56 protein-coding genes (1 of these 56 running past the window's edge) are annotated in these 55,307 nt (G+C 61.1%); 21 read left to right on the top strand and 35 right to left on the bottom strand.

Features of this window, described 5'->3' with window-relative positions:
* From WH299_RS20960 to WH299_RS20940, 5 genes are all read right to left on the bottom strand, one after another.
* Positions 1-158, bottom strand: partial view of a type I secretion system permease/ATPase gene (locus WH299_RS20960; protein WP_028618027.1) — the beginning only. Its footprint begins 1,579 nt before the window's first position; the window shows 158 of its 1,737 coding nt (coding positions 1-158); it begins with the start codon at positions 156-158; its stop codon lies beyond the left edge, outside the window.
* 161 nt (positions 159-319) lie between these two features.
* Positions 320-940 (bottom strand): heme acquisition protein HasA, encoded by a 621-nt coding sequence (locus tag WH299_RS20955; RefSeq protein WP_122728009.1) that lies wholly within the window; start codon positions 938-940, stop codon positions 320-322.
* An 81-nt stretch (positions 941-1,021) separates the two neighbouring features.
* Entirely contained in the window at positions 1,022-3,679 is a 2,658-nt protein-coding gene (locus WH299_RS20950) for a TonB-dependent receptor (RefSeq protein ID WP_339551192.1), read from the bottom strand.
* 147 nt (positions 3,680-3,826) lie between these two features.
* Positions 3,827-4,825 carry a FecR family protein gene (locus WH299_RS20945; protein WP_122728005.1) on the bottom strand — a complete coding sequence of 333 codons (999 nt, stop codon included), beginning with the start codon at positions 4,823-4,825 and terminating at the stop codon, positions 3,827-3,829.
* A 63-nt stretch (positions 4,826-4,888) separates the two neighbouring features.
* The gene (locus WH299_RS20940) at positions 4,889-5,410 is read right to left on the bottom strand and encodes an RNA polymerase sigma factor (RefSeq protein ID WP_028618031.1); all 522 of its coding nucleotides are present in this window, start codon (positions 5,408-5,410) and stop codon (positions 4,889-4,891) included.
* Positions 5,411-5,617: 207 nt separating this feature from the next.
* Here WH299_RS20940 and aroQ point away from each other — a divergent pair, with 207 nt between their 5' ends.
* The gene (gene aroQ, locus WH299_RS20935; RefSeq protein WP_339551191.1) at positions 5,618-6,067 is read left to right on the top strand and encodes a type II 3-dehydroquinate dehydratase; all 450 of its coding nucleotides are present in this window, start codon (positions 5,618-5,620) and stop codon (positions 6,065-6,067) included.
* Positions 6,064-6,912, top strand: a complete 849-nt coding sequence (locus tag WH299_RS20930) for a shikimate dehydrogenase (RefSeq protein WP_122728001.1) — start codon at positions 6,064-6,066, stop codon at positions 6,910-6,912. Before aroQ ends, WH299_RS20930 begins: the two co-directional genes overlap by 4 nt.
* 138 nt (positions 6,913-7,050) lie before the next feature.
* Here the strand turns inward: WH299_RS20930 and WH299_RS20925 are convergent, their stop codons facing one another.
* Complete coding sequence (locus WH299_RS20925; RefSeq protein ID WP_028618034.1) at positions 7,051-7,692, bottom strand: TetR/AcrR family transcriptional regulator; 642 nt, start codon at positions 7,690-7,692, stop codon at positions 7,051-7,053.
* 78 nt (positions 7,693-7,770) lie between these two features.
* Entirely contained in the window at positions 7,771-9,672 is a 1,902-nt protein-coding gene (gene quiC, locus WH299_RS20920; protein ID WP_339551190.1) for a 3-dehydroshikimate dehydratase QuiC, read from the bottom strand.
* 210 nt (positions 9,673-9,882) lie between these two features.
* On the opposite strand from quiC, the gene WH299_RS20915 reads away from it, so the two are divergent.
* A complete protein-coding gene (locus tag WH299_RS20915) occupies positions 9,883-11,217 on the top strand; it encodes an MFS transporter (protein ID WP_126570768.1) in 1,335 nt (444 codons plus the stop codon).
* Between the two features lie 2 nt (positions 11,218-11,219).
* On the opposite strand, the gene WH299_RS20910 is transcribed toward WH299_RS20915, so the two are convergent.
* The gene (locus WH299_RS20910; protein ID WP_339551189.1) at positions 11,220-12,098 is read right to left on the bottom strand and encodes a DMT family transporter; all 879 of its coding nucleotides are present in this window, start codon (positions 12,096-12,098) and stop codon (positions 11,220-11,222) included.
* A 178-nt stretch (positions 12,099-12,276) separates the two neighbouring features.
* On the opposite strand from WH299_RS20910, the gene WH299_RS20905 reads away from it, so the two are divergent.
* Genes WH299_RS20905 through WH299_RS20895 form a run of 3 tightly spaced genes read left to right on the top strand, consistent with a single transcriptional unit; the run spans position 12,277 to position 14,621 of the window.
* Complete coding sequence (locus tag WH299_RS20905; protein ID WP_068931992.1) at positions 12,277-12,693, top strand: lipoprotein; 417 nt, start codon at positions 12,277-12,279, stop codon at positions 12,691-12,693.
* Between the two features lie 53 nt (positions 12,694-12,746).
* The gene (gene ypfJ / locus WH299_RS20900) at positions 12,747-13,631 is read left to right on the top strand and encodes a KPN_02809 family neutral zinc metallopeptidase (protein WP_122683605.1); all 885 of its coding nucleotides are present in this window, start codon (positions 12,747-12,749) and stop codon (positions 13,629-13,631) included.
* A complete protein-coding gene (locus tag WH299_RS20895; protein ID WP_339551188.1) occupies positions 13,632-14,621 on the top strand; it encodes an alpha/beta hydrolase in 990 nt (329 codons plus the stop codon).
* Positions 14,622-14,725: 104 nt separating this feature from the next.
* Here WH299_RS20895 and WH299_RS20890 read toward each other — a convergent pair whose 3' ends face one another.
* The 3 genes from WH299_RS20890 to WH299_RS20880 are packed head-to-tail and all read right to left on the bottom strand — an operon-like array spanning position 14,726 to position 16,793.
* Positions 14,726-15,319 carry an HAD family hydrolase gene (locus tag WH299_RS20890; RefSeq protein WP_339551187.1) on the bottom strand — a complete coding sequence of 198 codons (594 nt, stop codon included), beginning with the start codon at positions 15,317-15,319 and terminating at the stop codon, positions 14,726-14,728.
* Positions 15,316-16,185 (bottom strand): acyl-CoA thioesterase II, encoded by an 870-nt coding sequence (gene tesB, locus WH299_RS20885; RefSeq protein WP_016976734.1) that lies wholly within the window; start codon positions 16,183-16,185, stop codon positions 15,316-15,318. Before tesB ends, WH299_RS20890 begins: the two co-directional genes overlap by 4 nt.
* A gap of 38 nt (positions 16,186-16,223) precedes the next feature.
* Positions 16,224-16,793, bottom strand: coding sequence for a GNAT family N-acetyltransferase (locus WH299_RS20880; RefSeq protein WP_339551185.1), 570 nt, complete (start codon positions 16,791-16,793; stop codon positions 16,224-16,226).
* A gap of 75 nt (positions 16,794-16,868) precedes the next feature.
* On the opposite strand from WH299_RS20880, the gene WH299_RS20875 reads away from it, so the two are divergent.
* Both WH299_RS20875 and WH299_RS20870 read left to right on the top strand, forming a co-directional pair.
* Positions 16,869-17,789, top strand: coding sequence for a histone deacetylase family protein (locus tag WH299_RS20875; protein WP_339551184.1), 921 nt, complete (start codon positions 16,869-16,871; stop codon positions 17,787-17,789).
* 170 nt (positions 17,790-17,959) lie between these two features.
* Positions 17,960-19,186: a TIGR03862 family flavoprotein gene (locus WH299_RS20870; RefSeq protein WP_339551182.1), complete on the top strand. Its 1,227-nt coding sequence runs from the start codon at positions 17,960-17,962 to the stop codon at positions 19,184-19,186.
* A 132-nt stretch (positions 19,187-19,318) separates the two neighbouring features.
* On the opposite strand, the gene WH299_RS20865 is transcribed toward WH299_RS20870, so the two are convergent.
* Both WH299_RS20865 and yedA read right to left on the bottom strand, forming a co-directional pair.
* A complete protein-coding gene (locus tag WH299_RS20865; protein ID WP_123475717.1) occupies positions 19,319-20,653 on the bottom strand; it encodes a DEAD/DEAH box helicase in 1,335 nt (444 codons plus the stop codon).
* Positions 20,654-20,701: 48 nt separating this feature from the next.
* A complete protein-coding gene (gene yedA / locus WH299_RS20860) occupies positions 20,702-21,598 on the bottom strand; it encodes a drug/metabolite exporter YedA (RefSeq protein WP_016976726.1) in 897 nt (298 codons plus the stop codon).
* Between the two features lie 160 nt (positions 21,599-21,758).
* Here yedA and WH299_RS20855 point away from each other — a divergent pair, with 160 nt between their 5' ends.
* From WH299_RS20855 to WH299_RS20835, 5 genes are all read left to right on the top strand, one after another.
* Positions 21,759-22,220 (top strand): Lrp/AsnC family transcriptional regulator, encoded by a 462-nt coding sequence (locus WH299_RS20855; protein WP_010174823.1) that lies wholly within the window; start codon positions 21,759-21,761, stop codon positions 22,218-22,220.
* 79 nt (positions 22,221-22,299) lie between these two features.
* Complete coding sequence (locus WH299_RS20850) at positions 22,300-23,115, top strand: MetQ/NlpA family ABC transporter substrate-binding protein (RefSeq protein WP_339551181.1); 816 nt, start codon at positions 22,300-22,302, stop codon at positions 23,113-23,115.
* On the top strand, positions 23,112-24,227 hold the full coding sequence (locus tag WH299_RS20845; protein WP_126569768.1) for a methionine ABC transporter ATP-binding protein: 1,116 nt from the start codon (positions 23,112-23,114) through the stop codon (positions 24,225-24,227). The genes WH299_RS20850 and WH299_RS20845 overlap by 4 nt, the downstream gene beginning before the upstream one ends.
* Positions 24,217-24,861, top strand: coding sequence for a methionine ABC transporter permease (locus WH299_RS20840; RefSeq protein WP_016974994.1), 645 nt, complete (start codon positions 24,217-24,219; stop codon positions 24,859-24,861). The genes WH299_RS20845 and WH299_RS20840 overlap by 11 nt, the downstream gene beginning before the upstream one ends.
* A gap of 39 nt (positions 24,862-24,900) precedes the next feature.
* A complete protein-coding gene (locus tag WH299_RS20835) occupies positions 24,901-25,527 on the top strand; it encodes a class I SAM-dependent methyltransferase (protein ID WP_339551179.1) in 627 nt (208 codons plus the stop codon).
* A 40-nt stretch (positions 25,528-25,567) separates the two neighbouring features.
* On the opposite strand, the gene WH299_RS20830 is transcribed toward WH299_RS20835, so the two are convergent.
* Genes WH299_RS20830 through WH299_RS20815 form a run of 4 tightly spaced genes read right to left on the bottom strand, consistent with a single transcriptional unit; the run spans position 25,568 to position 32,953 of the window.
* Positions 25,568-27,751, bottom strand: a complete 2,184-nt coding sequence (locus WH299_RS20830; RefSeq protein WP_339551178.1) for a glycoside hydrolase — start codon at positions 27,749-27,751, stop codon at positions 25,568-25,570.
* Between the two features lie 2 nt (positions 27,752-27,753).
* Entirely contained in the window at positions 27,754-30,807 is a 3,054-nt protein-coding gene (locus WH299_RS20825; protein ID WP_016974998.1) for an efflux RND transporter permease subunit, read from the bottom strand.
* Positions 30,804-31,874, bottom strand: coding sequence for an efflux RND transporter periplasmic adaptor subunit (locus tag WH299_RS20820; protein WP_339551177.1), 1,071 nt, complete (start codon positions 31,872-31,874; stop codon positions 30,804-30,806). The genes WH299_RS20825 and WH299_RS20820 overlap by 4 nt, the downstream gene beginning before the upstream one ends.
* Positions 31,871-32,953 (bottom strand): efflux RND transporter periplasmic adaptor subunit, encoded by a 1,083-nt coding sequence (locus WH299_RS20815; protein ID WP_122730284.1) that lies wholly within the window; start codon positions 32,951-32,953, stop codon positions 31,871-31,873. Before WH299_RS20815 ends, WH299_RS20820 begins: the two co-directional genes overlap by 4 nt.
* A 121-nt stretch (positions 32,954-33,074) precedes the next feature.
* Here WH299_RS20815 and WH299_RS20810 point away from each other — a divergent pair, with 121 nt between their 5' ends.
* Positions 33,075-34,235 (top strand): AAA family ATPase, encoded by a 1,161-nt coding sequence (locus WH299_RS20810; protein ID WP_339551176.1) that lies wholly within the window; start codon positions 33,075-33,077, stop codon positions 34,233-34,235.
* 126 nt (positions 34,236-34,361) lie between these two features.
* Here the strand turns inward: WH299_RS20810 and WH299_RS20805 are convergent, their stop codons facing one another.
* The 10 genes from WH299_RS20805 to WH299_RS20760 all read right to left on the bottom strand — a co-directional run bounded on the left by WH299_RS20805 (position 34,362) and on the right by WH299_RS20760 (position 42,411).
* Entirely contained in the window at positions 34,362-35,210 is an 849-nt protein-coding gene (locus tag WH299_RS20805) for a transporter substrate-binding domain-containing protein (protein ID WP_071493188.1), read from the bottom strand.
* On the bottom strand, positions 35,207-35,983 hold the full coding sequence (locus WH299_RS20800) for an amino acid ABC transporter ATP-binding protein (protein ID WP_068937730.1): 777 nt from the start codon (positions 35,981-35,983) through the stop codon (positions 35,207-35,209). The genes WH299_RS20805 and WH299_RS20800 overlap by 4 nt, the downstream gene beginning before the upstream one ends.
* On the bottom strand, positions 35,980-36,639 hold the full coding sequence (locus tag WH299_RS20795; protein WP_016975004.1) for an amino acid ABC transporter permease: 660 nt from the start codon (positions 36,637-36,639) through the stop codon (positions 35,980-35,982). The genes WH299_RS20800 and WH299_RS20795 overlap by 4 nt, the downstream gene beginning before the upstream one ends.
* The gene (locus WH299_RS20790) at positions 36,620-37,285 is read right to left on the bottom strand and encodes an amino acid ABC transporter permease (protein WP_123475361.1); all 666 of its coding nucleotides are present in this window, start codon (positions 37,283-37,285) and stop codon (positions 36,620-36,622) included. The genes WH299_RS20795 and WH299_RS20790 overlap by 20 nt, the downstream gene beginning before the upstream one ends.
* Positions 37,286-37,778: 493 nt before the next feature.
* Positions 37,779-38,561, bottom strand: coding sequence for a MetQ/NlpA family ABC transporter substrate-binding protein (locus WH299_RS20785; protein ID WP_339551174.1), 783 nt, complete (start codon positions 38,559-38,561; stop codon positions 37,779-37,781).
* A 126-nt stretch (positions 38,562-38,687) separates the two neighbouring features.
* Complete coding sequence (locus WH299_RS20780) at positions 38,688-39,614, bottom strand: sigma 54-interacting transcriptional regulator (RefSeq protein ID WP_095014249.1); 927 nt, start codon at positions 39,612-39,614, stop codon at positions 38,688-38,690.
* A 51-nt stretch (positions 39,615-39,665) separates the two neighbouring features.
* Positions 39,666-40,247 (bottom strand): alpha/beta hydrolase, encoded by a 582-nt coding sequence (locus tag WH299_RS20775; RefSeq protein WP_058424837.1) that lies wholly within the window; start codon positions 40,245-40,247, stop codon positions 39,666-39,668.
* A gap of 174 nt (positions 40,248-40,421) precedes the next feature.
* Positions 40,422-40,823 carry an ExbD/TolR family protein gene (locus WH299_RS20770; RefSeq protein WP_010565408.1) on the bottom strand — a complete coding sequence of 134 codons (402 nt, stop codon included), beginning with the start codon at positions 40,821-40,823 and terminating at the stop codon, positions 40,422-40,424.
* A 1-nt stretch (position 40,824) separates the two neighbouring features.
* On the bottom strand, positions 40,825-41,547 hold the full coding sequence (locus WH299_RS20765) for a MotA/TolQ/ExbB proton channel family protein (RefSeq protein ID WP_339551200.1): 723 nt from the start codon (positions 41,545-41,547) through the stop codon (positions 40,825-40,827).
* A 51-nt stretch (positions 41,548-41,598) separates the two neighbouring features.
* On the bottom strand, positions 41,599-42,411 hold the full coding sequence (locus WH299_RS20760; RefSeq protein ID WP_339551172.1) for an energy transducer TonB: 813 nt from the start codon (positions 42,409-42,411) through the stop codon (positions 41,599-41,601).
* Between the two features lie 435 nt (positions 42,412-42,846).
* Here WH299_RS20760 and WH299_RS20755 point away from each other — a divergent pair, with 435 nt between their 5' ends.
* The 3 genes from WH299_RS20755 to WH299_RS20745 all read left to right on the top strand — a co-directional run bounded on the left by WH299_RS20755 (position 42,847) and on the right by WH299_RS20745 (position 46,002).
* On the top strand, positions 42,847-43,647 hold the full coding sequence (locus WH299_RS20755) for a hypothetical protein (protein ID WP_339551171.1): 801 nt from the start codon (positions 42,847-42,849) through the stop codon (positions 43,645-43,647).
* Between the two features lie 140 nt (positions 43,648-43,787).
* Entirely contained in the window at positions 43,788-44,969 is a 1,182-nt protein-coding gene (locus WH299_RS20750) for a CynX/NimT family MFS transporter (RefSeq protein ID WP_339551169.1), read from the top strand.
* Between the two features lie 97 nt (positions 44,970-45,066).
* The gene (locus WH299_RS20745) at positions 45,067-46,002 is read left to right on the top strand and encodes a LysR family transcriptional regulator (RefSeq protein WP_123475373.1); all 936 of its coding nucleotides are present in this window, start codon (positions 45,067-45,069) and stop codon (positions 46,000-46,002) included.
* On the opposite strand, the gene WH299_RS20740 is transcribed toward WH299_RS20745, so the two are convergent.
* On the bottom strand, positions 45,893-46,987 hold the full coding sequence (locus WH299_RS20740) for a fatty acid desaturase (RefSeq protein WP_339551168.1): 1,095 nt from the start codon (positions 46,985-46,987) through the stop codon (positions 45,893-45,895). The two genes, WH299_RS20745 and WH299_RS20740, sit on opposite strands and share 110 nt — an antisense overlap.
* A 101-nt stretch (positions 46,988-47,088) precedes the next feature.
* Between WH299_RS20740 and WH299_RS20735 the strand changes: the two genes are divergently transcribed.
* Entirely contained in the window at positions 47,089-48,093 is a 1,005-nt protein-coding gene (locus WH299_RS20735) for an AraC family transcriptional regulator (RefSeq protein WP_339551167.1), read from the top strand.
* A 128-nt stretch (positions 48,094-48,221) separates the two neighbouring features.
* Here WH299_RS20735 and WH299_RS20730 read toward each other — a convergent pair whose 3' ends face one another.
* A complete protein-coding gene (locus WH299_RS20730; protein WP_339551166.1) occupies positions 48,222-48,587 on the bottom strand; it encodes a response regulator in 366 nt (121 codons plus the stop codon).
* A gap of 98 nt (positions 48,588-48,685) precedes the next feature.
* On the opposite strand from WH299_RS20730, the gene WH299_RS20725 reads away from it, so the two are divergent.
* Positions 48,686-49,159: a GlcG/HbpS family heme-binding protein gene (locus WH299_RS20725; protein WP_126569784.1), complete on the top strand. Its 474-nt coding sequence runs from the start codon at positions 48,686-48,688 to the stop codon at positions 49,157-49,159.
* A gap of 10 nt (positions 49,160-49,169) precedes the next feature.
* Positions 49,170-49,580: a hydroxyisourate hydrolase gene (gene uraH, locus WH299_RS20720; RefSeq protein WP_028615259.1), complete on the top strand. Its 411-nt coding sequence runs from the start codon at positions 49,170-49,172 to the stop codon at positions 49,578-49,580.
* Here the strand turns inward: uraH and WH299_RS20715 are convergent.
* On the bottom strand, positions 49,577-50,266 hold the full coding sequence (locus tag WH299_RS20715) for a Crp/Fnr family transcriptional regulator (protein WP_071489768.1): 690 nt from the start codon (positions 50,264-50,266) through the stop codon (positions 49,577-49,579). The genes uraH and WH299_RS20715 overlap by 4 nt on opposite strands.
* A gap of 83 nt (positions 50,267-50,349) precedes the next feature.
* On the opposite strand from WH299_RS20715, the gene WH299_RS20710 reads away from it, so the two are divergent.
* Entirely contained in the window at positions 50,350-50,874 is a 525-nt protein-coding gene (locus WH299_RS20710) for an Mpo1 family 2-hydroxy fatty acid dioxygenase (RefSeq protein WP_122730259.1), read from the top strand.
* Between the two features lie 123 nt (positions 50,875-50,997).
* On the opposite strand, the gene WH299_RS20705 is transcribed toward WH299_RS20710, so the two are convergent.
* The 5 genes from WH299_RS20705 to oscA form a co-directional block, all read right to left on the bottom strand.
* Positions 50,998-51,978, bottom strand: a complete 981-nt coding sequence (locus WH299_RS20705) for a sulfate/molybdate ABC transporter ATP-binding protein (RefSeq protein WP_016975028.1) — start codon at positions 51,976-51,978, stop codon at positions 50,998-51,000.
* 3 nt (positions 51,979-51,981) lie between these two features.
* A complete protein-coding gene (gene cysW, locus WH299_RS20700) occupies positions 51,982-52,854 on the bottom strand; it encodes a sulfate ABC transporter permease subunit CysW (RefSeq protein WP_010214166.1) in 873 nt (290 codons plus the stop codon).
* Between the two features lie 13 nt (positions 52,855-52,867).
* Entirely contained in the window at positions 52,868-53,686 is an 819-nt protein-coding gene (cysT, locus tag WH299_RS20695) for a sulfate ABC transporter permease subunit CysT (RefSeq protein ID WP_010214167.1), read from the bottom strand.
* A 162-nt stretch (positions 53,687-53,848) separates the two neighbouring features.
* Positions 53,849-54,859: a sulfate ABC transporter substrate-binding protein gene (locus WH299_RS20690; protein ID WP_339551164.1), complete on the bottom strand. Its 1,011-nt coding sequence runs from the start codon at positions 54,857-54,859 to the stop codon at positions 53,849-53,851.
* Positions 54,860-54,925: 66 nt separating this feature from the next.
* A complete protein-coding gene (gene oscA / locus WH299_RS20685) occupies positions 54,926-55,108 on the bottom strand; it encodes a sulfur starvation response protein OscA (RefSeq protein WP_003170956.1) in 183 nt (60 codons plus the stop codon).
* Positions 55,109-55,307 lie beyond the last annotated feature (199 nt).

Raw genomic sequence — 55,307 nt, 5'->3', positions numbered from 1 at the left:
TCATTGCCCGAGGCCAGCACCCGGTCGTACACCTGCAACATGTACAGCGCCGGGGCGAGCATCAGCAGGTTGATCACCGCCGAGAACAGGCCGATGTTGAAGAAGCCACTTTTATAGGCCGTGAGGGCGGCCAGGGTTTCGTTGCCGGCGTGGCGCATCTGGGGATTCTCATGGGGTTGAGCGGGCAGCGCCGCCGCGTTGACAGGCAAAGCGACGCTGCGCAGAATTCGGCACCGCCGTCGCTGAAGAGTTAGAAGGCTTGGCGACAGCGGTGTGTAAAACGGCGAATGGGAGAGCGATCTGCCATTCGCTTTTTTGCTTAAGCGGCCAGGGCGAAGTCCTGAGGCACATCTTGCACGCCCACCAGCGCCACATCGGAAGCGGAGACCGCAGCCGAGTCCACGTGGGCCACACCGGCAGCCGCAAGCTGGTCGAACGTGGAGTTGATCGACAGGCTTGGGTCGATGTCCTTGAGCAGGGAGTCGATCGCCGACGCCAGTGCCGAGCTGTCGCCGCTCATCAGGCCGTACACGATTTTGTGCACCTGGCCGTCACGGCCTTCGGATTGCAGGCTCGACAGGCCCAGGTTGGTGAAGCTGACTTCCTGCTCGGCGAGGCTGTAGGTACCGCCGGCCGCACCGCCCGTCAGGATAGTGCCCAGGTCCAGGGAGTCGATCGACCCCCACAAGGTGTGCGACGGCGGATTGAACAAGGTGTAATGCAGGTCACCGTTAGCAACCACTGCCGCGTTGCTGACAGTGCTCGACACACCGTATTGGGTGCCGTCGAACGGGCCAGGATTGAAACCACCAGTGTTCGAACCTTCTTTGACCGAACCCTCACGGTGGTTCAGGTCACCAAAGTAAGCCGACCAGTCGCTCAGGTACTGGGCAACGGTGTTAGTGGCGTAGGCCGTGCTGTATGAAATAGAAATGCTCATGCAAAACTCCAAGTCATGGGGTGGTATCTCCACAGCAAGCCACTGCCTGCTGTGGTTTTGCCCGTCACTGGGCAAAATCGGTCAGAACTGATATTCAACGGTGCCCTGCAAGGTGCGCCCACGCCCCAGGGTGAAGGCCAACACGTCGCCCAACGGCACCAGGTAGGCGCGGTCGGTGACGTTTTCCATGGCCAGGCGCAGGGTCAACTGGTCGGTGGCGCGGTAGCTGCTGTAGAGGTCATAGACGGTGTAGGGCTTCCAGTCGGCCGGGTAAACGCCGGTTTGCGAGGTGGTCACACCCGCGCCGCCTTTGACGTAGTAACCGCCGCTATAGCGAGCGCGAACGCCCACATCCAACTTACGCTCAAGGAAGCGTGCGCCCAGCGTCGCAGTGCCGCGGTCCATCGGCATGTGCTCGGAGGAGCCCAGGATCGCACTGCAGCTCTGCCCCGCATTGGCTACATCGTCGGGCACCATCGCAGTGACTGGCGCCCGGCTGCCGGGCCCTTTCTGGATCTTGGTCACACCGCCCAGCCACGCGGTCTTGCTGCAGAATTTATTGCTGCCGAGCATGCGCGTGTAGTTGAACTGGCCGTAGGCGAACCCGGCATCGTAATCCAACTGGTATTCAAGGCCGCGAAAACGGGTGGTCTCCAGGTTATTCACATACGCCGCATTGCCGATATTGGCGATGCCATAACCCGGCGGCTGCACCCCCAGGGCCATATAGGAAAAGTCGTCCACGCGGGTGTTGAAGTAGGACACTTTCATGCCCACGCGGTCTTCGGAGAACAGCAGGTCCTCCTTCAATACATTGAGGCCAACCTCCCAGGACGTAGACGTCTCAGGCTTCAAGTAGGGGTTGGGGAAGATCGACTCGGAGCCCCCGCCATGGGGCCGACCGCTGACCAACGATTCGGTGACTGCCGGCGGGCGCCAGCCCTTGCCGTACGTGGCAAAGAGTTGCAGCCAGTCCACGCCGGGCTTGATCGACAGGCCGAAGGTCGGCGAAAAATGCCCCTCTTCCCGATCCACGTCATACGTCATGGGCAAGCCAACTTGCCGCGTGGTGCCAATGATGAACGTACGGGTGTTCAAACCGGTTTCGCCCCGCAGACGATAGCGGTCGTAGCGCAACCCGGCGTTGAGGTTCAGCCAATTGTCGTAGTCGTAGTCCAGGCGAGTGAACAGGCTGCCCATCGCCCGGTCGCCCCTGGGCGTGATGCTTTCCGCCGCAGAGGCCGTCACGGCCGAGTCGGCGGCCACCATTTGGTTGGAGTCCGGGCGGACCTTGTCGTAGAAAAACTCCAGGCCATAGTTGGCCTTGATCACGGACAGTTCGCTCAAGGCAAAGGTCGAAATATTCTGCGCCTGGAAACCATAGGTGTTGGTCTGGTAGGTGACGTCGTAGCCCTTGCTGCTGCCACGGGTCAGCGTGGTTTGATCATTGCGGGTATCGACGTAATACAGCTTGGCCTTGAAATCGATCAGCGGGTTGTCCGGCGTGTAGCTGTAGTCCAGCGCGAAGTTCTGCGCCGTGACGTCACTGCTGCCGAGCTTCTCCCAGAGCTGGGCTTTTTCGGCGGTCATCATGTTGACGTCGTCATAGCCGACTTCAGTGGTCAGGTAGCTCAGTTGCAAACGCTGATCCACCGGCAAGTTGAGACCCAGCTTGAGCAGTCGCGAACGCATCACCGAACCGGTGTATTCCACAGTGGAGTGCTTGATCCGGTCTTCACTGGCCGGCAGGAAGGAACTGCCGGTGCGCAACTCACCAATGCTGCCCTTGGTGCCGGGCTTATAGTCACCGAGGTGGCGCTCACTGGCCGCCACCAACATGTCCCACACGTCGGTGCCCACGGCAAACGCCGAGCTCCCGATAAAGTGCGTGCCGTTGCTGCGCCCGCCCAGCCCCGTGGTCAAGCGGATACGCCCGCCGATTTCCTTGCCGCCCTTGAGCAGGTCCGCCGCTTCCACGGTGCGAAAGTTGGCGACCCCGCCGATCACTCCCGCCCCACCCATCGTCGAAGTGGCGCCCTTCTCGATCACCACTTCAGACAGCAACTCCGGGTCGACATACAGCGTGCCGTTGCGTTGCTGGTGGCCACTTTGCTGATAGTTCTGGCGCATGCCGTCCACCGACATGTTGACCCTGCCGTAGTCCTGGATGCCGCGAATATTCACCGACAAGCCAGGGTCTTGCTGGCTGACCGCCGAGTATACGCCCGGTGCCTCCTCCAGCATTTCAGCGGCGTGCCGGGGCGGGTTTCGATCCAACTGCTCGCGCCCGACCACACTCACCGAGCGGGGCGATGAATACACCCAATCGTTGGGGTGCAGGCCGGTGATCGTGGTGGTTCCCAGCGCCAAGGCGGCGCCGCTCTGCTCAACGCGGGTCAGGGTGACTTGGCGCTCGCCGTTGAAGCGGTACTCCACCGGTGCATTGCCCAACAAACGCGCCAAGCCTTCCTGCACGCTGTACTGCCCTTTCACCGCCGTACTCTGCAAGCCTTCCAGACGCTGGCTGTCGAACAGCACTTGCAGGCCGGCCTGGTCGGCGAACGCCAGCACCGCACTGCCCAAGGATTGCGCAGGGATATCGATCATCAGCACGGCCGGTTGTGCAGCCTTCGCCTGAGGTTGCGCGGCGTACACCGGGGCCGCAGCGGCGAACAGGCCCAAGTGGATGGCCAGGGCTAACCGGCTAACGGTGATACGCCCCTTGTTGAGTGCTGACATTTCTGTTGTTCCCTGCGCTAAGCGTTTTTTGTTTATGCGAATGCTTCTCACCTAGCAAGACGTACGAGGCGCGGGAAGTCAGTAAGGGTTTTTGAAAGTTTTTCAGGAAGAGGGATTTCAGGCGGTGGGGCAGGCCCCACCGGGTCATCAATAGATCAGGCTGAGGCCAGCCAGGTCCAGGCGTTGCACCTGGAGTTCCTGGGTAAGTGTGGCAAGGGCGGTGTCGAGCATATCGAGGCGGAACACGCCGCTGACTTCACGCTCGCCCAACGCCGAGTCGGCCAACACCACGCGCCCGGGACGGTAGCGGTTGAGTTGCTCGATGACGTTGGCCAACGGCTGGCGATCAAAGATCAACACACCGCGCCGCCAACTGGTGGCGCGCGCAACATCGAGTTGGTCCAAGGGGACGATGCCTTGCTGAGGGCTGTAGCGTACGGCCAGGCCTTCCTGGACCACCCTGTCGGACGGCCCCTTTTTCGGCGTTGCGCTCAGGGACACCTCAACACTGTGTTCCAGCACGCCGACCCACGCTTGGCTGTCGTCTTCACGCTCCACCACAAACCGCGTGCCCAGCGCGCGGGTCTGCCCACCGGCACTCTGCACCACGAACGGCCGGGTTTCCTCGCCGAGCATGGGCGCCACGTCAAAGATTGCCGAACCCTGGAGCAAGCTGATGCGACGTTGCACACCGTCGTAGTCCAGGCGGATAGCGCTGGCGGAATCCAGCTCGACCTTGCTGCCGTCGGCCAGGTGCACGGTGCGCACCTCGCCTTTGGCGGTGATGTAGTCCGCTTGCATGCGCAGCAACACCTGCGGCCCGCGCACCCAGCCAACACCCGCCACCACCACGACCAACGCGACGGCGGCCGCACGTTGCCATGGCCTTCGCCGTTGGGTTCGGCGCACCGCCGCAGGCGCCACTGACGGACGCTGGCGGTGCACGGGATCTTCCTTATACACATCGCCCAATGCTGCCCATGTCTGTTCGGCAAAACGCAACGCCGCTTCGTGGCGGCTGTCGCAGGCGATCCAATGCTGCAGCTCGGCCTGCTCCTGTTCGGTCAGGGCACCGGCGTGCAAGCGCACCGCCCACTCGGCGGCCGCCTCGGTAATGCTGTGCTGTTGCGGACCCTGGCTATTCACGTGTGAATCTCGAATTTTTCGTTATGTAACGCTGTGACGTCTGAAGTGGCGCATTTCGGTAACTCATTCGTCGGATGGCGCGACTTCGCCGTCCTGCAAGCGCTGCATTACGTAGGCCAACGCCTTGGCCAGGTGCTTTTGTACGGAGCTGTCGGAGATGTCCAGGTGCCGGGCGACCTGGGCGTGGGTCATGCCTTCGATGCGGTTGAGACGGAAAATCTGCTGGGTGCGTTCCGGCAATTCCGCCAGTGCCTGCTTCAATGCCTGTCGCTGTTGCTGCGCCATTGCCTGAGCCTCCAACCCGGCCACTTCATCTTCAATCTCGGCCAGCGCCTCATGGGGCACGGAGTCTGTCTTGCGCCGCGCTTCCTGGCGAATATGGTCGATCAGCAGATTGCTCGCCGTTCGATAGAGATAGCCCTGGGAGTTGTCGATGCGCTCGCCGGCCGGCTTTTCCGCCAGGCGCAGGAAACTCTCCTGCACCAGGTCTGCGGCCAACTGCGGGTCCCGTACCTTGCGCGCCAGATACCCGCGCAGGGTATCGGCATGCTTGAGAAACAGGCCCTTGAGATCCACGTCCGACAAACCGACTCCCTGGAATGTAAAGGAAACAGGCGGGCATATTAAGCGTTATCGAGAATGATTTTCAATTGATATCTAATCTGATCCGCTTGTGCGAAAGGTCTGATTAACAGTTCGGTAATCGAACACATCCGCCGCCATCAATTGACCAAATTAACTAACCAGTACATTTTATCTGCACAACTAACAAGAACTGTGGAGATACATCCCATGTCGCCTATCGTGCTGGTGCTCAACGGCCCCAACCTCAACCTGCTCGGCACCCGCGAGCCCGCCACCTACGGCCATGAAACCCTGGCCGATGTCGCCGCCCTGTGTGGTCGCAGCGCCGAACAGCTCGGGCTGAAAATCGAATTCCGCCAGACCAACCACGAAGGCGAATTGCTCGACTGGATTCACGGCGCCCGCGTACGTTACGCCGGTATCGTGATCAACCCGGCAGCCTGGACCCACACCTCCGTGGCGATTCGCGATGCGCTGGTGGCCAGTGAAGTGCCGGTGATCGAGGTACACCTCTCCAACGTGCATGCCCGTGAAGCGTTCCGGCATCACTCGTTTGTGTCGCCCATTGCCAAGGCCGTCCTCGCAGGCTTCGGCAGCCACGGCTACCACCTGGCCCTGGAACATTTCAGCCAGTTGTTCAAAGGATCGGCCCGATGAAACCGCGCATTCTCGCCGGGCTGATCGGCGCTGGCATCCAGGCCTCGCGCACGCCCGCCCTGCATGAGCAAGAAGGCGACGCCCAAGGCCTGCGCTACCTGTATCGCCTGATCGACCTTGAGCCGCTGCACCTGGACATCAACGCCCTGCCCGACTTGCTGGACGCCGCCGAGTTGATGCACTTCACCGGCCTGAACATTACCTACCCGTGCAAGCAGGCGATCCTACCGCTGCTCGATGAACTGTCCGACGAGGCCCGCGGGATTGGCGCGGTCAACACCGTGGTGTTCAAGGACGGCAAGCGCATCGGCCACAACACCGATTGCCTGGGGTTCGCCGAAGGCTTTCGGCGCAACCTGAAGGATGTGGCACGCCAACGCGTGGTGCAGATGGGCGCAGGTGGTGCGGGCGCGGCGGTGGCGCATGCGCTGCTGGCTGAAGGTGTGGAGCACTTGAGTATTTTTGACGTGGACATCAGCCGCGCCCGCGACCTTGTGGATAACCTTGCGCAGCGCTTCGGCGCCGGTCGGGCCCAAGTTGGCAATCAACTGGAAAATGCCCTGGCCGAGGCCGATGGCTTGGTCAACACCACGCCGATGGGCATGGCCAAGCTGCCGGGCACCCCCGTTCCGGCCACCTGGCTACGCGCTGAATTGTGGGTGGCGGAGATCGTGTATTTCCCGCTGGAAACCGAACTGCTGCGCGACGCCCGCGCCTTGGGATGCCGCACCTTGGATGGCGGCAACATGGCGGTGTTTCAGGCGGTGAAGGCGTTTGAGCTGTTCAGTGGGGAAGTGCCGGATGCCGATAGGATGCTGGCGCATTTCCAAAGCATGAATACCTAACTGAGTTGGAATAAAAATCCAAATGTGGGAGGGGGCTTGCCTCCGATAGCGGTGGATCAGCCAGCTTATCTGTAGCTGACCCACTGTCATCGGGGGCAAGCCCCCTCCCACATTTTGAATGCATTCCAGCCTGAGACTTCAGGCCTGGAGGTAACGCATCACCGACTCACAAATCATGTCCCGATGCCGCTGTTTAACCGCCTCATCCGACAGATCGATCTGAAAAATCTCACTGAAGGTATGGCGGTTGGACACTCGGTAAAAGCTGAACGAGTTGATCAGCAGGTGCACGTCCAACGGCTCCAGCCCTTCCCGGAACAAGCCCAGCTCGGCACCACGGCGCAAGGTTTCGCCCAGCCCTTCAAGGATCTTGCTGTTCATGGCCTTGATGGTGTCGGTGCGCTTCACATATTCGGCATTGTGGATATTTTCGATACTGACGATGCGCACGAAATCCACGTTCTGGTCATGGTGATCAAAGGTGAACTCCACCAGCCGCCGGATCGCCTCACGCGGCTCCAGCGCCGTGAGGTTCATGCGTGTTTCGGTGTTGCGAATGTCGCCGTAGAGCTTCTCCAGCACCTCGACGTACAACTGCTCCTTGCTGCCGAAGTAGTAATAGATCATGCGCTTGGACGTGTGGATACGCTCGGCGATCGCGTCCACGCGAGCGCCGGAAAGGCCTTGCTGGACAAACTCGACGATGGCTTCCTGGAGTATGTTTTCGCGGGTCTTTTCCGGATTGTTCTTACGACTCTTGCGAGGTGCCTCGGTGGTCATGGTGCGCTCACGGCCAGTGTTATGCAGGCCGTGATTATGGGCCGCGATGCGGCCTGAAAGAAAGCACCTGACCCGCCGTTATAAACGCGCCAGACGCACCGCACCGCTGCGCGATTTTGCCATCGCCGCCAGACGCACCGCCACATTGGCCGCGCCGTAGCCGGCATAACCGTTCTTGCGCTGGATGATCTCGAAGAAAAACCGCCCTTCGAACGGCTCGGTGTACACATGAAACAACTCACCACCCTGGGCGTCGCGGTCGTACAGCACGTTGTAGTACGCCAACTCGCTGAGGAACTCGTCATCGAAATCGAACCGCGCCGCCAGGTCGTCGTAGTAGTTGAGCGGGATATCCAGCAGCGGCACACCCGCCTCTTTGGCGCGGCGCACCTCGGCGAAAATATCCGCGCAGTCGAAGGCAATGTGGTGCACGCCGGAGCCGCGATAGCTCGACAGCGCGTGGGAAATCGCGGTGTTGCGGTTCTCGGAGATATTCAGCGGCAGGCGGATCGAGCTGCAACGGCTGCGCAGGGCACGGCTTTTCACCAGACCGTAGGGGTCGGGCAGCACCACCTCGTCGTCGGCTTCGAAATCCAGCAGGCTCTTGTAGAACAGCACCCAACTGTCGAGGCTGTCGGCCGGCAACGCCATGGCCATGTGGTCGATGCGCAGCAAGCCGCCGCTGTCTGACGCCGCAGGTTGCAGGTTGAAGTCAGTGTCGTAGAGGCCGCCTTCACTCTTGTCCACCAGGTAAATCAGGCTGCCATCCGGCGCACGTACCGCCGCCAGTTCCAGCTCATTGGGCCCGACCAGGCCGCGATACGGCTGGCCTTTGTACGCCACCGCCCGCTCCAGGGCCTTGGCGCTGTCCTTGACCCGAATCGCCGTGGCGCACAATGACGGTCCATGAGCCTCGAAGAAGTTGTGGGCGAAGGAATAGGGTTCACAGTTGAGGATCAGGTTGATATCACCCTGGCGCAGCAAGCTCACGCTCTTGGAGCGATGCTGCCCGGCCTTGACGAACCCCAGGCGTTCCAGCCAGACGGTCAGCTTGGCGCCGAGGCTTTCATCCACGGCAAATTCAAGGAACTCGATGCCGTCGTACTCGCTGGCGGCCGGGGTATCGAACAGAATCTCGACAGGCTGTGCAGGGGCTTCCTGCTTCAGGCGCTCGCGGGTTTTCTCTTCCAGGTACAGCAAGGAGCGCAGGCCATCCGCCGCATTCGCGCGGGTCGGCGCGGCGCGGAAGCCGTCGTTGAAAATCTCCAGGGACAGCGGCCCGGTGTAACCACTCTTGATGATCGGCGCGAGGAACCCCGCCAGGTCGAATTCGCCCTGCCCGGGGAAGCAGCGGAAATGCCGGCTCCATTCCAGCACGTCCATGGCCAGGATCGGCGCGTCGGCCATTTGCACGAAGAAGATCTTGTCGCCGGGGATCTCGGCAATTGCACTCGGGTCGCCTTTGAGCGACAGGGTGTGAAAGCTGTCGAGCAATACGCCGAGGCTGGGGTGATCGACCTGACGCACCAGGTTCCAGACCTGCTGCCAGGTGTTCACGTGCTTGCCCCAGGCCAACGCTTCGTAGCCAATACGCAGGCCACGGCGGCCGGCGTGTTCGGCGAGCAGGCTCAGGTCATCCAGTAAAATACGCTCGTCACCCACACTGTCGGCCGAGGCATTGCTGCACACCAGCACCAGGTCGGTGCCCAGTTCCTGCATCAAATCGAATTTGCGCTCGGCACGTTCCAGGTTGCGCGCCAGGCGGTCGCGGCGGCAGCCTTCAAAGTCGCGGAACGGCTGGAACAAGGTGATGGCAATGCCGAGGTCGGCACACATTTGCCTAACTTCGCGGGGGCTGCCGTCGTAATACAACAAGTCGTTCTCAAAGATCTCGACGCCATCGAACCCGGCGGCGGCAATGGCTTCGAGCTTTTCCGGCAGGGTTCCGCTCAAGGAAACAGTGGCGATGGAACGTTGCATGGGCGACTCCCGGCAATTGTTGTTTGTGGCAAATTATTCGCCGCTAGCCTAACCGCAGCAATTAAAATGTACGAACCAGTTAGTTTTTGGTGCGATTATCGAACACTATGCCCCTTTGGCGAATTGACGATTTTTTAGCCACTGCGCACCATCGATGACGTAACAGACCCAGAACACACCATAAAAATTTCAAAAAACGGGTACGACCTCATGCCTCTGCAAAACTCCGCCCTGGCCGCGCGCCACGGCACCCCGCACGCCGGCATCGGCGACAAGATCCGCGGCGCCCTCGCCGTGGGCAAAACGCGCTGGGGCATGTTGGCCCTGGTGTTTTTCGCCACCACCCTCAACTACATCGACCGCGCCGCGCTGGGCGTCATGCAGCCGATCCTCGCCAAAGAAATGAGCTGGACGGCGATGGACTACGCCAACATCAACTTCTGGTTCCAGGTCGGCTACGCCATCGGCTTTGTGCTGCAGGGCCGCTTGATCGACCGGGTTGGCGTGAAACGCGTTTTCTTCTGCGCGGTGCTGTTGTGGAGCTTGGCGACCGGCGCCCACGGCCTAGCGACCTCGGCAGTCGGCTTTATGGTGTGTCGCTTTATCCTCGGGTTGACCGAAGCCGCCAACTACCCGGCGTGCGTCAAGACCACGCGCTTGTGGTTCCCGGCGGGTGAACGTGCGGTGGCCACCGGTATCTTCAACGCCGGCACCAACGTTGGCGCGATGATGACGCCGATGCTGCTGCCATTGATCCTCCACGTGTGGGGCTGGCAGGCAGCGTTCCTGTGCATGGCATCGCTTGGCGCGATCTGGCTGGTGTTCTGGGGTTTGAAGTACTACAACCCGGAAGACCATCCGACAGTTAAACAATCCGAATTGGACTACGTGCAACAGCATGTCGAACCGGAACAACCAGGCGTACCGTTCAGCCGCATCCTGCGCATGCGCGGCACCTGGGCCTTCGCCATCGCCTACGCACTGACCGCGCCTGTGTTCTGGTTCTACCTGTACTGGCTGCCGCCGTTCCTGAACCAACAATACAACCTGGGCATCAACGTGACCCAAATGGGCATTCCGCTGATCATCATCTACCTGACGGCCGACTTCGGCAGCGTGGGGGGCGGGATTCTGTCGTCGTTCCTGATCGGTCGTGGCATGAACTCGATCAAGGCGCGCCTGCTGTCGATGCTGCTGTTTGCCTGCTGCATCGTCGGCGTGATCATGGCCGCCGGCTCCAGCCAACTGTGGGTCGCAGTGTTTGCCATCTCCCTGGCGATCGGTGCGCACCAGGCCTGGACCGCGAACATCTGGAGCCTGGTGATGGACTACACCCCCAAGCACATGATGAGCACGGTGTTCGGCTTCGGCGGCATGTGCGCGGCCATTGGCGGCATGTTCATGACCCAGATCGTCGGCCACATCCTGACGGTGACGAACAACAACTACACCGTGTTGTTCACCCTGATCCCGGCGATGTACTTCATTGCGCTGACCTGGATGTACTTCATGGCGCCACGCAAGATTCCTACCGTAGACGTCTAACTCTACCTACGCCGCTGCTGCCAGGCAGCGGCCAACCCGCTCATGCAGATCACCCCGATGCCGACCACCGTGGTCACATCGGGGGTATGGTTGAACACCAGCCAGCCCAACAACCCCGCGAATACGATCTGGCAATAGCCGAACGGCGCCAGCAAGGCCGGCGCCGCGAAGCGGAACGCCTGGGTCAGCATCAAGTGTGCGGTCATGCCACAGGTGCCCAGCGCCAGCATCAATGCGCCATGCCATAGCGTGGGGATCTGCCAGAAGAACGGCACCATCGCACTCATCACCAAGGTATTGCACAGGCCAGCAAAGAAGTTGCTGGTGGTGGGCGAGTCGTATTGGCTGAGAATACGCGTGAGCAGTTGATAGAAGCAGAAGAACAACGCCGAACACAGCGGCAGCAGCACTGCCGGAGTGAACAGTTCGCCGCCGGGGTGGATGATGATCAGCACGCCGACAAACCCGCAGATCACCGCCAGCCATTGGCCACGAGTCACGTGTTCACCGAGCAGCGGCACCGAGAGCGCCGTCACCAGGATCGGCGCGAGGAAGTTCACCGCCGTGGCTTCCGCCAGCGGGATGTAATGCAGCGCCGCCGTAAAAAACAGACTGGTGCCCAACAGGCACAGCGCCCGCACCACCTGCATCCCGGGTCGCTTGCTGCGCAGCACGCGCAAGCCCGACTGCGGCAGGAAAATCCCGGCCATCAACAGGGTGTGCACCAAGTAACGCGCCCACACCACCATCACGATCGGGTAGAACCCCGCCAGGTATTTGGACAAGGCGTCGTGACTGGAAAACAGAAACGTCGCCAAAACAATCAGCAAAATGCCCTTGAAGGGATGGTTGACGCCGGATAAAGGGGTACTGACGGTCATCGGATTCTCGTGTGTGGCGCGCGGTCGAGCTCAACCCGGTAATCTAGCAGCCGGGTCGGAGCCTGCTCTAAGAGCATAACCAAACACCGTGCGAACAGCGCACTAAATCACCGGTTTCGAGTCCAACGCTGCACGTTGACCGTCCAGTTGTACACTTTTCAACCAAGGCCTTGCTGCTATGAAAAAAATCCTCTTTGCTCTTTCTGCCCTTGCCCTGCTCACCGCCTGTAATCAGGAAACCAAGGAAGCGCCCAAACCCGCGCCGGCTTCCGTACAAGCCACCCTGGTGCCGCAAACCCCGCCCACCGACAAATGGGTCGGCAAATGGATCGGCGTCGAAGGCCTCTACCTGACCATCGCCAAGGACGACAGCATCGGCCGAGGTCACTACCTGCTGACCATGAAATACGGCCTTGATGATGACGACGCCGGCACCTTCAAGGGTGAGGCCAACGAAGACGGCATCGCCTTTACCCGCCCGGACGGCCCCCAGCAACTGAGCGCCGGCAACGGTGAAGCCACCGGTTTGAAATGGTTGGCGGATAAAAAGGATTGCCTGATTGTCGATACCGGCGAAGGTTATTGCCGCGATTAACGGCCATACTCTTTCCCAATCAATGCAGGACCGTTCACCGAGAGGATTGCCCCATGCTATGGAAAAAAGGCCGACGCAGCGACAACGTGGTGGATGCCCGCGATGACAGTGGCGGCGGTGGCGGTATGCGCTTTGGCGGCGGCAAGGGCCTGAGCCTGACGGCCATTGTGCTGATCGTCGGCATCGGCTGGCTGACCGGCCAGGACCCCTTGCAGATCCTCGGCCAGTTGACCGGCCAGATGGAACAGGCGCCGTCGGTAAGCACGCAATCGCGCCAGGCGCCGCCGGCCAACGATGAGCAAGCGGATTTTGTCCGCGCGGTGCTGGGCGATACAGAAGACACCTGGGGCCAGGTGTTCCAGGAAAACGGGTTGGCGTACAAGAACCCGAAACTGATTCTGTTCCGCGGCCGGGTGAACTCCGCCTGCGGGGGGGCCACCTCGGCCAGCGGCCCGTTTTATTGCCCGGCTGACCAGCAGGTGTACCTGGACCTGGATTTCTTCCGGGAAATGTCGCAACGCTTCCAGGCCGCCGGTGACTTTGCGCAGGCTTATGTGATCGCCCACGAAGTCGGGCACCACGTGCAGACGCTGCTGGGTATCTCTTCGAAGATCCAGGCGGCGCGCCAGCAAGGCCGGCAGATGCAAGGCGACGGCGGCCTGCTGGTGCGCCAGGAGCTGCAGGCCGACTGTTTTGCCGGGGTATGGGCCAACCGTGCGCAAAAGCGCCTGAACTGGCTCGAACCCGGCGACATTGAAGAAGCACTGAATGCGGCCAACGCCATCGGCGATGACCGCTTACAGCAACAGGGTCAGGGGCGCGTGGTGCCGGACTCGTTCACCCACGGCACCTCGGCACAGCGGGTTCGCTGGTTCAAGACCGGCTTCGCCCAGGGCCAGATCACTCAATGCGACACTTTTACCGCCAAGAGTCTTTAAATGAATAAACGATTGGGACTGCTGCTGGGTTTGTTGGTCACCTGTTCCGCCTTCGCCGCCGGGCCTGTCGTAAAAGAGCATGGCGTAAAAGAAGTCAGTCCCGATCGTTTCCAGCTGGAGGCCGGCGACCTCAGTCTGGGTTTAAGCCAGGACTGGACTAAACCGCTGCCCCAGGTCACCCGCGCCTTGATCATCGTGCATGGTCGCCTGCGCAATGCGCAGACTTACCTGCAAAGCGGTGAAGACGCCGCCGAGCATGCGGGCCAGGCCGCCCATACACTGGTGATTGCGCCGCAGTTTCTAAATGAATCCGACGTGAAACGTAACCACCTGGACAACCAAGTGCTGCGTTGGAATGGCAACGACTGGATGGCCGGCGAGCCCTCGACCGGTCCGGGGCAGATCAGCTCCTATGGCGCCCTCGACCAGATCATCAAGCACTTGGGCAACCGCAAGCTGTTCCCGGCGCTCAAGGAAATCGTGGTCGCCGGTCACTCCGGCGGCGGCCAGGTGGTGCAGCGTTTCGCGCTCACCGGCCACGACCACCCAACCCTGCAGACCGAAGGCATTGGCCTGCGATACGTAGTGGCCAATCCATCCTCCTACGCCTATTTCACCCCGCAGCGCCCGGTGAAATTCGACACGGCCAGTTGCCCAGGCTTCAACGACTGGAAGTACGGCCTGCAAAACCTGCCGGCCTACGCCAAGGGGCAGAGCGCCGAGCAGCTGGAACAGGCGTATGTATCACGCAACATCACCTACCTGCTGGGCCAGCAAGACACCGACCCGAACCACCCGGCGCTGGATAAAAGCTGCGCAGCCGAGACCCAGGGCGCGTATCGCCTGATTCGTGGGCACAATTATTTTGATTACCTCAAGCAGCGGCATCCGCAGTTGAGCCATCACCTGGTGGAAGTGCCGGGGGTGGGGCATAACGGGGATGGGATGTTTACGTCGCCGGAAGGCCAGACGGTGCTGTTCACGCAATAACCGGTGGGAGGGGGCTTGCCCCCGATTGCGGTCTGCCAGCTACACATCTGCTAACTTATACACCGCCATCGAGGGCAAGCCCCTCCCACAGTTGATCCCTATTGTCAGGGCTGCAGCATTTGGCGCAGGGCGGCGCAATCCTCGGCATGCCAATCGGCCAACTCCGGCCAGGGGTTTTCCGGCAGGTTCACCAACACCGTCTGCGTTCCCGCCGCCCGGCCACAGTCCAAGTCGAAGCGGTAATCACCGACCATCACCATCTCACTCGGCGCCACGTCCCAAGCGGCCGCCAGCTTCAGCAAGCCATCCGGATCGGGCTTGGGTTGCGCATCATCACGCCCCAACACGTCCTTGATGGCAAAGCAGTCCGTCAAGCCGATCGCTTCCAGGGTGACGTGCGCCAGCTCGCGCGCATTGCGGGTCAGGATGCCCAAGCGGTAACCACGCCCGGCCAACTCGCGCACCAGATCGACTGCGCCTTGCGCCGCAACTGAACCCAGCGCCAACTCGCGCTCATGCTCCAGCAACCAGGCATGCTTGGCCGCCGCGACATCGGCAGGCAACGCCGCCAGGTGAGTGAGGATGTCGTCCTCGGGCGGAATCTCCAAAGCCACGCGAATGGCCGCGAAGTCATGCACGGCGACCGTGAGGGTGCCGTCCATGTCGAACACCCAGTGTTTGATGTCCGACAGGCTCATGCCCAATCCTTGCGATGGCGAATCAGGCCTTCCTGGGTCACCGACGCCACCAGTTGCCCGGCACGGTTGTACACGCTGCCACGGGAGAAGCCACGGGAATTGCCGGCCCATGGGCTGTCCATGGCGTACAGCAACCAGTCGTCGGCACGCAGGTCGGCGTGGAACCACAGCGCATGGTCAAGGCTGGCGACTTGCATATCTTTCTGCCACACGGTCTTGCCATGGGGCAGCAAGGAGGTGGTCAGCAGGCCGAAGTCCGAGGCGTAGGCCAGCAGGTATTTATGCAGCGCCGGCGAGTCGGCCAGGGCGCCATCGGCGCGGAACCACACGTACTTGACCGGGTCGGACGGCTGCGGGTTGAACGGGTCTTTTTCGGTGACCGGGCGCACTTCGATCGGCTTGGGGCACAGCAGCTTGTCGCGCATGTGCTCGGGGATCAGGTGTGCGCGTTGCTGGGTCAGCTCCAGCTCCGACGGCAGGTTTTCCGGGCCCACTACCACGGGCATGGTGGTCTGGTGGTCGAAGCCTTGTTCGTCGTACTGGAACGAGGTGGTGCAAGTGAAGATCGGGTGGCCCTTCTGGATCGCGGTCACGCGGCGCGTGCTGAAACTGCCGCCATCACGCACACGGTCCACCGAATACACCACCGGCAACTTCGCATCGCCGGGGCGCAGGAAGTAACCGTGCAGGGAATGTACGTGCCGCGCTTCTTCTACAGTCTGGCTGGCAGCCGACAACGACTGGCCGAGCACTTGGCCGCCGAACAGTTGGCGAAAACCCAGGTCCTGGCTGCGGCCGCGAAAGAGGTTTTCCTCGATCGGCTCCAGGGTCAGCAAGTCCACCAGATCTTCCAATACTTGGCTCATAGAGCAACTCCTAAAATCTACGGGGCATTCCGGGCTGCCTATCCGTGCAGCGTGTCCAACCATTGGGCGCGGGTGATGCGGTACAAAACATGATGGCGCAGCGGGTCATCGGCTGCGACCTTGGGGTGTTCAAAATCTGCCAGCGGATCGTAATGCATACCGATGGCTTGCATGACTTTTTGTGATGGCAGATTGGCTTCCGTGGTGAAGGCGACGATTTCGTCCAGATTCAAACGATCAAACCCACAGCGCAACGCGGTCCACGCGGCCTCGCTGGCATAGCCCAGGCCCCAGTGCTCGCGGGCCAGGCGCCAGCCAATTTCAACCGCCGGGGTAAAGTCGGCCTCGAAGCTGACATTCAGCAATCCGGTGAGGCCGATGAATTCCCCGGTGTCCTTGCGCTGCAACGCCCACAGGCCAAAGCCATATTCGGCGAAGTGCCCACGAATGCGGCCAATCAACGCGGCGCTTTCCAGGTGACTCAGCCTGGCCGGGAAATAACGCATCACCTGCGGGTCGGCGCACATGCGCGCGAACTCCACCAGGTCGCTGTCGCGCCATTCTCGCAACACCAGGCGTGCGCTTTCCAATTCCAGTATCGGCTCCATGGGTCCCCTCCCTTGCCATGTGCGTGAGTGTACAGCGCTGTTAAAATCCGTCGCAGGTTCCCGTCAGAAAATCCCATGCCTTTGCCATTGATCTACCACGAAGACTACAGCCCCGAGTTCCCGGCGGACCACCGCTTCCCCATGGACAAATTCCGCCTGTTGCGCGACTACCTGGTGGACAGTGGCCTGACCGAGGACAGCCAACTGCTGCGCCCACAACTCTGCCCACCCGAGATTCTGGCCCTGGCCCATGACGCTGGGTACATCGAGCGCTACATGGGCGGCGAATTGTCCCGCGAAGACCAGCGCCGCCTCGGCCTGCCCTGGAACGAAGCCTTGGCCCGGCGCACCGTGCGGGCGGTGGGCGGTTCGATTCTCGCGGCGGAACAAGCGCTGGAGCACGGCCTGGCCTGCCACCTGGCCGGCGGCACGCACCACGCCCACTACGATTACCCGGCGGGTTTCTGCATCTTCAATGACCTGGCGGTGATCAGCCATTACCTGCTGGCCAGCGGCCGGGTTAATCGCGTGCTGATCTTCGATTGCGATGTGCACCAGGGCGATGGCACCGCGCGCATCCTCCACGACACGCCAGACGCTATCACCGTGTCGCTGCACTGCGAAAAGAACTTCCCCGCGCGCAAGGCCCAGAGCGACTGGGACATTCCGCTGCCCATGGGCATGGGCGATGCCGACTACCTCAAGGTGGTGGACGACGCCCTCAACTACCTGCTGCCGCTGTACCAACCCGACCTGGTGCTGTACGACGCCGGCGTCGATGTGCACAAGGACGACGCCCTCGGCTACCTCAAGCTGACAGACCAAGGCGTCGCCGCCCGCGATGAAAGCGTGATGCGCCACTGCCTGGGCCGAGACATCCCGGTGATGGGCGTGATCGGCGGCGGCTACAGCAAGGACCGCCCCGCCCTCGCCCGCCGCCACGGCATCCTGCACCACAGTGCACAGCGGGTGTGGACGTCATCAGGTTGTCATTGAACCGTGGGCGTTACCCACAATCCCTGTGGAACCACCTGTGGATAACTTGAGCGTAAGGGCCTGAGAGCCAGCAGCAGTCTGGCCCGTAGGAAGTTGTACATTTTTTGATCAGGCAGTTGCGCCGTCCTCGGGTAGAATGCTCGACCTATTCAGCGACCGTAGCCCTGCCCATGCCTCAGACCCCTCCTCCTCACGTTGCCATTATCGGCGGCGGCCCTGCCGGGCTGATGGCCGCCGAAGTCCTGAGCCAGGCGGGCGTGCGGGTGGACCTGTACGACGGCATGCCCTCGGTGGGGCGCAAGTTTCTGCTGGCCGGCGTGGGCGGCATGAACATCACCCACTCCGAAGCGTACCCGGCATTCCTGTCACGCTACGCCGAACGTGCGCCGCACATGGCGCCGTTGCTGCGTAGTTTCGGGGCTGAGGCGTTGTGTGAATGGATTCATGGCTTGGACATCGAAACGTTTGTCGGCACCTCCGGTCGTGTGTTTCCCACCGACATGAAAGCCGCGCCCCTGTTGCGCGCCTGGCTCAAGCGCCTGCGCGACCAAGGCGTGGTTATCCACACCCGTCATCGTTGGCTGGGCTGGAATGCCGAGGGCGACTTACTTATCCACAGCCCAGAAGGCGAAAAAACTGTCCACAGCGACGCCGTGCTGCTGGCCCTTGGCGGCGGCAGTTGGTCACGGTTGGGATCTGACGGCGCCTGGCTCACGTTGCTGGAAGACAAAGGCGTGCCTTACGCCCCGCTGCAACCGAGCAACTGCGGTTTCGAGGTGTCGGCCTGGAGCGAGTTGATGGTCAGCAAATTCGCTGGCGCGCCGTTGAAAAACGTCGCCATTGGTTTAGGGGAAGACAAGCCTCGGCTGGGTGAATGCGTAATCACCGCCAGCGGGATCGAAGGCAGCTTGATCTACGCGCTGTCGGCGCCAATCCGCGAAGCGATCAACAGGAACGGCTCGGCCACCGTGCATATCGACCTGCTGCCGAGCAAGCCGCTGGACAAGGTTCAAGCCGCGTTGGCGAAACCGCGTGGCTCACGCTCGATGAGCAAGCATCTGCACAGTCAATTGGGGTTGGATGGGGTGAAAGCCGCACTGCTGCGCGAGTTGGCGCCGTCTGACCACTTCAATGATCCGGCGCAGTTGGCGGTGGATATCAAGGCGCTGCCCTTGACCCTAGTGAAGACCCGGCCGATGGATGAAGCGATCAGCACAGCAGGCGGCGTGCCATTTGAAGCGTTGGATAAGCGCTTGATGCTCAAGCAGTTGCCGGGGGTGTTTTGTGCGGGGGAGATGCTGGATTGGGAAGCGCCGACGGGCGGGTATCTGTTGACGGGGTGTTTTGCCAGCGGCAGAGCGGCTGGGCGGGGGATGTTGGAGTGGCTTCACCGCTGAGATTTGCGGTGAATTCCGAGCCGCCTTCGCGGGCAAGCCCGCTCCCACATTTGACTGCATTCCAATGTGGGAACTCAGTCAAATGTGGGAGCTGGCTTGCCTGCGAAGAGGCCATCAGCAGCGCTGAAAAACTTACTTCTTCTTGCGCGGCCCGGTATTAAAAACAGGTACCTTGCGCACCGGCTTGATCGACGGCTCCGACGGCGCCACTTCTCCGCTGTCCACCCACTTGCCGAGGTTGCGCTTACCACCACCGCCCGAGGTTTTAGGCTTCTTCGGTTTCTTTGGCTTCTTCACCACCTGCCCGCTGGCATCGGTGTCCGGCACGCGGTGCTCCGGTTCGAAGTCTTGTTCCATGTGGCGGGTCAAGGTCTGACGCGTCAGCATCTCGATGGCCGACAGCATGTTCACTTCATCGGCACACACCAGGGAAATCGCCTCACCGGTGTTGCCCGCACGCCCGGTACGGCCGATGCGGTGGATGTAGTCTTCGGCCACGATCGGCAGGTCGAAGTTGACCACCAGCGGCAAGTCTTCGATATCCAGGCCACGGGCCGCCACATCGGTGGCGACCAGGATCTGCACTTCACTCGACTTGAAACGGTCAAGCGCGCGTTGGCGGGTAGCCTGGGGCTTGTCGCCATGGATGCCGTCGGCATTGATGCCCAGGCCCTGCAACTTATCCACCAGCGCATCCACGCCGTTACGGGTCTTGGCGAACACCAGCACCTGCTTCCAGCGGCCTTTGCGCATCAGGTGCACAAACAGCTCCGGCTTGCGCTTCTTGTCCACCGGCACCACCCACTGCTTCACGGTGTTGGCGGCGACGTTGCGCGGGCTGACTTCGATGCTCAGCGGGTCGTTGAGCATCTGCCCGGCCAGCGTGCGGATCTCATCGGAGAAGGTCGCGGAGAACAACAGGGTCTGGCGCTTCTTCGGCAGCATGCGGTAGATGTTCGCCAGCTCTTCGGAGAAGCCCAGGTCGAGCATGCGGTCGGCTTCGTCCAGCACCAGGGTTTGCAGCTGGTTGAGTTTCAGCGCGTTCTGGCGGAACAGGTCGATCAGGCGGCCAGGGGTGGCGACCAGGATGTCGACGCCCTTGCGCAGCTTCATCATCTGCGGGTTGATGCTCACGCCGCCGTACACCGCGTAAGTGGTCAGCGGCAGGTTTTGCGCGTACTCGGCGACGCTGGCGTGCACCTGCTCGGCCAACTCGCGGGTCGGGCACAGGATCAGCGCGCGTGCCGAGTTTGCGGCGACTTTCGGCCCTTCCATCGTCAACAGTTGCAACAACGGCACGGCGAAACCGGCGGTCTTGCCGGTGCCGGTCTGGGCCGCAGCCATCAGGTCGCGACCGGCCAGCACCGCCGGAATGGCCTGCGCCTGCACCGGCGTTGGGGTCTGGTAGCCAAGCGTCTCAAGGGCGCGCAGCAAGGGTTCGATCAGGCCAAGGGTGGCGAAAGTCATGTGTTTACCGTAGGAAAAATTCAGCGCAAGGTCGCAATGCGCCGCAGTTTACCTTATTTCCGCCTTCGGCTTGCGCCACTGGGGCAGGCTGATCAACAGGACCGCGCTGATAATCACCAACATGGCCAGGGCTTCTTCCAAACCAATGGTCTCGCCCACGAACACAATCCCCAGTAACACCGCCACCGCAGGGTTCACATAGGCATAGCTGGTCGCCGCCGCCGGGCGCACATGCTTGAGCAGGTACATATAGGCGTTGAAGGCGATGATCGAGCCGAACACCGTCAGATAGGCCAGGGCCAGCCAGCCTTCCAACGGCGGCGCGGCCTGCAGGCGTTCACCGGATAGCGCGCTGACGAACAACAGCGCCACACCGGCGACCAGCATCTCCGCAGCACTGGCCATGGCGCCCTGGGGCAACGGCAATTGCCGGCTCCACACCGAACCGAACGCCCAGGAAGCCGCCGCCACCAACAGCAACACAGCACCCATCGGGCTCGACTGCAACGTGCTGCCCATATTGAGCATGGCGATGCCGATGATCCCCAGAATCACCCCCGCCCACTCCAAGCGAGTGTTACGCGCGCCCCAGAAATACCCACACAGCAAGGTGAACAACGGCACCGTCGCCACGGCCAACGCCGCCACGCCGGACGACACGCCCATGTGTTCCGCCACGCTGACACCGCCATTGCCCACGGTGAGCAGCAAAAGACCAATCATCCCGGCTGCTTTCCACTGCGGCCACGTCGGCGCCGGCACCCCGCGCCAGCGCAGGAAGCCATACATCAACGCCCCCGCCGTGCAAAACCGAATCCCCGCCAGCAACAACGGCGGCCAGTACTCCACGCCGATGCGAATCACCAGATAGGTGGACCCCCAGATCACATACAGCGCAAAAAAGGCGGCGATCAACGGTAAGGGAAAGCGACGTGGGCCAGGCATTGGGCGGCTCTATGGCAGGAGATGGGAGGCTTATTCTAAAAAGACAGGTCGTTAAACATAAGTTACAAAACCTGTTTAAAACGCCAATACACTTTTCAAAGCATGGTTGTGAAGGCTATAAACCGTGCTTTCGAAAGTCACGCGCAACCGGAGCCTTATCATGGACAAATACGACCGCATGCTCCTCAGCGCCCTGCTCGAAGACGGCCGCGCGTCCTACGCGCAACTGGCCCGCACGGTAAACCTCTCCGCCCCCGCCGTGGCCGAGCGCGTGGCCAAGCTGGAGGCCAGTGGCGTGATCACCGGGTATCAGGCCAAGGTGGACTTGTCCAAAGTGGGCTTGCCTATTCAGTGCGTGATTGAGCTGCGGTTGACCAATCACGGCAGCCAGAAGGTGTATGACGCGTTGGCGGAAATCCCTGAATTGACGGAGTGCCATCGGGTAACCGGCGATCCGTGCGTGATCATGCAGGCAGCCGTGGGGTCGATGCCGGAGTTGGAGAGCTTGATCAACCGCGTGGCGAAGTTCGGGTTCAGCAAGACCTCGATTATTTTGTCGAGCGCGATAGAGCGGCGGGTGCCGTTGGGGCAGTTGGAGGGCAATGGGAAAAATGGTGGCTGAACCGCCGCCATCGCCGGCAAGCCGGCTCCCACAGTTGATCGCGTTATTAACAACGACACCTTATGACTGGAAAACCATTATGAAAAAGACGCTCCTCACCCACCCAGTCAAAGCACTGGCCCTGGCTTTCGGACTGTTCAGCTCGGCGGTGTTCGCCGCCGATGCGCCGTTGAAAATCGGCACCACTGCGGCCTTTGCGATTCCTCTTGAAGCCGCCGTGGCCGAAGCCGGCAAGCAAGGCCTGAAGGTCGAGCTGGTGGAATTCACCGACTGGATCGCGCCGAACGTCAGCCTCGCGGCCGGCGATATCGACGTGAACTACTTCCAGCACATCCCGTTCCTGGAAAACGCCAAGGCCGCCGCCGGTTTTGACCTGGTGCCGTACGCGTCGGGGATCATCAACAACGTCGGCCTGTATTCGAAGAAGTACAAGAGCATCAACGACCTGCCCCAAGGCGCCAGCGTGGCGATTGCCAACGACCCGATCAACAGCGGTCGCGGCCTGCAATTGCTGGCCAAGGCCGGGCTGATCACCCTCAAGCCGGGCGTGGGCTACAAGGCCACCGAAGAGGACATCGTTTCCAATCCGAAGAAGATCAAGATCCTGCAGGTTGAGGCCGTGCAGCTGGTACGCGCCTATGACGACGCCGACTTGGTGCAGGGCTACCCAGCGTATATCCGCCTGTCCAAGACCTTCGATGCCGAGGCGGCACTGCTGTTCGACGGCCTCGACCACCCGGAATACGTGATCCAGTTCGTGATCCAGCCGAAAAGCAAAACCGACCCACGGGTGATCAAGTTCGTCGACATCTACCAACATTCGCCGGTCGTGCGCGCTGCGCTGGATAAATCCCTGGGCAAGCTCTACCAGGTCGGCTGGGAAGATAAAAAATGACCGCCGCCAACGCCCAACTGCGCGACCTGGGCCTGCCGCCCAGGGACGCCGAGCAGACCGAGCTGCACCCTGACCTGAACCGTGCCCATGTGCGCTTTATCAACTTGGGCAAGACCTACGACGGCAGCGTGCATGCCTTGCAAGGCATCGACCTGGCGATCCAGCGCGGTGAAGTGTTCGGGATCATCGGACGCAGCGGTGCCGGCAAGTCGTCGCTGATCCGCACCATCAACCGCCTGGAGCAACCCAGCAGCGGGCGCGTGCTGATCGATCAGGTGGACATCGGCGGCTTCGATGAAGACCGCCTGGTGGAACTGCGTCGGCGCATCGGCATGATCTTCCAGCACTTCAACCTGATGTCGGCCAAGACGGTGTGGCAGAACGTCGAGTTGCCGTTGAAAGTGGCGGGCGTGCCGAAGCTGCAACGCGAGCAAAAGGTACGCGAGTTGTTGGAGCTGGTGGGCTTGCAGGACAAACACAAGTCTTACCCGGCGCAGCTGTCCGGTGGGCAAAAGCAACGCGTAGGTATCGCCCGTTCGCTGGTGCACGACCCGCAGATTCTGCTGTGTGACGAGGCCACGTCGGCCCTGGATCCGGAAACCACCCAGTCGATCCTCGGCCTGCTGCGCGAGATCAACAAGCGCCTGGGTTTGACCATCGTATTGATTACCCATGAGATGGCAGTAATCCGCGAAATCTGCGACCGCGTGGTGGTGTTGGAACACGGGCATATCGTTGAACAAGGCCCGGTGTGGCAAGTGTTCGGCAACCCGCAGCATGACGTCAGCAAAACCCTGCTGGCGCCGCTGCAACACGGGCTGCCGGATGAGTTGCAGAGCCGTTTGCAGGCCACACCGGCATCCGCCGACGCCGCCGTGGTGCTGCGCTTACAGTTCACCGGCAGCGACACCGACGAGCCGGACCTGGCTGCGCTGTTCAGTGCCCTCGGCGGGCGCGTGCGTTTGCTGCAAGGCGGCGTGGAACGCATCCAGGGACATGCCCTCGGGCAACTGCTGCTGGCGGTGAGTGGCTCGCCCCACAATGCCGACGAGCTGCGCAACCGCGCCGGCAATTGGGCACAACAGGCGGAGGTGTTGGGCTATGTGGTTTGATCGTTTAGTGCAGGGCGCCATCGACACCTTATTGATGGTCGGCGTGTCGTCGCTGATTGCGTTGCTGGTGGGCATCCCGCTGGCGGTGTTCCTGGTGACCAGCGACAAAGGCGGCATCTACCAAGCCCCGGCGCTTAACCGCGTGCTGGGGGCGTTCGTCAATCTGTTCCGCTCGATTCCGTTCCTGATCCTGATGGTGGCGTTGATCCCGTTCACCCGGCTGATCGTCGGCACCACCTATGGCGTATGGGCCGCCGTCGTGCCGCTGACCATAGCCGCTACACCGTTCTTTGCGCGGATTGCCGAGGTGAGTTTGCGTGAGGTCGATCATGGTTTGATCGAAGCCGCGCAAGCCATGGGCTGCCGTCGCTGGCACATCATCTGGCATGTCCTGCTGCCGGAAGCGCTGCCGGGGATTGTCGGCGGGTTCACCATCACGCTGGTCACCATGATCAACTCGTCGGCCATGGCGGGCGCGATTGGCGCGGGCGGCCTGGGTGATATCGCCTACCGCTACGGCTATCAGCGTTTCGATACGCAGATCATGCTGACCGTGATCGTGCTGCTGGTGATTCTGGTGGCAGTGATTCAACTCGGTGGTGATCGCCTGGCCCGAGTGCTGAACAAGAGGTGAGGTATAGTCGGGCCATCTCAGCGCCCGGTATTGCCCACCATGACCCTCAAGCCCGACGACCTCGACCAGATCACGTCCACCACCCTCGGCCACTACAACAAGGTGGCCGAGGACTTCCGTGAAGGCACGCGCGACCACGATGTGAGCCAGAACATCGACGCGCTGCTGCGGCACATCCACGGCACGGCGCCGTTTACCGTGCTGGACTTCGGCTGCGGGCCGGGCCGTGATTTGCAGACTTTTACGCGCATGGGCCATATCGCCGTCGGGCTCGATGGCTCGGAGCGGTTTGCGCAGATGGCGCGGGAAGACAGCGGCTGCGAAGTGTTGCAGCAGGACTTCCTGAAGCTGGACCTGCCTGTCGAGCGCTTCGATGGGATCTTCGCCAACGCGGTGCTGTTTCATATCCCCAAGCAGGAATTGCCGCGCGTGCTCAAGCAGTTGCAGGGGGCGTTGAAGCCTGGGGGCGTGCTGTTCAGCTCCAATCCTCGGGGCGAGAATCAGGAGGGCTGGAATGGGCCGCGGTATGGGTCTTATCACGACCTGGAGGCGTGGCAAACGTTGCTCACCGCCGCAGGTTTTGTCGAATTGGAACACTACTACCGCCCCGCCGGGCTGCCTCGTGACCAGCAGCCTTGGCTGGCCAGCGTCTGGCGCAAACCCTGACCGCATTTTGTGGCGGGGGGGCGGGCCCCCTCGCCACAGGTTATTTCACCTGATATACCTCGGCTTTTTCACCCTTCAGTAGCGCCGTCACACTCCGAGCGGCATACCCTGCTTTTTCCTCACTGGAAAAATTCGCCACCAACCGTGTTCCATCGGCAAACGTGGTTTCCTGCACCAACCGATCCGCTGTCAGCCAACGAAACCCGGTCAGTTCCTGCGTGGCCAAACGCTGATGCAGTGGGCGGAAAAAGGCGTCCTGGCGGTGGATCAGTGGCAGTCGCTGCTTCAAGGTCGCAGCACTCAAGTGATACAGCGGCGGTACATTGTAGAGCAGTTGGGTCAGCTCGTTTTCTACCTGCACATTGCTCAGTTTCAGGCTATCGAACAACCAGTGATGGGTCGTGATCACCGAGCCATGGAACACCGCCTGATACAGCGGCAAGCGCATGCTCGGCTCAAAGTACAGCGTGCGAAACGGTTCCTTCAGTGGCACCGGCTTGAAGAACACCGCCGGCTGCTCCGGCGGGAACCAGTTACCGACGTAATAGGGTGACTGCTTGTCCTTGGTCATCGCGTGGTCACCCCAGCCCATCACCGGCGTCTGCATACCATGGGCAAACAGAATGCTTTGGGCTGTGATGGCGTTGCCGTCTTCAGAACCTGTGGGCAACTTGAGCGCGGTATTGATCCAGCGGGAGGCATCGATGTTGCCTTCGGCGTTTTGCGCCTGGGTCATCGGCGCACTGTCGCGGTAGCTGTCAAACACCATGCTGGTGGCGTAGGCATCCAGGAACCAGGCGTTGAATCCGGCCTTGGCTTGGACGGCCTGCACGCGCGCTTCCAGCAACGGCCGTACACAGCGCGGGTCGGTGTAGTGCCCGGACTGCTGAAAACCGGTCTTGAGCTTGCCGCCCTTCAACACAATCGCGCAGTCGCGGTAGGCATTGCCGCCAAGGTGGGCGGTGGTCCAGTCGGGGTTTTCCGTGGCGGATAACGCGGTTTCATAGGAGTCGTAGGGCGCCATCAGAAAGCCTGCGTCGACCCCGGCGCGAATCGCCTCGGGGTGCCAGAGCCCGCCTTCCCAGCCTTCGCCCAGGGTCAGCAATACACGGGGCAGGCCGGCGTTGCTCAGCGATTGAATCACCGGGTTGCCCCAGGCTGACGGGTTTTCACTGAGGGCGCCGGCAAAGTCCACGGCCAACTCGCCACGCAATTCGCCGTAGCGCGCAGCGAGCCGTGTCATATCGGGCTCTGCTACCTGCCAACTCTGCCGGGCCTTCTTATTGATCGCCGCGTTCAGCCCTCGCAGCAGCACCGCCTGCTCATAACGACTCAACGCCGTGGTCTGCGCCAGTACCTTGGCTGACTCCTTGTCCAGCAAGCCGTTGAGTTCATGCCCACGCAAGCGCTTGAGCAGCAGCGGCCAATCCCGCACATCCTCCAGCGCCAACAGGTCATTGCCCCACAGGTACACATGACTTGCGCCCAGCAACTTCTGCGCCTCGGGCGTCTGGCGCAGCTTGTCCGCCAACGGCTCGTACCGCCCCTGCTCGACCAACCACTGGCGATAGCGCTTGGCGCCGGCCAAAGGATCGCCATCGCCCAGATGCAACCGCAAGGTCATCGGCGCCCCAGGGTTGAGCGAGGTGAATTCATGGGCCAGGGACAGCGCCCGGTCCTGTTGCCAGCGCAGGCGATTGTTGTAGGGGTTGGTCAGCAACCAGTTGAGGGTAAACGTGCCATGGTCGACACCCCAAAGCGGCAGGCTGAGATCCTGGGTCGTATTGAGGTCGCCTTGCTCCAGCAGAAACGTTTTCCATACGACGTTATCGGTGGGTACGTAATGCCCTTCGGCCAAAGGCCACATAAAGCCTTTGCCCAAGGCACTGGCCGGTTGTTGAAGAATGGGGATTTCACCCGGCTCACGCGCACGAATGGACAGCGCCAGGTCGCGCTGCTCAAGGGTAGCGCTCACACGAAAGGCACCGTCATCCCACTGCCAATCGGCCTGTTGGTCGCTGTGTGCAAGCTGACTGACAGCACGCACCGCTACGCCGCTGGAAGCTTGTATTGTCGGTTGTCCGCTGGGGGTCACGCGGATCGCAAGGGTGGCCGGGTCGAGTTCGACCCGCCACAGCGCGTTTTCCAGAACGGTGCCGGCCAAAGCCACGGGCGACAGCAACAGGATGCAGATCAACAAACCGTGGCGCAGGAAGTGGGGCATGTTCAGCTCTGTTCGTGTTTGGGCTCGCGGATCTTGTACCAAGCCACGTACAACGCTGGCAAAAACAAAAGTGTAAGTAAAGTCGCAATGATGATCCCGCCAATCATCGCGTAGGCCATCGGCCCCCAGAACACCTCACGGGCGATGGGGATCATGCCCAGGCTCGCCGCCGCCGCCGTCAGCAGGATCGGCCGGCGTCGATGCTCGGTGGCTTCCACCACCGCATCCCACGGCGTATAGCCCGCCACTTCGTACTCATGAATTTGCGTCACCAGAATCACCGAATTACGGATGATGATGCCGATCAGCGCCAGGATCCCCAGGATCGCCACAAAGCCCATGGGCGTGCCGGTGGGGATCAGCGCCAACACGACGCCAATCAAACCGAGCGGCGCAACACTCGCCACCAGGAACATCTTCTGCACGCTGTGCAGCTGGATCATCAGGAACGTCGCCATCAGGAACAGCATCAATGGCACCACGCTGGCAATCGGGCCCTGGGCCTTGCCGCTTTCTTCCACGGTGCCACCGGTGGCGACTTTGTAGCCCACCGGCAGGCCGGCGCTGAATTTGTCGATCTCGGGCTTGAGCTGTTTCACCAGGTCCGTGGGCTGCATCTCATCACGCACCGACGCCTTGATGGTGATCGTCGGTTTACGGTCGCGGCGCCACACTAAAGGCTGCTCCAACTCATAGCGCACCGTGGCGAACGCCAGCAGCGGAATCGAGGTGCCGTTAGGCGTGACGATCTGCAGGTTCTGCAAGGTTTCCGGCGTACCGCGCTCGGCATCTTCGGCGCGGCCAACCACATTGATCAGGTAGATATCGTCGTGTACCTGAGTCACCGAGGCACCGCTGACCACGCTGTTCATCAACTGCGCCACGTCTTCCGACGACAGCCCCAGTTGCCGCGCCTTGTCCTGGGCGATGTCGATACGCAGCACTTTGCCCGGCTCGTTCCAGTCGTAGATGATCTCGCCCAGGTGGGTGTTCTTGTCCAGCAAGGTCGCCAATTCGATGGCGTGTTTGCGCACTTGATCAGTGTCTTTGCCCGACACGCGATACTGAATCGGCCTACCTACCGGCGGGCCCATTTCCAGCGGCTGCACAAAGCTGCCAATGCCGACGAAATCATCGCGCAGACGCTTCTGCAGGCGCGCGATCAATTCGCCGCGCTCTTCCAGGCCCTTGCTCACGATGACCAACTGCGCGTAGTAGGGGTTTTCCAGTTGCTGGTCGAGGGGCAGGTAGAACCGGATCGCGCCCTGGCCAATGTAGGTGCTCCAGCGTGCAATGTCCGGGTCGTCCTTGATGATCGCTTCCAGGCGGTCGACGGCCTTGCGCGTCTCATTGATCGAGGCGTTTTGCGGCAGGTTCAGGTCAACCAGGATTTCCGGGCGGTCCGATGACGGGAAGAATTGGTTCTGCACGAACTGCATGGAAAACACCGACGCCACAAACAGCGCCACCGTGATGCCAATCGCCCACCAGCGGTTACGCATGGCCCACAGCATGCCGCCATTGAACGCCCGGCCAATCCGCCCCGGCTCAGCATCGTGAGGCTTCACATTGGCACTGAGGATGTGCACGCCGATTACCGGCGCAAACAGCACCGCCACCACCCACGACACCAGCATCGCCACGGCAATCACCGCGAACAGGGTGAAGGTGTACTCGCCCGCCGAACTGGCGTTGAGGCCGATCGGTACAAAGCCGGCCACGGTCACCAGTGTGCCGGTGAGCATCGGGAACGCCGTGGAGGTGTAGGCGTAGGTCGCCGCCTGCTCCTTGGTTTCGCCTTTTTCCAGGCGCGTGATCATCATCTCGACGGTGATCATCGCGTCATCCACCAACAGGCCGAGGGCGATGATCAACGCGCCCAACGACACCCGCTGCATGGTGATGCCGCTGTATTCCATGAACACGAATACCAGCGCCAGCACCAGCGGAATCGAGCACGCCACCACCAACCCGGCACGCATGCCCAGGCTGATGAAGCTCACCACCAGCACGATGATTACCGCTTCGAACAGCGCGCTGGTAAAGCCGCCGACGGCCTCTTCCACCACTTCTGCCTGGTCGGACACCTTGTGCACGCCGACGCCCACCGGCAGGTCGGCGGTCAGTTCGTCCATTCGCGTGTGCAGGGCCTTGCCGAACGACTGGATATTGCCGCCCTTCTGCATGGCAATCGCCAGGCCGATTGCCGGCTTGCCGTTGAAGCGGAACATCGGACGCGCCGGGTCGACATAGCCTCGACTGATGTCGGCAATGTCCGCCAGGCGATAGAAGCGGTCGTTGAGCCGCAGGTTGACGTTGGCCAGGTCCTTTTCCGAGGCGAACTGCCCCGACGTGCGCACGGAAATCCGCTCCGGCCCGGCCTCGATCACCCCGGCCGGTGTCACCGCGTTCTGCGATTGCAGGCTCTGCACCACCTGGCGCTGGTCAATCCCCAGGGCCGCCAGTTTGCGCGTGGAGAAGTTCAGGTAAATCACTTCGTCCTGCTGGCCGATCATCTCGACCTTGCCCAGCCCCGGTACCGAACGGATCTCGGCGCGCACCTGCTCCACATAGTCACGCAACTGGCGCATCGACAGGCCGTCGCCGGTAAAGGCGTACACCGAGCCGAACACGTCACCGAACTCATCGTTGAACGACGGCCCCTGCAAACCCTGGGGGAAGGTGCCGCGAATGTCGTCGATCTTCTTGCGGACCTGGTACCAGATCTCCGGAATGGCCTTGGCGCTGGTGGTGTCCTTGAGGAACACGAACACCGTGGACTCGCCCGGCCGGGTGTAGCTTTTCACGTAGTCGAGGGAGTCGAGCTCTTCGAGTTTTTTCTCGATGCGGTCGGTGACCTGCTTGAGGGTTTCTTCCTGGGTCGCACCCGGCCAGCGGGTCTGGATCACCATGGTCTTGATGGTGAACGAAGGGTCTTCCTCCCGACCCAGGTTCATGTACGAGAACACGCCCATCAACAGCGCGACGAACATCAGGTACCAGACGAAGGACTGATGCTTGAGGGCCCAGTCGGATAAGTTGAAGCTCCCTTTCATCGCGGGCTGTCCTCGTCGATTTTGACTTTTTGCCCAGGCTTCAGGCTGTTCACGCCGGCGGTGACGATACGCTCGCCGGGTTTGACGCCGCCGTTGAGCAAGGCGCTGTCGGCGTCACGGCTGATCACTGTGATGTCGCGCGGTTGCACGGTCTGGCTTGGGGTGTCGAGCAGCCAGATGCGGGTCTTGCCGTCGACCTCCTGCAAGGCACTCAGGGGCACTTCGATGCGCGGCGCGACGGCGGTGCTCAAGGTCACGCTGATCGCCGTGCCAAGGCGGAACGCGGGCGGTGTTTCGGCCAAGGTCAGGCGCGCACGACGGGTGCGTGTGGCGCTCTGGGCCTGGGGTTCGATCTCGCGCACGATGGCGGTGGTGTTGACACTGGGGTCCAGTTGCCCGGCGACCCGGAACACCACGTCATGGGGCAGGCGCTCGGCCAGGCCGGCGGGCAGGTCGATCACCGCTTCCTTGATGTCCGGGCGGGCCAGGGTCACTACTTGCTGGCCGGCGCTGACTACCTGGCCGGCCTCGGCATTCCAGGCCGTGACGATGCCGGCGTGGTCAGTGCGCAGTTCGGCGTAGTTGAGTTGGTCCTTGGCTTGGTTGACGGACGCTTGCGCCTGGTCGAGAGAGGCCTGGGTGGTTTTCAGATCGGTCTGGGCAATATCCAATTGGGCCTGGGCGCCGACGCCCCGGTTGAACAGTTCCTGCTGGCGCCGGGCGTTGGCCTGCGCGTTGATGAATTGCGCCTGGACGCGGGCCAGGTCGCCCTGGGCTGCGCGCAATTGGTTCTGTTGATCGGTAGGGTCGAGGACGGCGAGCAAGGCGCCCTTCTCCACCTCGGCGCCCACATCCACGGCGCGGCGAGCAATGCGGCCTGGCACACGGAAACCCAGGTTGCTTTCATAGCGGGCCTGGATGGTGCCGGCGAAACGGCCGAGGTTTTCCTGGTCCTCGGCTTTCACTTCCATGGACAGCACGGGGCGCACCGGTTCGGGTGGCGACTCTTCCTTCGAACAAGCCACCAGCAACAGGCTGGCGGCGAGTAACACCGTCAGGCGCTTCATGGCTGGGCTCCTTGCTGGGCGATCTCGACGATCATGCCGGGGTGCAGCAATTGCCCGCCGGCCACCACGACTTTTTCGCCACCTTTGAGGCCATCGCCAATGATGACTTTGCCGGTGAGGTAACGCGCCACCGTGACCTTGTGCAATTGCGCCTTGCCGTCGCTGTCGATCAGCCATACGGCAGGCTCGCTGAGGTCCTTGGTGAGCGCGGCCCAAGGCAATTCAATACTGGCCTTGGCCGGGCCGTTGGCGGTAGCGCTCACTACAGAACCCAACTCCATGCCCTTGGGCAGCGCTTGCAGGGCGATCTTCACCTGCACGGTGCCGGTATTGGCGGCCACGGCAGGCGTGACTTCACGCACCTTGCCCACGGCCTTGATGCTCGGGTTATCCAAGAGGCTGACGGTGATCGGCGCCTCCGGCGGTGGCTCTACCAGCAGCGACTCATAGACGTTGAACACCGCATCGCGCTCGCCATCCCGCGCCAGGCTGAAAATCGGCACGGTGGCTTGCACTACCTGGCCGACTTCTGCCTGACGCGCGGTAATCACTCCCGGCGCTTCAGCGATCAGCGCGGTATAGCCAAGCTGTTCGCGGGCGTTGGCCAGTTGGGCCTGGGCGGCGGCGAGAGCACTTTGGCTGCTGCGCAACGCGGCCTGGGCGGAATCGTATTCGCTGCGGCTGGTGTAGCCCTTGGGCAGGAGCTTTTCCTGGCGCACGAAGGCGGCGGCCGTCTGTTTGACCCGCGCCTGCTCGGCCACGACCTGGGCCTGGGCGGAATCGACGTTGGTCTGCAAGTCTTTGGGATCGAGCTTGGCCAGCACTTGCTTGGCGCTGACGCGATCGCCCACGTCCACCATGCGCTGGATGATCTTGCCGCCCACACGGAAGGACAGATCGGTTTGCACACGGGCCTGGATATCGCCGGTCAACGTGACTGCTGCGGCAAAATCCGCCGGCTGCACGGTCTGCACGAATACCCGCGAGTGCTGCTTGGGCTCAGCCTTTTCCTCGCCACAGCCGCTCAGCAGCGCGAGTAGGCCAAGTCCGAAAATATAGGTGCAAATGCGACCGCCCATGCAGGCTCCTTGTGCGTGATGCCGACGTGCCAGTGTGTATGCGACTGTGAGCTTAGTTCAGGGTTCCTTATCTGCATGGAGGCTCCCATACTCCAATGGTTCCCACGCCGACTGAATGCCCATGCTCAAGACCCTCGCGGTGGCCAATTACCGCTCGATCAATAAATTGGTAGTGCCCCTGGACCGACTCAACCTGGTCACCGGCCCCAATGGCAGCGGCAAGTCCAACTTGTACCGCGCCCTGCGCCTGCTGGCGGAAACCGCCCAGGGCGGGGTGATCAATGCGCTGGCCCGTGAGGGTGGGCTGGATTCGACCTTCTGGGCCGGGCCGGAGACCATCAGCCGGCGCATGCGCAGCGGTGAGGTGCCGGTCGAGCCCATCGTGCGTCAGGGCGTCAAACGCTTGCGCCTGGGCTTTGCCGGGGAAGATTTCAGCTACGCCATTTCCCTGGGGCTGCCGGAAAAAACGCTGTCCTATTTCTCGCTGGACCCGGAAGTGAAGAAGGAATGCATCTGGGCCGGCCCTATCTACCGCCCGGCCAGTCTGCTGGTGCAGCGTTCCGGGCCGATGGTGCGGGCGCGTGAGGGCCGCGCCTGGGATGTGCTGGCCCAGCACACGCCGAACTACCACAGCCTGTTTGATCAGGTTGGCAGCCTGCGCGGTTCGCCGGAGGTGTTGCTGCTGCGCGAAAGCATCCGTGGCTGGCGCTTTTATGATCACTTTCGCAGCGATGTCGACGCGCCGGTCCGCCAACCTCAACTGGGCACAAGTACGCCAGTGCTACATCACGACGGGCGCGACCTGGCAGCGGCGTTGCAGACCATTCGTGAAATCGGCGATCCCGAGGCATTGCAGCGCGCAGTCAGCGACGCTTTCCCCGGCGCACGCCTGAATATCGAGCCCTTGCAGGGCGGGCGCTTTGCGATTGAGTTTTATCAGGAAGGTTTGCTGCGGCCATTGTCGGCGGCGGAGCTGTCGGACGGGACTTTGCGTTATTTACTGCTGATCGCGGCGCTGCTCACTCCTCGACCACCGACCATGATGGTGCTGAACGAGCCGGAAACCAGTTTGCATCCGGACTTGCTGCCGGCGTTGGCGCGCTTGATTATCCAGGCCTCTCGGCAGTGCCAGGTGTGGGTAGTGTCACATGCCAGCCGCTTGATTGCGGCGTTGCAGCAGGATGAGGGGTGCAATTCGATTGTGTTGGAGAAGGTGTTGGGGGAAACGCGGATCGTCGGGCAAGGGATTCTGGATGCGCCCGCGTGGCATTGGCCAGAATAGGCGGTGTCCTTCAGGGCCTCATCGCGGGCAAGCCCGGCTCCCACAGTTTTGATGTGTGAATACTTTTAACTGTGGGAGCTGGCTTGCCTGCGATAGCGGTAGATCAGTCACTCAATAATTAACTGATCAGCCCTGCCACTTCCCGCCTTCAACAATCACACTCTCCGGCTTGGTGTCATCGCTCAGCTCTTTACGCACATACTGGTCGTACAGCTTGAGCAGGAATTTCTCCTCGCCCAACTTGGCCAGCTCGGCATTCACCCAGTCGCGCAGTTCGATGTTGCCCTTCTTCACCGCGGGTGCAATCGGCGCTTCATCACCAAGCTTTTCTTCCAGCACACGGTAGCCCGGGTTCTGCTTGGCCCAGCTGAACAGCACAAGGTTGTCCTGGGCATAGGCATCACCACGGCCGGCAGACAACGCCTGCAATGACTCGGAGTTTTTCTCGAACTTGAGCAGTTTCCAGTCCGGGTGGTTCTTGGTCAGCCAGATATCGGCGGTGGTGCCGGTGGTGACGATGGTGGTGCGGGTGGCCAGGTCATCCAGGCTTTTTACCGCGCTGTCGTTTGGTACCAGGGCCTGCACCGCGACTTTAAGGTTGGGGTTGGTGAAGTCGACTGCTTCCTTACGTTCCGGGGTCACGGTCATGTTGGCGAGGATCAGGTCGACCTTATCGCTTTGCAGGAACGGAATACGGCTGGCCGGCTCGACGGCAACGAACTCGACCTTGTTTTCATCGCCCAGCAGGTCTTTGGCGAATTGGCGACCGATGTCGGTATCGAAGCCTACGTAACGGCCAGCTTCGTTCACAAAACCAAACGGCGGTTTGTCGGTGAAGACACCGACGATCAGTTTGTCACGGGCCTTGATCTTATCGATGTAACTGACAGCGGCAGGTTTTACAGGCTCTTCGGCCTTTTTATCGCAGCCGGCCAGCAGAGCGACGGCAAACAGTGGCAGCAGTAACTTTTTCATATCAGCTCCAGTTCCTTGGTTTTCTTGGGCAGTGTTGAAACAAAGGAGAACTTCTCCAGGAACTGCTGCGCGCGTGCGGTTTGCGGGTTCGTAAAGAATGCCTCGGGGGTGTTTTGTTCGAGGATGCGACCGGCCTCCATGAACACCACGCGGTCGGCGACGGCGCGGGCGAAGGCCATTTCGTGGGTAACGATCAGCAAGGTCATGCCATCGCGGGCCAGGCCCTGAATCACTTCCAGCACTTCCTTGACCATTTCCGGGTCGAGGGCAGCGGTGACTTCGTCAAACAGCATGACCTGAGGGTTCATGCACAACGAGCGGACGATAGCGATGCGTTGCTGCTGGCCACCGGAGAGCTGGCGCGGGAAGGCGTCGCGCTTGTCGGCCAAGCCCACGCGTTCCAACAGTTTCTCGGCCTGTTCGCGGGCTTCGCGCGGGTCGCGCTTTTGCACTTTCAGTGGGCCGAGCAGAATGTTGTCGAGCACGCTCATGTGCGGGAACAGGTGGTAGCTCTGGAACACCATGCCGATGTCCTGACGCACCTGGCGCCAGTCGGTGTGTTTGTCCAAAAGTTCTTTGCCGGCAAACCGCAGGCTGCCGCTATGCGCCACTTCCAGGCCGTTGAGGCAACGCAGCAAGGTGCTTTTTCCGCAGCCGCTGGGGCCAAGGATCACTAGCACTTCGCCGCTTTGCACGCTCAGGTCGATGCCCTTGAGCACCTGCGCCTCGCCGAAGAATTTGTTGAAACCCTGGAACTCGATCAATGCACTCATGCTTGGGCCCAGCGCCGTTCCAGCACCTTGGAGGCGGCCGACAACGGGTAGCAGATAAAGAAGAAAAACAGGAACAGCACACCGTAGATCAATACCGACTCATAGGTGCGTTCGATGATTTGCTGGCCGACCTTGATCACGTCCACCACGCCGATCAGCACCGCCAGGGAGCTGGTCTTGATGATGCGTGTGTAGACGTTGATGGTCGGCGGCGTCATGCGTTTCAGGGCTTGGGGCAGCAGCACGTAGCCGTAGAGCTGCGGGTCCGAGAGACCAATCGACAACCCCGCTTCACGTTGCCCGCGTGGCAGCGAATGCAAGGCACCGCGCACCACTTCGCCCACCTCGCTGGCACCCCACAGTGACAACACCAGCACCGCGCACCAAAAACTCGGAATGCTCAGGCCGAAGAAAATCGGCAGCCCGAAAAACAGCAGGTACAACCACACCAACACCGGGATCGCGCGGAACAGCTCCAGGTACACCCGCAGCACCGCGTTGATCAACCGGTTGTTCAAAGTGCGCAGCACGCCATACAACACGCCGCCGATGGTGCTGAACGCGATGCTCAAGAACGAGATCGACAGGGTTTGCGCAGCGCCCTTGCCCAGTTGCGGCAACGACACCCACAGCAACTCAAGACCCGAACTGGCCATGCTGGAGCCTCCTTTCCAGGCGGCTGAGCAACAGCGACAGCGGCAAGAACAGCAACACGCAGATCAACGTCAGCACGGCGAGCATTTCGTAGGTCTTGTAGTAGAGGGCGATGTAGCTCTTGGTGGTGTAGAGAATCTCCGGCACCGCCACGGCGGAAACCACGGTGGTCTCCTTGAGCAGGAAGATGAAATTGGCGAACAACGCCGGCAGGCTGAGGATGCCGGCCTGAGGCAGGATCACATGGCGCAGCAGTTGCCAGTCGGACAGGCCAATGGACTTGCCCGACTCGATCTGCGCCAGCGGCACGGCCTCCACGCCCGCACGCAACACTTCGGTGAGGTAGGCGCCGCCAAGGAAAGTCATGGTAATGATCGCCGCCCAGAACCCGGAAATATTGAAGCCCAGGGCCGGCAGCGCGAAGTACACGAAGAACAGCTGGATCAACAGCGGCGTATTGCGCGCCAGCTCCACATAGAGCGCCACCAGGCGCGACAGGTACGGCGTGCGAAACACCAGCAGCGCCGCGTTGATCAGCGCCACCAGCATCGAGGTGGCAATGGCGATCAGGCCGACTTGCAGCGTCACGCCCACGGCTTTCAGAAACGCCGGGAGCGTGCTGAGGATAAAAGCGAAATCGAAGGTCATTTCCAGTCCATGACGCCGCAAGGGTAATGCAGCGAGCGCAATCCGATCCGGCGTGGGTAACGCCGGGTAGCGCGAACTTTAAAGGTATAAAAAAGAAAATTTAAATACCCAAATAGCATATTGATATCACCCAAAAAGATAACCCCCGGATTCGCGGGTTTGACGGGTGACAGCTATGGTTGGAGGGTCTGAGATTCGAGGGATCGAACCATGAAGGAAGTGAAAGCGATGGATCCGCAGGAGTTGGTGAAGTGGTTGATGGCGTTGCGGCGGGCAATCAATAGCCGTGCTCTCTAAAACACACCGCCGACTAATGTGGGAGCTGGCTTGCCTGCGATAGCGGTGGATCAGCCAGTACGCGATTAGCTGACAAACCGCCATCGCAGGCAAGCCAGCTCCCACAGTTTTAACCGCATTCCAATGCCGAGCATAAAAAAACGCCGACGCTGTAACAGCCGTCGGCGTTCAAACCTTGAAGGGGGTTTTGTCTACATCAGAACGCAGGCACGACCGCGCCGTTGTACTTCTTCTCGATGAAGGCTTTGACTTCCGGGCTGGTCAGAGCCTTGGACAGTTTCTGGATCGCGTCGCTGTCCTTGTTGTCCGGGCGAGCCACCAGAAAGTTCACGTACGGCGACTTGGCGTCTTCGATGATCAGCGCGTCTTTGGCTGGTTTCAGGCCCGCTTCCAGCGCGTAGTTGGTGTTGATGACGTCAAGGTCAACCTGGTCCAGCACGCGTGGCAGCAGCGCCGATTCCAGCTCCTTGAACTTCAGGTTTTTCGGGTTGCTGGCAATATCTTTCGGCGTGGACAGGGCATTGGTCGGGTCTTTCAGCGTAATCAGGCCGTTCTTTTGCAGCAGCAACAGGGCGCGGCCGCTGTTGGAACCTTCGTTCGGAATGGCCACGGTGGCGCCATCTTTAAGCTCAGAAATATTCTTGATCTTTTTCGAGTAGCCACCGATAGGTTCAACGTGCACACCGACCACGGTCACCAGGTTGGTGCCCTTGCCCTTGTTGAAGTTTTCCAGGTACGGCAGGGTCTGGAAGTAGTTGGCATCCAGGCGCTTCTCGGCCACCTGCGTGTTGGGCTGCACGTAGTCGGTAAAGACTTTGATCTGCAGGTCCACGCCTTCTTTGGCCAGGGTCGGCTTGATCAGTTCAAGGATCTCGGCGTGAGGGATCGGGGTGGCGGCAACGACCAGTTTTTCGTTGGCTTGAGCGAAGCTTGCAGTCAGGGCAGCCGCCAGTGCGGTAAACAACAGAACCTTTTTCATGCAGTGTCCTTATCGGAATTCCGGGGCGTCTCTGACGACCATTTTTATGAGGTGTGCCAGCGAAATGCTATCGCGGCGTGGAAGGGACAATACCTAGATTTTTTATTCCCGAACAATATCTTTTATTCACGTTGATATTCCATTTTGTTCATGTAGGAATTTACGCAGGGTTTCCTGCTCGGCGGGGCTGGCACTCTGGAAAATGCGCTGCACCTGTTCCAACGGCGAACCTGCGACCGGCAGGTTCAAATGCTCGGGCAGGATCTCGTCGCCGCTGCTCACCAGCAACGCGAAGTGAATGACGTTTTCCAGCTCACGCGTATTGCCCGGCCAGCTGTGGAGTTCCAGCACGCGCTGGGCGGCGTCACTGATCAGCGGCACCGGCAGGTCCAGGCGCTGACTGTAGATGCCCAGGAAGTATTCGGCCAGGGACAAGATGTCACCCACACGCTCGCGCAATGCGGGCAAGTCCAGCCGCCCTTCGCTCAAGTAATGGAACAAGCGCTCATGGAACTTGCCGGCCGCAACAGCCTGGGCCAGGTCGATGCTGGTGGCGGCGACCAGGCGCACATCCACCGGGCTCGGCTGATGGGCACCGACACGGGTGACTTCGTGGTTTTCCAGCGCGGCCAACAGTTTTACCTGGATCGGCAACGGCAAATCGCCAATCTCATCCAGATACAAGGTGCCCCCATTCGCCGAACCGAACCAACCAGCCCGGCTGCTGGCTGCACCACTGTGGCTACCAGCGGCGTAGCCGAACAATTCAGCATCGGCGTAGGTCGGGCTGATGGCGCCGCAATTGACCGAGACGAACAAGCCGGTACGGTCGCTGCCACGGTGGATATGCCGCGCCAGCAACTCTTTACCGCTACCGGTTTCGCCACGAATCAATACGGGCAAGGCGCGCGGCGCGAGGCTTTCGAGGTCTTCGCGCAATTGGCGCGAACGGGGATCGACAAACACCAGCGCCTTGGCGCGGATACTCAGCGGGCTTTTTTCCGCGTCGGGAAAGGTCAGCAATGGCTGGCCGTAGGTTTCATGCAGACTCATGGCAGGCTCCCGCCCTCAATCCAATTAAGGGATGAGGGCGTTGAAAAATGTTCAGGCAGTGCGCCGGGCGTGATGCTCAAGGCGACTTTGCAGGCGGTACAGGTAAGCAAATCCCTGCTCCCAGCGTTGGTGGCCGGACTTGACATTGATATGGCCAGCACCGGAGAGAATGCCCGCTTCGGCACCCCAGTTACGGGCCAATTCCAGGGCCCTTGGTGCGCTGACGGCACTGTCGTTATCGGAACTGACCACCTGACTGGGAAACGGCAACAGATCGGTCGGGATCGGCGCGAAATTACGCAATGCCGGAGAGCAAGCAGGACGCTCGACATCAGCCGGCGCCACCAGCAACGCACCGCGTACCTGGCGCAGGAAGTGCACCGGCGCAGTGGCTGCCCAATGCGCCACGGTGATGCAGCCCAGGCTGTGGGCGATCAGGATCACTGGCGTACTGTCGGCCGCAATGGCCTCGGCCAGCGCGGCGACCCAGTCTTCGCGACGCGGGGTCAGCCAGTCGGCCTGCTCCACGCGGGCGCTATTGGGCAGGCTGTTCTGCCAGTGACTTTGCCAATGATCTTCTGGCGATCCTTGCCAGCCCGGCACGATCAGATAACGAATCGACTCGCTGTGCATGGGTGTGCCCTCCTGCAGCGTTTAACGTTGCTGAACAGTATAGGGACGGGTGTTATATTCGTTAAGGAATAAGAAGCTATTTATTAATAACCAAAAACACATATGAGTTTTACACAAAAAAAAGGCCGCACCCTGCCAAGGAGACGGCCAAAAAATTGTCGAGGCTTGTGTAACTTAACGAGCGGTAATCACCGACAGCTTGGTAATGCCCGCGCGTTCGATAGACGCCATGGCTCGCGCCACTTCGCCGTAGTTCACGCCATCGTCAGCCTGCAGTTGCACCCGCACATCGGGGTCCTTGGCCTTGGCCGCCTGCAGGTTGAACTCCAGCAGGTCCGGCTGGATTTCGTCCTTGTTGATAAACAGTTTGCCGGCGCCGTCGATGCTCACCACCAGCGGGTCTTTCTGCTCCACCGGCGCGACCGCCTCAGTCTTGGGCAGGTTGATCGGGATCGCGTTGGTCAAAAGCGGCGCGGTGACGATAAACACCACCAGCAGCACCAGCATCACGTCCACCAGTGGCGTGACGTTGATCTCGCTCAGTACCTCATCACTGTCTTGCGTGGAAAAGGCCATCTCAGGACGCCTCCTTCACTTTTTGCGGGCTACTGGCAGTGGTTTTGTTCAGGGTCGGGTGCAGCAGCACACGGAAGGAATTTTTCTGCGCCAGGCTGTAGAAGTCGTGGGCAAAGTCGTCCAGGTCCGCAGCCGTCAGCTTCAGGCGACGCAGGAAATAGTTGTAGACCAGCACCGCAGGCACCGCGACGGCGATACCCACACCGGTGGCGACCAATGCCGCGCCAATCGGGCCGGCCACGGTTTCAAGGCTGGCGGAGCCGGCGGCGCTGATGCCCTTGAGGGCTTCCATGATGCCCCACACGGTGCCGAACAGACCGATGAACGGCGAGGTGCTGCCGATACTGGCAACCACGGCCAGGCCGGTTTCCAGGGAGCGGCGCTCACGCACGATCTGCTGACGCAGGGCGCGTTCGAGGCGGTCCTGGTGGTTGATCGCCTGGCTCAGGTCCGCCGCGTGCGGGGTTTCGCCCACCTGGATCGCGGCATAACCGGCCTGGGCCACACGGGCGGCGGCGCCCGGCTGGGTTTCGGCCAGTTCGGCGGCCGAGTCGAGACTCGACGCCGCCCAGAACTGTTTGTGGAACTTGCGATCCTGCGCCTTGAGGCGACCGAACTGCACGCCCTTGAGCAGGGCCAGGCCCCAGGTGGCGACCGAAAAGACCACCAGCAGCCAGATCACCGCGCTTTCGATGGATTCAAGTGGAGATGCTAATGCCATGATGTTTTCCCTCTGTGCAGGTCGCGGCGTGTTCAACACACCGCAGCCGAATAGTTAGTGAATCTTGAAATCGATCGGTACGCTGACCCAGCCGTCCTGGGCCACATCGCCCTGCTTGGCCGGTACGAAGCTCCAACGCTTCACCGCTGACAACGCGGCGTCGTCGAGTTGCTGGCGACCGCTGCTTTTCTGGACCTGGATTTCGCCCGGCTTGCCACTGGCCAGGACATGCACCCTGAGCAACACCGTGCCTTCCCATCCGCGTCGTTGAGCCAGTGACGGGTACTCCGGTGCCGGGTTCTTCAGGTACGCAGCGTTGGCCGAAGCGGGTGTTACCGGGGCCGGCGCCGGTGGTGCTGGAGGCACAGGCGGTGCCGGTGTCGGTGGCGCAGGCGGCTGCTCGACAGGTTTCGGCGCGGGCTTGGGCTCAGGCTTTGGAACCGGCTTGGGCTTGGGTTTTGGAATCGGTTTTGGCGGCGCCGGTTTGGCAGCCAATTCATCCACCACCGGCGGCGGCGGCTCGGCCACAGGCGGCGGTGGCGGTGGCGGCACGGGCGGAGGCGGCTCCACCACAGGGGGCGCCGGCTGGGAAAATTCGATGGTCATCGGCGGAATTTCCGGTGGCACAATCGGCAGCACCGGCGTCGGCTTCTGGCTCACCCAGTAAATCACCGCACCGTGCAGGGCCAGCACCAGCAAACCCAGCAGGATCCCTTCGCGACGGCTGGAGAAACGCTTCGGCGTTTTCTGCGTGCGCAGCTGCCCCAACGGCGCGCGGTGCGGCCGGCCAAGGTCGACCAACTCACCACCCGGTGCCTGGCGCCATTGCGCCTCGTGTGCACTGGCGGCGGTCTGGACATTGCCCATTGATTCACTCCCTACGGTTTTTGACACAAAAAAACCGACAGGCCTGCATGGGAGGCCGTCGAGGGCTGAATCATCGGGGCCAGACGCTTATCTCTTAAAGTAATCTTTAAAGTTATAGATAGATCTAAATTGAATAAATGAAACATGCAGAAACGGCAAAGTCCCGTCCTGCGCGGGCTGGCGCATAGGCGTGGTTTTTGAATGCCTTTCAGGCATAAAAAATATTCTGTAAAGGCATGGATTCAGCGCTGTCGGAACCATCCTCGCCTGCAGCGGGACACATACCGTTCGACGTGTTGCTCCCGGAACCGTTACACCTTATGAACCACGGAGGGTTCAATACGGCGGGCCTTGCAGCGCGTCGCTCAAGAATCGGTTTCGAGAACGCGCCTTTGTGCTCTCGACACCGGGACGTCACACAAGAGTGGAGAGCCCATGAATATCTACTACCCGTTCAGAACCACAATACACAGTGATCTGCCCCAAGCCCCTCAGACCAACAGGCAGCGCCCCGCCCCCAGTGCACCTCACCCTCAGACAGGATCGAGCGTGATTAACTTTGCCAACGGCAACTCCTCTGCAGGCGGTTCGGGTGATAATAATCTGCGGTGGGCAACACGCGCTCCAAATACCTACCAACGGGGCAACCCACCCATCGCTTCGAGACCCTATTCCCCGAATGAACTAGTCAGTGGGTTTTCGCAAAAATGGGGCACGATGAATTGTGTGACCGTTGCGGGAATAAAGGCGGCGATGCAACGGTTTGGCGGCCCCAACCAGGTTTACCATTCGGTAGAGCGAACCAAAGATGGGTTCGACATCCGCATGAGAGACAACCCAAACAAAACCTACCATGTTACCTACTCCGAGCTTCAATACGCAGCCGCCAGCTCTGGGTTCAGAGGCACTAATCAAAAAATGCTTAACGAAGCCAATTTCATGTATGCCGTCAGTGCCAAGCGGGCACAACATGAAAACAACGATGGTTATGCGTCCCGGAGTTTCGCCGCGGCCGTGAGCAGCCTGGACACGTGGGAAAACACCCAGGAAGGCCTGGATCGCCTGGGCTTGAGAAACTACGTCCGACCTGCCACTGCCCACGATTTGATTAGAGGCGTACCAGGGGTCATGGCCCAGAGTAATCACGTCTTCACCGTGCTCAATGGTAGAACGGAGAACTACGGCAGGTTGGGCTATCAGCCGAACCCATGGGCCCCAGCCCTGAAGTTGGTTTAAGCGCCCTGCGCAACAACGCAGATTGGGACAGCATCGGGCCCCTTCCGTGTTCCAACGGTTGGAAGGGTCATATTTAATTTCAAAATACCTCGAGGGCTCTCCATACTCCACGCCTCATTCGCGCACCTGACAGGTCTTGCATGACGCTTAATTCTTCACTTGTAAGCAGACTCACCGGCTGGGGCCTGTTGGTGGTCCTCGGCCTCAATCTGCGGCCGATCCTCAGCTCCATCAGCCCGTTGCTCGGCGAGATTCGCCTGGCCACCGGCTTGAGTTTCCAGAGCAGTGCCTTGCTCACCAGCCTGCCCGTGGTGTGCATGGGCCTGGTGGCACTGGTGGGCGTGCGTGTTGAAGCGCAACTCGGTGAGCGGCGTGGCATTGCCCTGGGTTTGATGATGATCCTGCTGGCGTGCCTGGCCCGCTGGCTGATGGGCCAGGGCTCGACACTGCTGGTGACCGCATTGCTCGGTGGTGCCGGTGTCGCGTTGATCCAGGCGTTGGTGCCGGCGATGATCAAGCGCGAATTTCATCACCGCGTGCCGGTGGCGATGGGGGTTTACTCAGCCTCGCTGATGGCCGGTGGTGGGCTGGCGGCGCTGCTCAGCCCAGTGGTGGCCACGCATTTTCAGCGGTGGGAAGCCGGACTCGGTGTGTGGTTGCTGCCGGCATTGGCCGCACTATTGTTGTGGGCATGGTTGCCCCTGGGTGCGGCAAAAAGCGCGAATGTCATCCCCGCCTTCAAGGGCCTGCGCAATCGCCGTGCTTGGCTGCTGGCGCTGTATTTTGGCCTGGTGAATTGCGGCTACATGAGCATGGTGGCGTGGCTGCCGGCCTACTATCAGCAACTGGGTTGGGGCGTACTGCCCAGTGGTTCGTTGCTGGCCTTCATGACGATCTTTCAGGTGATCGCCGCGCTGTTGATGCCGGTATTGGCACAACGCGGGATCGATCGGCGGCCCCTGCTGTGGATCAGCCTGCTGGCCCAAACCATTGGCTACCTCGGCCTGTTGATGGCGCCGTTACAGTTTCCTCATCTGTGGGTGGCGCTGTGTGGTTTCGGCCTGGGCGCGTGTTTTGCCCTAAGCCTGTTATTGACCCTCGACCACCACCGCGACCCGCGCCAGGCCGGGCAACTGGCGGCGTTCGTGCAGGGCGTGGGCTTTTTGATCAATGCGATTTCGCCGTGGCTGACCGGCTGGCTGCGTGAACTCACCGGCAGTTTCGTCAGTGCCTGGGTGGTGCTGACGGTGACGGCGGTCGCGATGCTGGTGGTGACACGAGTGTTCAGCCCCGCCACCTATCGCACGGCGCCGGCTCTATAGATATGCGTTTAAGATCTAGATAAAACAAAAATGCTTCATTGACGGAATAAGCATCACCCTTAAAATCCCGGTTCCCCTACAGGATGCCGGGCACACCATGGATCTTCGCCAACTGCGCTACTTCATCGCGCTCAACGAGCACCGCAGTTTCGTGCGCGCGGCGGACGCCATGGGCATCACGCAACCAGCATTCAGCCGCAGCATCCAGGGCCTGGAGCAGGAATTCGGCTGTGTGCTGGTGGACCGCGCGAACAAAGACCTGCGTCCCACCCCCGAAGGCCAGGTGGTGCTGCAACACGCATTGAGCCTGGTGCAAGGCGCGGCATTGTTGAGCCATGAAGTCACGCGCATGACCAAGCTCGACGCCGGCGAAGTGCGCTTCGGCAGCGACGCGGTGGCCGCCGTGAACCTGGTGCCCCAGACGATGGCGCGCTTTGTCTCCACCTACCCCAAGGTGCGCACTGCGTTGCAGGTGGATAACTGGGAGAAACTCGGACGCAGCCTGAACCGTGAAGAGATCGAATTCTTTATCGCCGATGTGCGTCACTTCGAGGCTGACCCGAACTTTCAGACCCAGGCCCTGACGCCTCGGCGCAGCGTGTTTTTCTGCCGCGCCGGGCACCCGCTACTGGCCAAGGACAGCCTGTCCACCAACGACCTGTTCAGCTACCCGCTGGCCACCCCCCTGATCGCGCCCGGCATTCGCAAGCTGCTGGCCAACCTCAGCGGGCGCGTCGACTTTGCGCCTGCCATCGAGCTTGAGCAATTGGCCGCGTTGGCCACCATCGTGAAGCAATCCGACGCCATCGGCCTGGGCGCCGAAGAGGCTTTCGTCGAGGCATTCGCCAGTGGTCAATTACGGGTGCTGCATTGGCGTAATCTGCCACACGCGTTGGACAGCCTCAGCAACCGTTGCGGGGTGATCAGCCGCGCTGGGGTGCGTTTGTCGCCTGCCGCGAAGGCGTTGATCGAAACCCTGCTGGCGGTGGAAAACCCAGCCGATTGGCCCGCGCAAACGTCCCGAAATCATTGAAGCGCACGCCCATCTCAGCCATCACTTTGTGCGCCACCTTGGCGGTCATCTGGCGGATGTAAAACGGTTCCTTCACCACAAAATGGTGGATGCCGTGGGTGCTGCCGAAGTTGAAGCAGAACGCCTGCAGAGGCCACATCCACCACGGGTTCAACACCTGGGTCTGCTGGATCACATTGCCCAGTTCCACATCGCCGTAGTAGTGCATGTTGGAGCTGACAAAGTGCAGGCAAAAGGTACGCAGCACGTTAGGGCCGATGATCACTACGGCAGCGATATCAATCACCTGCATCATCTGCACGGTGCCGGCTGACCACTCGATGGGCGCACCGAGCAGACTGGCAATGCCATTGGCGGCATGAAAGCCAAGGAACACGTACCACGCGCCCCAATGCAGCAGCGCCAGCGGTGCATACACCAGCAGCGAGCGCTTGAGGATCGTCAGTTTGTGCTCCCAGGTCTTGGCCCGCAGGATGCGGATGAAGGCCGACATGACGTTATCGCCGACCATCAGCAACCGCGCAAAACCCCAGGGCTCGCCGTTAGTGATCGCGCGCTCTTCCATATCGGTCTCGGTGCCGGAGACCTTGTGATGGTTGAGATGCAGGTGCCGGCGCACCCACGGGTTGATCGTGCTCGGCCGCGCCAGCCACACCAGGCCCATCATCAGGTTGTGGGGCAGGCGCTGCTTGCGAAAATACATGCTGTGGATCAGGTCGTGTTCCAACTCGTGGGTCAGTGAAGCCAGGAACGCGTTAAGCAGCAGGCACACCCACCAGGCCATATGGCCCGTGAGATAGAGCGCCGCCGAGCCCAGCATGCCGAGCAGCGCAAACGCCAGAATGCCCGCGCCCAGCGCGTCCTGATGCAGCAGCCAAGGGTGTTGCTGGCGCAGGCGCACGCCTTCGGCCAGCACGACTTCACGGATAAGCGCCGAGCGCTGTTGCGCGTTCATCTGCTGGGGACTTGCAGAAGTACCGTCCATGCTTCCATCCTCTTGTTTATTGATGCTCACATCCTGCCCCAAGCGATCAATCAGGATGCTAGCCCCGGACGCCAACCTGTTGACCGCAAGCGCCAATCGCCATGACCGAACCCACCTCCCTCGCCAGTTGGACCCGCGCCCTGCGCAAGCAGCTCGACGCCCTGGGCCTCGACAGCGCCGCGTTGTGCCAGCAAGCCGGGCTCGACCCGCAGCAGATGGACGATCCCAACGCACGCTACCCGCTGTCGGCCACCACGCGCTTGTGGGAACTGGCAGTGCAGGCCAGCGGCGATCCAGCGATTGGGCTGCGGGTGTCGCGGTTCGTCAGCCCCACCACGTTTCATGCGTTGGGGTATGCGCTGGTGGCCAGTGGCAGCTTGCGGGAAGTGTTCGAGCGCATCGTGCGGTATCACCAGGTGGTCAGCGATGCCTTGAGCCTGGAGCTGAGCGGCGACGGCGAACGCTATCGGTTCCGCTTGCTGCAACTACCGGGAAACCCAGCGCCAGCGTTCGAGGCCATCGATGCGTTTGCGGCGATCTATGTGCGCACTTGTCGCAATCGTCTGGGGCGCGAATACGCGCCGCTGGCGGTGTACCTGCAAAGGCCGGAACCGGCCGATCCCAAGCCATGGCACACGGTGTTTCGCGCGCCGGTGTTTTTCGGCGCTGAGGAAGACCGCCTGGAGTTCGCCGCGCAGGATTTCGACAGCCACCTGGACGACGCCAGCCCCGAACTGGCCGAGCACAACGAAACCGTGCTCAAGCGCACCCTCGCCCAACTGCAACCGCTGACCTGGGAGCGCAAAGTGCGCGCGGCCATCGAAGCGCAATTGCCGGATGGCGAGCCGAGCGCCGAGCGAATTGCGCAAGCGTTACACCTGAGCTTGCGCAGTTTGCAGCGGCATCTGGCGGATGAGGGCTGCCGGTTTGATGCGCTGCTCAACGAGTGTCGGGAGAACCTGGCGTTGCTGCATTTGCGTGATCCGCAGTGCTCATTGGCGGAAATCAGTCATTTGCTGGGGTTTGCTGATACCAGCAGCTTCAACCGTGCGTTCAAACGCTGGACGGGGATGACGCCGGGGCAGTTCAGGGATGGGTTGCGGTAGGTGGATTTGCGGTGTTCGTGATGGCCCCATCGCGGGCAAGCCCGGCTCCCACAGGGGAATGCATTCCAAATGTGGGAGCTGGCTTGCCTGCGATGGCGGTGGTCCAGGTATTGAAAATGCCGGATCAATCAGCGCCCACGGTCACGCCGCAACAACTTCTTCACCCGCGCCACCAAGGCCTTGGCTTCAAACGGCTTGAGCAAGTAATCATCCTCATGCAGTTCCAACCCGCGCAGACGGTCCTCGATCCCTTCCGGGGTCGTCAAGAACAACACCGGCGTCTCGCCCTTCTTGCGAATCGCCTGCTGCAACTTCCAGGCATTCAAACCCGGCAACATGACATCCAGGATCACCAAGTCATAGTCAGTGCTTTCCACAAACCGCTGAGCTGCCATGCCATTGGCTGCGACTTCCACTGCGAAGCCGGCCTCACTCAAGCTCAGGGCCATGAGTTGCGCCAATTTCGGCTGGTCTTCCACTAACAACACCTGCATGCCTACCTCTTGGTTCATTACAAACCTGTAATCGAATTGTTCGGCTTTTGACCGAGACCGCTGGCTAAGGTAGCGGCCTGCTTTCTGGAGCCGTTCCCATGTACCGCAATGCCTTGTTCTTGAGCTTCGCTATCAGCGCCAGCGTCCTGGCAGCACCACCGCTGCCGCGCCACGCCGACCTGGATTTGCACACCGCACGCCAACTGGCAGACGCCAGCCTGGCGCAGTGCACGGCGGCACTTACCGTACTCGACCGGGGCGGCAACCCATTGCTGAGCCTGCGGGCCGACGGCGTAGGTCCGCACAACAGCATCGCCAGCCAACGCAAAGCGTACACGGCGTTGTCGACTAAAACCCCCACTCGGTTGTTTGCCGAGCGTGCGCGCAACAACCCCGAGGCCGCCAACCTTAACAGCTTGTCCGAATTGCTGTTGCTCGGGGGCGGCGTGCCGCTGTTCGCCGACACTGAACTGGTAGGCGCGCTTGGCATTGCCGGTGCCGGCGGTGCCGAGCAGGACGACGCGTGCGCGGCAAAGGCGGCCAATCAACTTGGCCTGACAATCACCCCTTGAGGAAACCTCGATGAAAACCCTGACTATGACCCTCGCCGCCCTCAGCCTGAGCGGCCTGAGCAGCCTGGCCCTGGCGGCCGGCAACCCGCTGAGCGTGCATGTGCTGAACCTGGAAAACGGTCTGCCGTCTGCCGGTGTCAGCGTCACCCTGGAGCAACACGTAGGCGATCACTGGCAGTCGCTGTCCGAAGGTGTTACCAACCAGCAGGGGCGCATCGCCGAACTGTTCCCGGCCAACCAAGCCATGAAGCCGGGCGAGTATCGCGTGGTGTTCAAGACCGGTGACTACTACAAGAAAGCCAATCGCGAGACGTTTTTCCCGGAAGTCCCGGTGATATTCGAGGTCAAGCAGGCCGACCAGCACTACCACATCCCGCTGCTGCTTAGCCCTTACGGCTTTTCGACGTATCGCGGTTCCTAGCCAGCCCCCGCGGCCTGCCGCAAGCGCGGCAGGTCGAGCACTTCAATCGCGCCGTAACTCAGCTTGATGATCTCCTGCTGCTCTAACGCCTTGAGCAAACTGTTGGTGGTCTGGCGCGACAGGCTCAACATCGCGGCCAGATCTTCCTGGGGCAGTTGCAGGACGCGACGGGAATGCTCTATCTCGCCGTACCCGCCGGCAATCATCAGCAGCCGGTGAGCAATACGTGTCGACGCCGGCATCAGGCTCATCTGTTCGATATTGATCAGCGACAGGCGCAACTTCTGGCTCATCAACAACGCCATGTCGCGCCAATACGCCGGGCTTTGGTCAAGAATCTCGAGCATCGCCGATTGCGGTACCTGCAACAGCGTGCACGGCCCAACCGACAAGGCGTCGTGGGTACGCGGCAAACCATCGAACAGGCAGATCTCGCCGAACCAGTAAGGCGTTTCAACCAGGCTCAGAATAGCTTCCTTGCCCTGCGCATTGACCGCGCTGACCCGCACCGCCCCCTCCAATACCGCATACACCCCACAGGGCGGATCACCGCGCCGGAACAGGTACTGCCCCGCCGTCAGCTGACGCAGCCGAGCCGCCGCTAGCAAACTATCCTGTAGCGGTACAGGCAGGTGGCTGAACCACTGGCCGGTGGCCAATCGGGCATGCCATGTTGCCGCAATCATGAGAACTCCAGAGATTGTCGCCCAGTTGACAGTCAGTCGCCGGCTGACGGGAGATGATTAAACATCCTACAGGAGGAATAACAATGAAAAGCCTCGTCGACCACCTCAGTCAATACGCTGCCTACCACCGCGACCCGCGCAATATCGCCAGCCACTTTATCGGCATTCCACTGATTGTGGTTGCGGTGGCCGTGCTGCTGTCGCGCCCGGAATGGGCGATCGGTGGGGTGTGGATTTCACCAGCGGTGATCGTCGCACTGCTGTCGGCGTGGTTTTACCTACGCCTGGAACTGGCGCTGGGTGTGTTGATGACGCTGCTGATGGGCTTGTCGGTATGGGCCGGGCATGTGCTGGCGGCGCAGAGCACGTTGGTGTGGCTCAGCAGCGGCATTGGGATGTTTGTGGTGGGTTGGGTGATTCAGTTCGTCGGGCATTACTACGAAGGCAAGAAGCCGGCGTTTGTGGATGACGTGTCGGGGCTGATCGTGGGGCCGTTGTTTGTGGTGGCGGAGTTGGCGTTTTTGTTGGGGCTGCGCCATGACCTCAAGCAACAGATCGAGGAGCGTTCGGGGCCGGTGGCCGTTAGAGGAAAACGCGCCACGGTCTGAAGATTAATGAAGATCCACGGTGGGAGCCGGGCTTGCCCGCGATAGCATCACCTCGGTCTAATAGTCCTACCGAGGTGTTGCTATCGCAGGCAAGCCAGCTCCCACATTGATCTCCATGGGTACTTAGGCTTTTTGCCAGACCTTGGGTTTGAAGAACAGCGTCTCGCCGCGTGCCAAGTTGGTCAGGCTGTCGTGGTCTTTCACCACTTCGGCTTCGATCAATTCGCTCTGGCCTTCGACCTTCAAGGTCACACGCGTGGTCGCGCCCAGCGGGCGAATATCACGCACTTCAGCCGCGTGATGGTCTTCCAGCTCATGCCGTGACAGCGACACTTCGTGGGGACGGAACAGCACGTGTTTGTCTTCACCCAGGTGCAGGCGGTTCGAATCACCCAGGAAGTGATAAACGAAATCGCTGGCCGGGTTTTCGTAGACGTCACCCGGTGAACCGATCTGCTCGATCACACCCTTGTTCATCACCACGATACGGTCGGCGACTTCCATGGCCTCTTCCTGGTCGTGGGTCACGAACACCGACGTCAGGTTGATGTCTTCGTGCAGGCGTGCCAGCCAGCGACGCAGCTCTTTACGCACCTTGGCGTCGAGGGCGCCGAAGGGTTCGTCCAGCAGCAGCACTTTGGGTTCGACCGCCAGGGCGCGAGCCAGGGCGATACGTTGGCGCTGGCCACCGGACAACTGCTCCGGGTAGCGATCCGACAACCAATCCAGCTGCACCATGTTCAACAGCTCATGCACCTTGACCGCGATCTGGCTTTCGTTCGGACGCTGGTTCTTCGGTTTCATGCGCAGGCCGAACGCCACGTTGTCGAACACGGTCATGTGGCGGAACAGCGCGTAGTGCTGGAATACAAAGCCGACATTGCGATCACGCACGTCGTGGCCGGACACGTCTTCACCGTGGAACACGATGCTGCCGTCATCCGGGGTTTCCAGGCCGGCGATGATGCGCAGCAAGGTGGTCTTGCCGCAGCCGGACGGGCCAAGCAACGCCACCAGCTCGCCACTCTGGATGTCCAGGTTGATGCTGTTCAGGGCCTTGAAGGCGTTGAAGTTCTTGCTGACATTACGGACTTCGATCGACATGACTTATTCCTCAGCCGCACCGGCGCGCAGGCGGTTAATACGGTTCTCGCTCCACTGCTTGAGCAGCAGGATGAAGAGCGCCAGGATCAGCAGCAGACTCGCCACCGCAAACGCGGCAACGTGGTTGTATTCGTTGTAGAGAATCTCGACGTGCAGCGGCAGGGTGTTGGTTACGCCGCGAATGTGGCCGGACACCACCGACACCGCGCCGAACTCACCCATGGCCCGTGCGGTACACAGCACCACGCCGTAGATCAGGCCCCATTTGATGTTCGGCACGGTCACGTGCCAGAACATCTGCCAGCCGTTGGCACCGAGCAGGCGCGCGGCCTCTTCCTCCTGGGTGCCCTGCTCCTGCATCAGCGGGATCAGTTCACGGGCCACGAAGGGCACGGTGACGAAGATGGTTGCCAGCACGATACCGGGCAAGGCGAACACGATCTGGATGTCATGGTCCTGCAGCCACGGCCCAAAAAAGCCCTGGGCGCCGAACATCAGCACATAGACCAGGCCGGCGATCACCGGCGACACCGAGAACGGCAAATCGATGAGCGTCACCAGGATGCTTTTGCCACGGAACGAGTACTTGCTCACGCACCAGGCGGCGCTGACGCCGAACACCAGGTTGAGCGGCACCGAAATCACCACGGCGATCACCGTGAGTTTCAACGCCGATAGCGCATCGGGTTCGAGGATCGCGGTGAAGAACGCGCCGAGGCCGTTCTTCAAGCCCTGGGTCACCACGATAAACAGCGGCAACAGCAGGAACAGCGCAAACACCAGCCAGCCAAGGCCGATCAGGATACGTCGCGATGCAGCGCTGCCACGACGGGCAGCGTTGGCCGAGGACGCGGCGGAAATAGACGATTGGGACATGTTCCGCGCCTCCTTATGGACGTTCGATGCGCCGCTGCAACAAGTTGATCAGCAGCAGCAGGACAAAGGAAACCACCAGCATCAACACGCCGATGGACGTGGCGCCGCGGTAGTCGTATTGGTCGAGCTTGACCATGATCAGCAGCGGCAGGATCTCGGTTTTCATCGGCATGTTGCCGGCGATGAAGATCACCGAGCCGTACTCACCGACGCCACGCGCGAACGCCAGGGCGAAACCGGTCAACCAGGCAGGCAGCAACGCGGGCACCAGGATGTGACGGAACACCTGCAACGGCTTGGCGCCCAGGCAGGCGGCGGCTTCTTCGACTTCCCGGGGGATATCGGCCAGTACCGGCTGCACCGTGCGCACCACGAACGGCAGCGTGACGAAGGTCAGCGCCAGGGTGATGCCCAAGGGGGTGTAGGCGATCTTGAAGCCCAGGTCCGCGGCGAACTGGCCGACCAGGCCGTTAGGCGTGTACAGCGCGGTCAACGCGATACCGGCAACGGCGGTGGGCAGGGCGAACGGCAGGTCGATCATCGCGTCGATGATCTTGCGACCGGGGAAGGTGTAGCGCACCAGCACCCAGGCCAGCAGCGTACCGATCACGCCGTTGATCAGCGCGGCGTACAGCGCGGTGCTGAAGCTCAGTTGCAACGCCGCCAGCACGCGCGGTGCGGAGATGATGTTCCAGAACTGATCCCAGGTAAGTTGAGCGGCGTGTACAAACATCGCCGCGAGGGGGATGAGTACGATCAGGCTGAGGTACACCACGGTGTAGCCCAGCGTCAGCCCGAAGCCGGGTATGACGGGGGAGATACGACGCGACATAAGAGTCCTTGGTTAAGGGAAAACCACTGGAGACAGACACGTCCTGTGGGAGCTGGCTTGCCTGCGATGCAAGCACCTCGGTATGTCAGTTACACCGCGGTGATGCTATCGCAGGCAAGCCAGCTCCCACAGGGTAAAGCGTGCGCCGCCAGATTGTATGGGTTACTGCGCGGTGTAAATCTGGTCGAACACGCCACCGTCGTTAAAGAATTTCGGTTGGGCAGTTTTCCAGCCGCCGAAGTCTTTGTCGATAGTCACCAGGTCCAGTTTCGGGAACTGCTGGGCGTATTTGGCGGCCACTTTTGTATCGCGTGGGCGGTAGAAGTTCTTCGCCGCAATCTCCTGGCCAGCCGGGCTGTACAGGTGTTTAAGGTATTCGGTGGCGATCTCGGTGTTACCCTTTTTCTCGGCATTCTTGTCGACCACGGCCACTGGCGGCTCCGCGAGGATCGACAGGGAAGGCACAACGATATCGAACTTGTCAGCACCGCCGTCTTCTTTCAGGGCCAAGAAGGCTTCGTTTTCCCAGGCCAACAACACGTCACCCTGACCGTTGTTGACGAAGGTGATGGTCGAACCGCGAGCGCCGGTGTCCAGCACAGGCACGTGCTTGAACAGCTCTTTCACGTATTCCTGGGCCTTGGCTTCGCTGCCACCGGATTTCAGGCCGTAGGCCCAGGCGGCGAGGAAGTTCCAGCGGGCACCGCCGGAGGTTTTCGGGTTAGGGGTAATCACGGACACGTCTTTCTTGATCAGGTCGCCCCAGTCCTTGATGCCTTTAGGGTTGCCCTTGCGCACCAGGAACACGATGGTCGAAGTGTACGGGGTGCTGGCGTCCGGCAGGCGAGTCTGCCAGTTTTCCGGCAGGGTCTTGCCCAGCTTGGCGATTTCGTCGATGTCACCGGCCAGGGCCAGGGTGACCACGTCGGCGCGCAGGCCGTCGATCACCGCGCGGCCTTGCTTGCCCGAACCACCGTGGGATTGCTGGATCTTGACGTTGTCACCGGGGTGGGACTGTTTCCAGAAGTTGGTGAACTCAGCGTTGTAGTCCTGGTACAGCTCACGGGTCGGGTCGTACGAGACGTTGAGCAACTCGTAGTCCTTGGCAACGGCGGAACCTGCAAACACGGCGCTGGCCAGGGCGGCCAAGGCATAACGGCGAATCGACGACATAGAAGCTCCTGAAATTCTGGGGTGTTGGCTTTTTCTTATTAAGTGCGGGTCTATCGCCGTCAGTGCTTAGCTCGGTTTGTTACCCGGGTTCTGCAAACGGAATTTTTCTTTGCGTTCGATCTGTACCACTTGAGCGTTGTGCACAGTGATTTCCACCGCGCCAAACCGCAGATCGCGCAAGGCGCTCTGGATCTCACGCAAAATGGCTGCTTCGTCCTGGCCGTCGACGCTACGTAGAGATGCGCTCATGGTCTCGCTCCTGAAATGAATAGTGCCTCGCAGTGGCGGCACTGCTTGCGGCGTGAGGGCGATAGTAGATAAGCGCGGATATTCTTAAAAATACTATTTAAGAATGTTTATATAACCAGAAAGAATTTTCTGGTGGGACGTGGGGTTGCGTGCGGGTTTGGTGCCCAAGTACGTAAATAAAGCCTAGAGAAGATCCAAT

This window comes from Pseudomonas sp. MYb541, from assembly GCF_037479595.1.
Taxonomy (GTDB): domain Bacteria; phylum Pseudomonadota; class Gammaproteobacteria; order Pseudomonadales; family Pseudomonadaceae; genus Aquipseudomonas; species Aquipseudomonas canadensis.
This window is presented reverse-complemented; position numbering and strand designations above follow the sequence as displayed.

What these genes read in the sequence shown, in the direction of transcription:
- WH299_RS20870 (WP_339551182.1), top strand. Translation starts at nt 17,960, where the DNA reads ATGCCTCAGACCCCTCCTCCTCACGTTGCCATTATCGGCGGCGGCCCT.
- WH299_RS20750 (WP_339551169.1), top strand. Translation starts at nt 43,788, where the DNA reads ATGACGCTTAATTCTTCACTTGTAAGCAGACTCACCGGCTGGGGCCTG.
- WH299_RS20930 (WP_122728001.1), top strand. Translation starts at nt 6,064, where the DNA reads ATGAAACCGCGCATTCTCGCCGGGCTGATCGGCGCTGGCATCCAGGCC.
- WH299_RS20955 (WP_122728009.1), bottom strand. Translation starts at nt 940, where the DNA reads ATGAGCATTTCTATTTCATACAGCACGGCCTACGCCACTAACACCGTT.
- WH299_RS20820 (WP_339551177.1), bottom strand. Translation starts at nt 31,874, where the DNA reads ATGAAGCGCCTGACGGTGTTACTCGCCGCCAGCCTGTTGCTGGTGGCT.
- WH299_RS20835 (WP_339551179.1), top strand. Translation starts at nt 24,901, where the DNA reads ATGACCCTCAAGCCCGACGACCTCGACCAGATCACGTCCACCACCCTC.
- WH299_RS20840 (WP_016974994.1), top strand. Translation starts at nt 24,217, where the DNA reads ATGTGGTTTGATCGTTTAGTGCAGGGCGCCATCGACACCTTATTGATG.
- WH299_RS20915 (WP_126570768.1), top strand. Translation starts at nt 9,883, where the DNA reads ATGCCTCTGCAAAACTCCGCCCTGGCCGCGCGCCACGGCACCCCGCAC.
- WH299_RS20790 (WP_123475361.1), bottom strand. Translation starts at nt 37,285, where the DNA reads ATGACCTTCGATTTCGCTTTTATCCTCAGCACGCTCCCGGCGTTTCTG.
- WH299_RS20715 (WP_071489768.1), bottom strand. Translation starts at nt 50,266, where the DNA reads ATGATTGCGGCAACATGGCATGCCCGATTGGCCACCGGCCAGTGGTTC.
- ypfJ (WP_122683605.1), top strand. Translation starts at nt 12,747, where the DNA reads ATGCTATGGAAAAAAGGCCGACGCAGCGACAACGTGGTGGATGCCCGC.
- oscA (WP_003170956.1), bottom strand. Translation starts at nt 55,108, where the DNA reads ATGAGCGCATCTCTACGTAGCGTCGACGGCCAGGACGAAGCAGCCATT.
- WH299_RS20845 (WP_126569768.1), top strand. Translation starts at nt 23,112, where the DNA reads ATGACCGCCGCCAACGCCCAACTGCGCGACCTGGGCCTGCCGCCCAGG.
- WH299_RS20710 (WP_122730259.1), top strand. Translation starts at nt 50,350, where the DNA reads ATGAAAAGCCTCGTCGACCACCTCAGTCAATACGCTGCCTACCACCGC.
- WH299_RS20740 (WP_339551168.1), bottom strand. Translation starts at nt 46,987, where the DNA reads ATGGACGGTACTTCTGCAAGTCCCCAGCAGATGAACGCGCAACAGCGC.
- WH299_RS20805 (WP_071493188.1), bottom strand. Translation starts at nt 35,210, where the DNA reads ATGAAAAAGTTACTGCTGCCACTGTTTGCCGTCGCTCTGCTGGCCGGC.
- WH299_RS20875 (WP_339551184.1), top strand. Translation starts at nt 16,869, where the DNA reads ATGCCTTTGCCATTGATCTACCACGAAGACTACAGCCCCGAGTTCCCG.
- WH299_RS20865 (WP_123475717.1), bottom strand. Translation starts at nt 20,653, where the DNA reads ATGACTTTCGCCACCCTTGGCCTGATCGAACCCTTGCTGCGCGCCCTT.
- WH299_RS20855 (WP_010174823.1), top strand. Translation starts at nt 21,759, where the DNA reads ATGGACAAATACGACCGCATGCTCCTCAGCGCCCTGCTCGAAGACGGC.
- yedA (WP_016976726.1), bottom strand. Translation starts at nt 21,598, where the DNA reads ATGCCTGGCCCACGTCGCTTTCCCTTACCGTTGATCGCCGCCTTTTTT.
- WH299_RS20780 (WP_095014249.1), bottom strand. Translation starts at nt 39,614, where the DNA reads ATGAGTCTGCATGAAACCTACGGCCAGCCATTGCTGACCTTTCCCGAC.
- uraH (WP_028615259.1), top strand. Translation starts at nt 49,170, where the DNA reads ATGAAAACCCTGACTATGACCCTCGCCGCCCTCAGCCTGAGCGGCCTG.
- WH299_RS20905 (WP_068931992.1), top strand. Translation starts at nt 12,277, where the DNA reads ATGAAAAAAATCCTCTTTGCTCTTTCTGCCCTTGCCCTGCTCACCGCC.
- WH299_RS20755 (WP_339551171.1), top strand. Translation starts at nt 42,847, where the DNA reads ATGAATATCTACTACCCGTTCAGAACCACAATACACAGTGATCTGCCC.
- WH299_RS20725 (WP_126569784.1), top strand. Translation starts at nt 48,686, where the DNA reads ATGTACCGCAATGCCTTGTTCTTGAGCTTCGCTATCAGCGCCAGCGTC.
- cysT (WP_010214167.1), bottom strand. Translation starts at nt 53,686, where the DNA reads ATGTCGCGTCGTATCTCCCCCGTCATACCCGGCTTCGGGCTGACGCTG.
- WH299_RS20830 (WP_339551178.1), bottom strand. Translation starts at nt 27,751, where the DNA reads ATGCCCCACTTCCTGCGCCACGGTTTGTTGATCTGCATCCTGTTGCTG.
- WH299_RS20745 (WP_123475373.1), top strand. Translation starts at nt 45,067, where the DNA reads ATGGATCTTCGCCAACTGCGCTACTTCATCGCGCTCAACGAGCACCGC.
- WH299_RS20770 (WP_010565408.1), bottom strand. Translation starts at nt 40,823, where the DNA reads ATGGCCTTTTCCACGCAAGACAGTGATGAGGTACTGAGCGAGATCAAC.
- WH299_RS20825 (WP_016974998.1), bottom strand. Translation starts at nt 30,807, where the DNA reads ATGAAAGGGAGCTTCAACTTATCCGACTGGGCCCTCAAGCATCAGTCC.
- WH299_RS20760 (WP_339551172.1), bottom strand. Translation starts at nt 42,411, where the DNA reads ATGGGCAATGTCCAGACCGCCGCCAGTGCACACGAGGCGCAATGGCGC.
- WH299_RS20800 (WP_068937730.1), bottom strand. Translation starts at nt 35,983, where the DNA reads ATGAGTGCATTGATCGAGTTCCAGGGTTTCAACAAATTCTTCGGCGAG.
- WH299_RS20895 (WP_339551188.1), top strand. Translation starts at nt 13,632, where the DNA reads ATGAATAAACGATTGGGACTGCTGCTGGGTTTGTTGGTCACCTGTTCC.
- WH299_RS20775 (WP_058424837.1), bottom strand. Translation starts at nt 40,247, where the DNA reads ATGCACAGCGAGTCGATTCGTTATCTGATCGTGCCGGGCTGGCAAGGA.
- WH299_RS20880 (WP_339551185.1), bottom strand. Translation starts at nt 16,793, where the DNA reads ATGGAGCCGATACTGGAATTGGAAAGCGCACGCCTGGTGTTGCGAGAA.
- WH299_RS20925 (WP_028618034.1), bottom strand. Translation starts at nt 7,692, where the DNA reads ATGACCACCGAGGCACCTCGCAAGAGTCGTAAGAACAATCCGGAAAAG.
- quiC (WP_339551190.1), bottom strand. Translation starts at nt 9,672, where the DNA reads ATGCAACGTTCCATCGCCACTGTTTCCTTGAGCGGAACCCTGCCGGAA.
- WH299_RS20810 (WP_339551176.1), top strand. Translation starts at nt 33,075, where the DNA reads ATGCTCAAGACCCTCGCGGTGGCCAATTACCGCTCGATCAATAAATTG.
- WH299_RS20690 (WP_339551164.1), bottom strand. Translation starts at nt 54,859, where the DNA reads ATGTCGTCGATTCGCCGTTATGCCTTGGCCGCCCTGGCCAGCGCCGTG.
- WH299_RS20890 (WP_339551187.1), bottom strand. Translation starts at nt 15,319, where the DNA reads ATGAGCCTGTCGGACATCAAACACTGGGTGTTCGACATGGACGGCACC.
- WH299_RS20910 (WP_339551189.1), bottom strand. Translation starts at nt 12,098, where the DNA reads ATGACCGTCAGTACCCCTTTATCCGGCGTCAACCATCCCTTCAAGGGC.
- WH299_RS20735 (WP_339551167.1), top strand. Translation starts at nt 47,089, where the DNA reads ATGACCGAACCCACCTCCCTCGCCAGTTGGACCCGCGCCCTGCGCAAG.
- tesB (WP_016976734.1), bottom strand. Translation starts at nt 16,185, where the DNA reads ATGAGCCAAGTATTGGAAGATCTGGTGGACTTGCTGACCCTGGAGCCG.
- WH299_RS20795 (WP_016975004.1), bottom strand. Translation starts at nt 36,639, where the DNA reads ATGGCCAGTTCGGGTCTTGAGTTGCTGTGGGTGTCGTTGCCGCAACTG.
- WH299_RS20705 (WP_016975028.1), bottom strand. Translation starts at nt 51,978, where the DNA reads ATGTCGATCGAAGTCCGTAATGTCAGCAAGAACTTCAACGCCTTCAAG.
- WH299_RS20785 (WP_339551174.1), bottom strand. Translation starts at nt 38,561, where the DNA reads ATGAAAAAGGTTCTGTTGTTTACCGCACTGGCGGCTGCCCTGACTGCA.
- cysW (WP_010214166.1), bottom strand. Translation starts at nt 52,854, where the DNA reads ATGTCCCAATCGTCTATTTCCGCCGCGTCCTCGGCCAACGCTGCCCGT.
- aroQ (WP_339551191.1), top strand. Translation starts at nt 5,618, where the DNA reads ATGTCGCCTATCGTGCTGGTGCTCAACGGCCCCAACCTCAACCTGCTC.
- WH299_RS20815 (WP_122730284.1), bottom strand. Translation starts at nt 32,953, where the DNA reads ATGGGCGGTCGCATTTGCACCTATATTTTCGGACTTGGCCTACTCGCG.
- WH299_RS20730 (WP_339551166.1), bottom strand. Translation starts at nt 48,587, where the DNA reads ATGCAGGTGTTGTTAGTGGAAGACCAGCCGAAATTGGCGCAACTCATG.
- WH299_RS20850 (WP_339551181.1), top strand. Translation starts at nt 22,300, where the DNA reads ATGAAAAAGACGCTCCTCACCCACCCAGTCAAAGCACTGGCCCTGGCT.
- WH299_RS20950 (WP_339551192.1), bottom strand. Translation starts at nt 3,679, where the DNA reads ATGTCAGCACTCAACAAGGGGCGTATCACCGTTAGCCGGTTAGCCCTG.